This window comes from Candidatus Pantoea bituminis, assembly GCF_018842675.1.
Lineage (GTDB): Bacteria > Pseudomonadota > Gammaproteobacteria > Enterobacterales > Enterobacteriaceae > Pantoea > Pantoea phytostimulans.
This window is the reverse complement of record NZ_JAGTWO010000004.1, coordinates 343,316-400,319: the sequence shown is the minus strand read 5'-3', so window position 1 is coordinate 400,319 and position 57,004 is coordinate 343,316. Positions and strand designations below refer to the sequence as shown.

Here is a 57,004-nt window from a genome sequence, read left to right as displayed (position 1 = left end):
GCGAAGCCGACCGGAATGGCAATTAACAAAGTGGTCCAGTTTAGTGCGTGTTTACTTCCTTTCACCTGCGCCTCTTCTTTCTGCCATAAACCGTTGCTTGATCATAATATTGGAATGCGGATCGCAGGATCAAATTCACATTGGTCGTCTGCGTTGCGTGACACGTGGGACATGCTACTCTGCCGCTTTACCTCTGCAGGAGAACCATCGTGATTCGTTTTGCCATTGTGGGAACCAACTGGATTACTCGCCAGTTCATTGATGCCGCTCATGAGAGCGGAAGCATGAAACTCAGCGCGGTCTATTCGCGCAGCCAGCAGCAGGCAGACGCATTTATTGAAGATTATCCCTGCAACCAGACGTTTACCTCACTGGAGGCGCTGGCAGCCTGCGCGGATATTGACGCCGTTTATATCGCCAGCCCTAATGCGCTGCATTGCGAACAAGCATTGCTGTTTCTCTCGCACGGCAAACATGTGATTTGCGAAAAACCGTTGGCTTCTAATCTCAAAGAAGTTGAAGCGATGATCGCCTGCGCGCGTGAGAATCAGGTAATCCTGTTTGAAGCCTTCAAAACCGCCAGCTTACCTAACTTTTTGCAGCTGCAACAGGCGCTGCCGCAGTTGGGGAAATTGCGTAAAGCGCTGCTCAATTATTGTCAGTATTCCTCGCGCTACCCACGCTATCTCAACGGCGAAAATCCTAATACCTTTGATCCGCGTTGGTCCAACGGTTCAATTATGGATATTGGCTATTACTGCTTAGCCAGCGCCATCACGTTGTGGGGTGAACCGAAAAAGTTCAGGCACAGGCCACCTTACTGGATACCGGCGTCGACGCACATGGCGTCGTGGTTTTGGATTATGGTGATTTTGACGTAACTATTTTGCACTCCAAAGTCAGCGATTCCGCCCTTCCCAGCGAAATTCAAGGTGAAGCGGGTGCGTTAGTCATTCAGAAAGTCTCCGAATGTCAGCAAATTAGCTTTATTCCGCGCGGTGGCGATAAACAAGACCTGACTCAGCCGCAGCACATTAATACGATGCTTTATGAGGCTGAAGCCTTTGTGCGTCTGGTTGAACAACGTCAGGTTGATCATCCTGCGCTGGAAATTTCACGCATTACTGCCGCACTACTGACTCAAATTCGTCAGCAAACCGGGGTGATATTTCCAGCCGATCAGGGTGGAGTGTAAATATTTCTAAATATGACTGGCCGCGATTGCTTCCTGTCCGTGAAATCCGTACTTTACGGTTTGCAAAGGGGAGTAACTTGTAAGCTGATTGATCGTCATTACGGTGCGCAAGCATCCGGTCATCAGGCAACCTGGAATAACATTCTGTGTTGTAAGTGAGACCTTGCCGGAAGGCGAGGTTTGCTTACATCAAAATAAGCGGCTGATGTCTTCTGACTTCAGCCTTTTTTATTTCTAAACAGGATACGATTATGCAAACTGTAGGAACGCCATTGCTTTGGGGCAGTTTTGCAGTGGTTGTGCTCATCATGCTGGCGATCGATCTCTTATTGCAGGGACGTCGTGGCGCACAAACCATGTCATTTAAACAAGCTGCCATTTGGTCGTTGATCTGGATTTCCGTCTCGCTGCTGTTTAGCGCCGCCTTTTGGTGGTATCTCGAAGGAAGCGCAGGTCGCGAAGTCGCGAATACACAAACCCTCGCCTTCCTGACCGGTTATGTGCTTGAAAAAGCGCTGGCGGTCGATAACGTGTTCGTCTGGCTGATGCTGTTTAGCTACTTCTCTATTCCCGCCAACCTGCAACGCCGAGTGCTGATTTACGGTGTGTTAGGTGCCATCGTTCTGCGTACTATCATGATTTTTGCGGGCAGCTGGCTGGTTACGCAGTTCAGCTGGATCCTTTACGTCTTCGGTGCGTTCTTGCTGTTTACAGGCTTGAAAATGGCGTTTGCAAAAGAAGATGAAGGTGGCGTCGGAGAGAAGCCGGTGGTGCGTTGGTTACGCAGTCATCTGCGTATGACAGATTCGCTGGAAGGTGAAAAATTCTTCACCCGTAAAAATGGGGTACTGTTCGCAACGCCATTGCTGCTGGTGTTGATTATGGTTGAGCTGAGCGACGTCATCTTCGCGGTCGACAGTATCCCGGCCATCTTTGCTGTTACTACCGATCCGTTTATTGTTTTAACGTCTAACCTGTTTGCGATTTTGGGCCTGCGCGCCATGTACTTCCTGTTAGCGAACGTGGCGGAACGCTTCTCGATGCTGAAATATGGCCTGGCGATCGTGCTGGTCTTCATCGGTATTAAAATGTTGATTATTGATCTTTACCATATCCCAGTGGGCATCTCGTTAGGTGTGATTGGCGCTATTCTCGCCTCAACGCTGCTGGTTAACGTCTGGGTTAACCACAGAAACGACCAAAAGAAAATCTCGAAATAATTATCTACAGGGGCAGCTTCTGCCCCTGTTTTATTTTGCATCAGCAAAATCAGTCATTCCTTATCTCTGTCACACTTCCTTTATCCAGCATAATAAAAATTCGACATGGCCCACATTGGCGGAATTATCTCTTTTCTCAACAGATCTTTTCCTTATACTCCGCCGGGCAAACCGTTTTGGCCGCAGGATAGATCGCGACTAAAGCTACATCCCGCGACAAATACAGAAAAAACTATGCAGAAAACACTCTCCGCACGTCTGGCCGCACTGTTCGCAGGAAGCCTGGTAAAACAAATCATGATCGGGCTGATTGCCGGTATTGCTCTGGCCTGGTTCTCACATGATGCCGCTTTAGCCGTTGGTCTATTGGGCGATCTGTTCGTTAACGCATTGAAGGCCGTAGCGCCTTTACTCGTATTGGTGCTGGTCATTTCATCAATTGCGAACCATAAGCAGGGCCAAAAAAGCAACATCAGGCCCATCGTCATGCTTTATCTGCTCAGCACCTTTTTTGCCGCTGTTGTCGCCGTGATATTCAGTCATTTGATGCCACAAACGCTGACGCTGGCGGTAGGCACCACCGAAATTACGCCGCCATCAGGCATTACTGAAGTGCTGCGCGGTCTGCTGATGAGCATGGTAGCTAACCCGATTACGGCGTTAATGAACGCCAACTATATTGGCATTTTAGTCTGGGCGATCGGTTTAGGACTGGCTTTCCGTCACAGCCAGCCCAGCACGCGTGCGTTTTTAAATGATGCATCGAACGCAGCAACCTGGCTGGTGCGCTGTGTGATTCGCTGCGCGCCGATCGGTATTTTTGGTTTGGTTGCGTCGATTCTGGCATCCACCGGTTTCGGTGCGCTGTGGCAATACGCGCATCTGCTGACGCTGCTGATTGGCTGTATGGTGCTGATGGCATTAGTCGTCAATCCCCTGCTGGTTTACAGCAAAATCCGCCGTAATCCTTATCCGCTGGTGTTTACCTGCCTGCGTGAAAGTGGCGTAACCGCCTTTTTCACCCGCAGCTCTGCGGCCAACATTCCGGTCAACATGGCTATCGCCAAACGCCTGGGTTTGGATGAAGATACCTATTCAATATCCATTCCGCTGGGCGCCACAATCAGCATGGCGGGCGCATCAATCACCATTACCGTGCTAACGCTGGCGGCGGTGCATACATTAGGTATTAGCGTGGATGTACCCACCGCGATTCTGTTGAGTCTGGTGGCATCATTGTGTGCGTGCGGTGCGTCGGGCGTGGCGGGTGGTTCACTGCTGCTGATTCCTGTTGCCTGCAATATGTTTGGTATTCCCAACGATTTGGCCATGCAGGTTGTTGCCGTAGGTTTCATCATCGGCGTGCTGCAGGATTCTGCCGAAACGGCGTTGAACTCCTCAACGGATATTTTATTTACCGCGGCCGTTTGTCAGTCTGAAGCGGAGCGCGCGCCAAGTCGCGCTTAAAACAGATGGCGGCCTACTCAGGCCGCCATTTTTATACGCTTTATAGCGTGACGCCGCTTTTAAAAATCGCCAATTCCCTGAAATCATTCTTCTCATTATTTGTCGCCTGACCATTCGCAATGGTTACGATGGTATCGACAAAATCTGCCAGCATCTCATCCATGCTCATGCCGTGGATCAACCGTCCGGCATCAAAATCTATCCAGTGTGGTTTTTTCTCAGCCAACGGCGTATTGGTTGCGAGTTTGACGGTAGGCACAAATCCTCCGTAAGGCGTGCCGCGTCCGGTGCTGAACAACACCATATGACATCCTGCTCCGGCCAGCGCGCTGGTGGCAACGGCGTCATTACCCGGCGCGCTCAGCAGATTCAGACCCGGCGTTTTCAGTCGCTCGCCATATTTCAAGACATCAACAACCTGGCTTTGCCCCGCCTTTTGCGTACAACCCAGCGACTTCTCCTCCAGCGTGGTGATGCCGCCCGCTTTGTTGCCAGGAGAAGGGTTCTCATAAATCGGCTGTTGGTGATCAATAAAGTACTGCTTGAAATCGTTGATCATCGCCACGGTTTTATCAAAAGTGCTTTCATCGCGGCAGCGGCTCATCAAAATGCGCTCTGCACCAAACATTTCCGGTACTTCCGTTAACACTGTCGTGCCGCCGTTGGCGATCATCTGATCGGAGAAACGTCCCAGCAGCGGGTTGGCTGTAATACCCGAAAAGCCGTCAGAGCCGCCACATTCCAAACCGAACTTAAGCTCGCTGAGTTTGCCTGGCTCACGTTGGTCGTGACGCATTTTTTCATACAATGCATGCAAACGCTCAAGGCCGGCCTCCACTTCATCGTCATGTTGCTGGCAAACCATAAACTCTACGCGATCGCTTTCAAAACTGCCCAACGTGTCACGAAACGCATCAACCTGATTGTTTTCACAACCAAGGCCAATCACTAATACCGCGCCCGCATTGGGGTGCCGCACCATATTTTGCAGCATGGTGCGCGTATTGTCGTGATCCTGTCCCAGCTGTGAACAGCCAAAGGTATGGCTGAACAGGAACGCACCATCAATATCCGCGGCGTCCTGCGTTTCCTTCAGAAAACGTTGCAGGATTTGACGCGCAATGCCGTTGACGCAGCCGACGGTTGGCAATATCCATAACTCATTACGAATGCCAACGTCACCGTTGGCGCGGCGATAAATCTGTACTTCGCGGTCGCCCGGCTGAGGCGGCACATCAACGAATTCAGGTTGATATTCATACTCATCCAAATCGCTGAGGTTGGTACGCGAATTTTGTGAATGGATCACTTCGCCTTCGGCGATTGGCTGGGTAGCATGACCAATCGGCAGTCCATATTTGATCACTAAATCGCGCTGCGCGATGGGTTGCAGCGCAAACTTGTGTCCTCGTCCAACCTCTTGTTGCAGCGTTACCGCCACATCAGACAATTCAACGGTGCTGCCTGCTTCTAAGTCGCGCAACGCCACGGCAACATTGTCGCGCGAATGAATTTTAATTGCGTCTTGCATAGCGTTATCTCAGTTGGCTCAGCGCCTCACGCATCCCGTGAACGATGATGTTTTGCAGGTGTTGGGTAACCGCTGCGGTCAATCCCGGTTGCAGGGTTAAATCTTCTCCCCAGTGCTGCGCATTGCTTAAAACGTTGCGCACCAGTTGTTCCGGAGAAATTTCATCCGCTTTCAATGCGGTCCAGCCTTCAGCGAAGCATTGCAGCCATTGCGTGTCGTCTTGCAACGGCCAGCTTTTCTCTTCTGACTCGCCGCGATAAAAAGCGATTAACGCAGCAAATGCGAAGGTCAACCGTGGCGGCCAGTTGCCGGTTTGCTGATGCGATGTCAGCAGCGGCGTCAGGAGGCGCGTACGGAATTTAGTCATGCTATTCAGGGCAATCGACAGCAAAGCATGGCGGATAAAAGGATTACGGAAGCGACGCTGTACCGCATCGGCAAAGGTGTGCAGCTCGTCACTCGGCAGATCCAGTGTCGGGATCACTTCATCGCGCAGCAGGCGATCAACAAAGCCCGCAATTGCGGCATCGTCCATCGCTTCGCCCACGCTTTCTAACCCGGCCAGATACGCCACCGGCACCATAGCGGTGTGAGCGCCATTCAGGATCGCCACTTTTTGTGCTTTGTAGGGCGCGATGTCTTCAACTCTGCGCACCTGCGGGCGAGCACATCCAGTTTAAGCTCATCAACCAGCGCGGCGGGGCCTTGAATCACAAACTGGTAATAGACTTCACCCGCAACCAGATAGCGATCTTCATAACCTAGCTCAGCTTCAATTTGCGCACTTTCCTGCGGAAAACCGGTCACGATGCGATCCACTAGCGTGTTGTAGAATGCACAATGGTCGCTGACCCACGCTTTAAATTCTGACGAAAGCTGCCAGTGATCGGCATAGCGCAACACCGTTTCACGCAGCATGTCGCCGTTGTGGTCGATCAATTCGCACGGCACGATTAACCAGCCTTTATCGCTCGCACCGCTGAAATGGTTGAAGCGCGCCCACAGCAGCTGAGTGAGCTTGCCAGGAAAGCTGGAGGCGGGTTGATCGGTTAACGTATCCGACTCGACAAACGCGATACCCGCTTCGGTGGTATTGGAGAACACGAAACGCATCTGCGCATTTTCAGCTAATGCCAAAAAATCGTCGTACTGCTTGTAAGGCTGGATTTCGCGATTCAGGCTACGAATCAGGCGTGTTTCACTGACCTGTTCGCCCTGCTCGTTGAGGCCACGAATCAGCGTGGTGTAAAGACCCTCCTGCTGATTCAGGCTGTCGCTGACTTCACGGTTGCGCGGCCGCACCACAACAATCCCCGCATCGGTGCCGTGATGCTCATTCAGCCAGTCGATTTGCCAGTCGATAAAAGCACGCAGAAAGTTACCTTCACCGAATTGAATCACGCGATCGCTATAGCGGGCGCCGGGAAAATCGTTACGATTCAGCCGCTGCATAATCATGCTCCTAACTCAATGCCGAAATAGTCGCGGGCATTGTTGAAGCAGATGTTCTGCACCATTTGGCCTAACAACGCTTCATCTTCCGGCGCTTCGCCCCGCTCAACCCAATTTCCTATCATCTGGCACAGCAGGCGGCGGAAATATTCATGACGCGTATATGAGAGGAAGCTGCGACTGTCGGTCAACATGCCGACAAAGCGGCTTAACAAACCAATTTGCGCGAGTTGTGTCATTTGACGCTGCATACCATCGAGCTGATCGTTAAACCACCAAGCCGATCCAAACTGCATTTTTCCTGCTTCGCCTTCACCCTGGAAATTGCCCGCCATGGTGGCCAGCACTTCGTTGTCGCGTGGATTCAGGCAATAAAGAATGGTTTTTGGCAACGCGTTATGGAGATTTTGCGCACCTAACAAACGCGCCAGCGGTTCAGCCACTGGATGGTCGTTAATAGAGTCAAAACCCACATCCGGGCCAAGCAATTCAAATTGACGTTGATTGGTGTTACGCAGCGCACCAATATGATATTGCTGCACCCAATTGCGACGTGCATATTCGCCGCCCAGCCAGACCAGCACCGCTGTTTTGAACTGTGCAATCTCCTGTGGATTTGGAGCTGTACCCTGCAGGCGACGCGATAAAATGGCATCCAGCGTGGCTTCATCTGCCTCGGCGTAACAAACTACATCTAAAGCATGATCGGAGACTTTGCAGCCATGTGCGGCAAAGTAATCAAGGCGCTTGCTCAACGCACGCAGTAAGTCATCAAAACGCTGCACGTTAACGTCAGCAATGCGCTCCAGCTTCTGAACCCACGGTAAAAATGTCTCGGCTTCAATATTGAACGCTTTATCGGGTCGCCAGCTCGGCAGCACTTTGACATCAAAACTGGCGTCATCGGCGAGTGCGCGATGATGGGACAGATCGTCGAGTGGATCGTCGGTAGTGCCAACCATTTTTACATTCATCTGCTTCATGATGCCGCGTGTTGTGAATTCATCCTGCGCCAGCAAATCATTACAGCGATGCCAAATAGTGTCGGCGGTTTTCTCAGAAAGCAGCGTGCCGGTGATACCGAAGGGGCGACGTAATTCGAGGTGAGTCCAGTGATAGAGTGGATTACCAATGGTGTGCGGCACGGTACGCGCCCAGGCATTGAATTTTTCATGATCGCTGGCTTCACCAGTACAAAATGACTCTGGCACACCGTTGGCTCGCATCGCTCGCCATTTGTAGTGGTCCCCTTTCAGCCAGATATCGTACAGATTAGCGAAGCGATAGTTTTCAGCAATCTGCTGCGGTGGCAAGTGGCAGTGATAATCGAAAATTGGCTGATCCTTCGCGTAATCGTGATAAAGCCGACGAGCGAATTCGGTATCCAGCAAAAAATCCTCGGTCATAAAACGCGACATGCTTACTTCCTCTTAGGCTGAACCTTTCATGGCTCAAAGTTATCATACCAATTTTAGCCAACAGCAGAATTCTTTGCGATCACGCTCACATAAACGGCAGTAAATAGCCGGGCTTATGGACGCTTCTGTCGCCGGCAGCAGGCTAAATGGCTGTCTTGACGTAGGTTTAAAGTATCCCACAGGCCTGAAAGGGTTTTTGTGATGGCTCTCAACTTTTAAAGTTGTATAACAAGTTAGGCTCTCGCTCCGTCATTCGTTGTTCAGCGAATGCACTTAAAAGGCAAGGTAAACAAAGGTCGCTAATACGACCTGCGGGCGTGAGCAGAGCTGTATCACGGGTTGTCCCGCTCCAGATAACAACAGCGGCAAGACCGCATACATAACTGGAAGAGGTAGAGAATGCGTAAGATCAAAGGGCTACGCTGGTACATGATCGGCCTCGTTACATTGGGCACGGTACTGGGCTATCTGACAAGAAACACCATCGCAGTGGCAGCACCGACGCTGCAAACTGAATTACATATCACCACTCAACAATACTCCTACATCATCGCCGCTTATTCGGCTTGTTATACCCTGATGCAACCTGTCGCTGGCTATGTATTGGATTTACTCGGCACAAAAATTGGCTACGCGGTATTTGCCGTCATGTGGGCAATTTTCTGCGCCGCCACCGCCATGGCGGGCAGCTGGGGCGGATTAGCTCTGGCACGTGGCGCGGTAGGCGCGGCGGAGGCCGCCATGATTCCTGCGGGACTTAAAGCCAGCAGCGAATGGTTTCCTGCTAAGGAGCGCTCGGTCGCGGTAGGCTATTTCAACGTGGGTTCTTCGATTGGCGCCATGCTGGCACCGCCGTTGGTCGTGTGGGCGATCATGGCGCACAGCTGGCAAATGGCGTTTATTATCACCGGCGTTTTAAGCATGGTCTGGGCGCTCTGCTGGCTGGTATTTTATAAACATCCCAAACAACAAACCAAACTCAGCGCAGAAGAGCGTGATTACATTCTTTCAGGCCAAGAGGCGCAGCATCAAACCGGCAATGACCGCAAAATGTCTGCGATGCAGATTGTGCGTAACCGCCAGTTCTGGGGCATCGCGCTGCCGCGTTTTCTTGCTGAGCCGGCATGGGGAACCTTTAATGCCTGGATCCCGCTGTTTATGTTCAAAGCCTACGGTTTCAATTTGAAAGAGATCGCACTCTTTGCCTGGATGCCGATGTTGTTCGCTGATTTTGGCTGCATTCTTGGTGGCTATTTGCCACCGCTGTTTCAGCGCTGGTTTGGTGTAAATCTGATCGTGTCACGTAAATTAGTGGTTACGATGGGCGCGGTACTGATGATTGGCCCAGGAACCATTGGTTTATTCACCAGTCCTTATGCAGCCATTGCGCTGCTGTGTGTCGGCGGTTTTGCACACCAGGCTCTTTCAGGCGCGTTAATCACGCTTTCTTCAGACGTATTTGGCCGTAATGAAGTCGCCACGGCTAACGGATTAACCGGTATGGCAGCCTGGACTGCCAGCACGATGTTTGCCCTGGTGGTGGGTGCGCTGGCAGATACGCTGGGCTTTAGCCCGCTGTTTGCCGCGCTGGCAGTCTTTGATTTGTTGGGTGCAATTGTGATCTGGACGGTGTTGAAAAATAAACCGGTCTCAGAACTTGAGCAGAAGGTGCGCGCACCCGCCATTGCAACCGCTCGCAGTTAATCCCTCGGGTGGGCTGAGCGGGTTAACGCCAGCCCAACCCACCCATTTCCTCGCCCGACGCTAAGTGGTATAACAACTTACCCGTTTGTCATTCTGGACTTTGCCATGGACATCATCGAATCCCGCCGTCTTTATCAACAACTGGCCAGCGAATTAAAAAGCCGGATTGAAAACGGGAGTTACTCCATCGGTGATAAATTGCCTGCCGAACGCCTGATAGCAGAAGAGATGGAAGTCAGCCGCACCGTGGTGCGTGAAGCCATTATCATGCTAGAAGTTGAAGGCTATGTTGAGGTGCGCAAAGGTTCAGGCATTCACGTTATCGCCAGTCAACAGCAGAATCGGGTAGCAACATCCAGCCAGCTGGAATTTGCCTCTTTTGGCCCTTTTGAACTGTTGCAGGCCCGCCAGCTCATCGAAAGTAATGTTGCAGAATTTGCGGCCACACAGGTGACGCGCCAGGACATTATCGAATTGATGGCGATTCAGGAAAAAGCCCGTCAGGAAGACCATTTCCGCGACTCGGAATGGGACATGCAGTTCCATGTCCGCATTGCGCAATCCACGCAAAACAGCGCGCTCGCCGCGATTGTCGAAAAAATGTGGCTGCATCGCCTGCATAATCCTTATTGGCTCAAACTCCATGAACACATCGATCAGCGCAGCATCATCAGCTGGTGCGACGATCACGATCATATTCTGAAAGCACTAATGCGCAAAGATCCCGCCGCCAGCAAACTGGCGATGTGGCAACATTTGGAAAATACTAAACAAATGTTGTTTAACGCCACCGCTGATGATTTCGAATTTAACGTCGACCGCTACATGTTTGGTGAAAATCCGGTGATCCTGCCAGATGGCTCCAATAACCCGCGTTAAAGCCGCTGAAATCCTGCTCAAATCGGTCAGTTAATCTGCAATAATGTCAGGTCGTGTAAAGCTACTTTTTACATACTGTCTCACAGGGTAAAACTCCGGGTCGTCGGGCAGTTTCTCCTGTCTCGTGTGCATGATTTTTGTTACAGTTATCGCCCTTTTCTTACCCTTTGCGACAGGGCTTTATAAAGTCGCTGATTTAACAATCAATTTCGGAAGGATCCGGAAAATCCTGCTCAGGCTGCGCTCCTAAAATCGATAACTCAACGCCGGTCTGCGCTTAAGTCCCTTGGGGACATGTTTAACAATGACGTTCAGGAATGATTGATGGATATCTTGCAAGCGTTGCTGCATGCCTTGTGGCAACAGGATTACGAAACCCTTTCCGATCCCACACTGGTCTGGGCAATTTACGGCGTTTTGTTCATGATTTTGTTTTTGGAAAACGGTTTATTGCCTGCCGCTTTTCTGCCCGGTGACAGTCTGCTGATTTTAGTCGGTGTCTTGATCGCCAAAGGAACAATGAGTTTTCCGCTGACCATTCTGGTTTTGACCACCGGCGCGAGCCTTGGCTGTTGGGTAAGTTACATTCAGGGTCGCTGGCTCGGTAATACGCCCACCGTACAAAAATGGTTGTCGCACCTTCCCGCGCAATATCATCAACGTGCGTACAGTTTGTTTCATCGTCACGGCTTATCGGCGCTGCTTATCGGTCGCTTTATCGCTTTCGTTCGGACTTTGTTACCCACCATCGCGGGTCTTTCTGGCCTGAGCAATACGCGCTTTCAATTTTTCAATTGGGTGAGCGCATTTTTGTGGGTGGTAATTCTTACTGTGCTGGGCTTCGCTTTAGGTAAAACGCCAATCTTCCGCCGTTATGAAGATGAACTGATGTTCTTCCTGATGATGCTGCCGCTGGTGCTGCTGGTGATTGGTTTAGTCGGATCTTTAGTCGTTTTATGGCGTAAACGTCAGGCCAATCAAAACGGGAAAGCCGAGTAATGAACATGCTGAAAGGTTTTCCTAAACGCTGGCTGCCTTGGCTAGTCGGCGGTGCTTTTGCGCTGATCGCGTTAAGTTTGGTTCCCACGCTAATGCGCCATGAAACGGTAGTACAGATTCGCGTATCCCACGCTGGCGCACCTTTGCCTGATGGTTTTTATCTGTACCAGCAGCTGACTGCGCAAGGTATTCGCATCAAAAGCATTACGCCTTCGGGTGATGCGCTGGTGATTCATTTCGACAGTGAAGAGCAAAGTCTGGCAGCGCAAAAAGTATTACGTCGCCTGCTGCCGCAAGGCTTCATCGTCGCGCAACACGATCAGGCCGAGCGCCTGTCGCTGGCCTGATCACGCCCTCTTTCTTCCCTTCAAGAATCCAGACTGCACTGCAAGATCGCATTGTGGTCTGGAATTTTCTGTATCTCCCGGTGTTCTTTGAACTTTTTCCCGCTGATGTCTATGCTTAACCGATGGCTAGTGTAAAGACAGTCTGGGTCTCCTCTTGTCTGGTAGGTCGCAGGTTAAGTCACAATGGAAGGTAATCAGCCTGATGAAACATAAATTACTGCTGGGATTCGCACTCTTTTCGCTTTCAGGATCGTTGATGGCTGCGGAGTCGCTGTGTCAGCAAAAAGAGCAGGATATCAAGCTTGAAATCGATGTGGCGCAGAAGCACAACAATCAGCGCCGCGTTAATGGTCTGGAGCGCGCGTTAACGGAAGTTCGCGCAAACTGTACCGACAAAAAACTTGAAGCTGCGCATCTTGAAAGAATCAATACGCAGAAACAGAAAGTCGCCGAACGTGAACGTGAACTCAAGGAAGAGCGCCAGGACGGCGACGACAAGGATAAGATTGTTAAACGTGAAGAAAAATTGGAAGAAGCACGCCACGAACTGAAAAAGTTGCAGGCGGAGCCTTATTAACCGTATTCAATCTACTGATGTTAAAGGAGTATTTCATGTCAAAAGATACAACGTCTGAACATTTGCGTGCCGAACTGAAAAATTTAGCTGACACCCTGGAAGAAGTGCTGAGCAGCAGCACAGAAAAATCGAAAGGTGAACTGGATAAGCTACGCAGTAAAGCGCGCGTCGCTTTAGACAGTTCACGTGAGCGTCTTGGTGAATCAGGCGAGCGTCTGGCAGCCACTACGCGCGAAGCAGCACAGAAAGCCGAAGGCTATGTGCGTGAAAATCCCTGGCATGGTGTGGGTATCGGTGCAGCCATTGGCGTCGCGCTGGGCATCCTCATCTCTCGACGTTAATTATGGCTGAATCACAGCAGAACCACGGCCCGGGCAAAGGGGTCATCAACATTGGCCAGCGCATCGTTACTACGCTGGTTAGCATGGTTGAGACGCGCGTTCGTCTTGCAGTGGTGGAACTTGAAGCAGAGAAAGCAAACCTGATTCAGTTATTAATCATGGTTGGCTTAACGATGCTGTTCACCGCTTTTGGTTTGATGAGCCTGATGGTTCTGATTATCTGGGCGGTTGATGCACAATATCGCTTGATGGCGATTGGTATCACTACTGCGGTGCTGTTTGCACTGGCGCTAATCATCGGAATCTGGACCTTGCGCAAATCACGTCAATCTACGCTGTTGCACCATACGCGCAAAGAGCTGGAAACTGACCGGGTATTGCTTGAGGAGGATCGCTGATGAGTCGTCGCGAGCGTGAGAAACGCATCCATGAACTGCTTAATCAGGTGCAGCAACAGCGTTTGGACCTGAGCGCAGGGCGCCGTGACTGGCTTTACGGTACGGCGCATTATGATCGTGGTTGGCAAACTTTCCTCGGCCTGCGACGTTATTTGGCAGTGGGCAGCAGCGCTTTGGCAATCTGGTCTGTGCGCAGTCCGAATAAAATTTTGCGTTGGGCCAAACGGGGCTTCGGTTTATGGAGCACCTGGCGCATGCTTAAAACGGCTCTTCCACAGCGTTAACCTCTGTTAAAGCTGGCCCTTTTTAGGGCTGGCTTCACTTCATCAGAATTTCTGAAAAACATCGACAGTATATCTCGCTTACAACCTTTTCTCTGCGCGACTATCATCTCCCTCCATCAGCCCAATGAACTGCAAACGTGCTTTCAGCGGGAAAAATCGATGCAGGCACGTATGCCCTGCCACTTTTTAGCGTTGGAGTAGATGATGAAAAAATTCGAAGATACAGGTTTATTGCTGGCTCGCATCCTGATGACCATTCTGTTCATTACCGCAGGTTGGGGCAAAATCGTGGGTTACAGCGGTACACAACAATATATGGAAGCGATGGGCGTCCCGGGCTTTATGCTGCCGCTGGTGATTTTGCTTGAATTTGGTGGTGGCCTGGCGATTCTGTTTGGTTTCCTGACTCGCTTTACTGCGCTGTTCACTGCTGGCTTCACCATTCTGACGGCATTTATGTTCCACAGTAATTTTGCAGAAGGTGTTAACCAGTTGATGTTCATGAAAAACCTGTCAATTGCCGGTGGTTTCCTGGTATTAGGTTTAGTCGGTCCAGGCGCTTACAGCATTGACCGTCTCCTTAACAAAAAGCCGCAGCCTGCATTAGCGCGCTAATATTACCAACGGCGAAATGCCACATATACTTAGCAGGGCGGGGACTTTTCCTCGCCCTGTTTGCATGGGAGGCGATATGGGCCAATTAATTGAAGGTGTCTGGCATGACACCTGGTACGACACCAAGTCAACCGGCGGACGATTCAAACGTTCAGAATCCGCGTGGCGTAACTGGGTTACAGCAGACGGCAGCGCCGGCCCCAGCGGTAAAGCGGGCTTTGCAGCCGAGCGCAACCGTTATCACTTATATGTTTCACTGGCCTGCCCATGGGCGCATCGCACTTTGTTAATGCGTAGCTTAAAAGGGCTGGAAAATATGATTGATGTGTCGGTGGTTCATCCGCTGATGCTAGAAAATGGCTGGACCTTTGATGATGGGTTCCCGGACACAACCGGTGACAGCCTTTATCAGAACGAATTTCTTTATCAGCTCTATCTGCATGCCGATCCACACTATACCGGGCGTGTTACTGTGCCAGTGCTGTGGGATAAACAGCAGAATACCATTGTCAGTAACGAGTCTGCCGATATCATCCGCATGTTTAACAGCGCGTTCGACGGCGTTGGTGCGCGCGCTGGCGATTATTATCCGCCTGCATTACGTGAAAAGATTGATGAACTGAATGGCTGGATTTACGACACGGTTAACAACGGTGTTTACAAAGCGGGCTTCTCAACTTCACAGCAAGCTTACGATGAAGCGGTCACGGCTTTGTTCCACTCATTATCGCGTCTTGAACAGATTCTGGGTCAGCATCGTTATTTAACGGGCGATCAGTTAACAGAAGCGGATCTACGCTTGTGGACGACATTGGTGCGTTTCGATCCTGTCTATGTCACCCATTTCAAATGCGATCGCCACCGGATCAGTGATTTTCTTAATCTGAACGGGTTTCTACGCGACATTTATCAAATGCCTGGCATAGCCGAAACGGTCAACCTGCCGCATATTCGCCATCATTATTACTGCAGCCATAAGACCATTAATCCGCATGGTGTGATTTCTGTCGGCCCTGCCTTTGATTGGGATGAGCCGCATGGCCGCGGATAACAGTGCAGTTAAGTAACAAAGCAAAAACCCCGCCGAGGCGGGGTTTTCAGTAAAAAGCCGACGCTGACCGTTAAGCCGCCTTCTTTCATAAAAAGCGTCGTGGACAGGCATTCATCTGCCGGCTGCACAAAGCAAAAACCCCGCCGAAGCGGGGTTTTTAGTAAAAAGTCGAAGCTGACCGTTAAGCCGCCTTCTTTCATAAAAAGCGTCGTGGACAGGCATTCATCTGCCCGCCTGCAGCACAAAGCAAAAACCCCGCCGAAGCGGGGTTTTGAGTAAAAAGCCGACGCTGACCGTTAAGCCGCCTTCTTTCATAAAAAGCGTCGTGGACAGGCATTCATCTGCCCGCCTGCAGCACAAAGCAACAACCCCGCCGAGGCGGGGTTTTGAGTAAAAAGCCGACGCTGACCGTTAAGCCGCCCTCTTTCATAAAAAGCGTCGTGGGCAGGCATTCATCTGCCGGCTGCACAAAGCAAAAACCCCGCCGAAGCGGGGTTTTCAGTAAAAAGCCGACGCTGACCGTTAAGCCGCCTTCTTTCATAAAAAGCGTCGTGGACAGGCATTCATCTGCCGGCTGCACAAAGCAAAAACCCCGCCGAGGCGGGGTTTTCAGTAAAAAGCCGACGCTGACCGTTAAGCCGCCTTCTTTCATAAAAAGCGTCGTGGACAGGCATTCATCTGCCGGCTGCACAAAGCAAAAACCCCGCCGAAGCGGGGTTTTTAGTAAAAAGTCGAAGCTGACCGTTAAGCCGGGTTCTGTCGTGGACAGTCATTCATCTAGGCCAGCAATCACTCACTGGCTCAAGCAGCCTACCCGGGTTCAGTACGGGCCGTACCTTGTGAACCCCTATTTGGCCTTGCTCCGGGTGGAGTTTACCGTGCCACGAACTGTTGCCAGTCGCGCGGTGCGCTCTTACCGCACCCTTTCACCCTTACCTGATCCCATTACTGGGCCATCGGCGGTTTGCTCTCTGTTGCACTGGTCGTAGGCTTGCGCCTCCCAGGCGTTACCTGGCACCCTGCCCTATGGAGCCCGGACTTTCCTCCCCTTTGCCCGTCTCCCCACAAGTGAGGACGACGACAAAGCGGCGACTGTCTAGTCAGCTTCGGCGGCGGATGATAGGACATTCGCCCGCGTTTGTCACGCCTCTTGCTGATCTAGCGCGAAGCGATAGAGTGCGTTTTTCTTCACACCGTGGATCTCAGCGGTTAACGCCGCCGCTTTTTTGAGCGGCAACTCTTTTTGCAATAACGCTAAAGTGCGCAGTGCATCTGCCGGCAAGGCTTCCTCATCCGCTTTATGGCCTTCGACGATCAGCACCATTTCGCCTTTACGGCGATTTTCATCCTCTTTCACCCACGCAAGCAGTTCGCCGACTGGTGCACCATAAATCGACTCCCACGTTTTTGTCAGTTCACGCGCCAGCACCACGTAACGATCTGCACCCAGTTCCGTGACCATATCCTGCAAGCTGTCTAACAGGCGATGGGTCGATTCGTAGAAAATCAGCGTGCGCGGCTCCTCTACCACGGCGCGCAACGCATCGCAGCGGCCCTTGGTTTTAGCCGGCAGAAATCCTTCGTAACAGAAACGATCGGACGGTAATCCCGCAGCGCTTAATGCTGCTATCGCCGCGCAGGCGCCAGGCAGCGGCACAATACGAATGCCCGCTTCACGACAACGGCGCACCAGATGGTAACCGGGATCGTTGATCAGTGGCGTACCGGCATCGGAGACCAATGCTATGCTTTGACCTTCCTGCAGCTTCGCCAGCAGCAGTTCGGCTTTCTGCTGCTCGTTGTGGTCGTGAAGTGCGAAGAGCCGCGCATTGATGGCGAAATGTTGTAGCAACAGCCCGGTATGACGTGTATCTTCCGCAGCGACCAGATCGACGCTCGAAAGCACCGTCAGCGCCCGCTGGGTGATGTCACCCAAATTACCAATCGGGGTTGGAACGATGTAGAGCGTGCTGGCAGAAATGTCTGCCCGATCGTGTTGTTTCATTGTTTCATCCGAATTGCCGATTTAATATTGAGCATCTTGAAAAAAACATCACTGGATACAGTATGCTTCCTTCAAAAATCGTTCGTCATAAAGCAGGACGCTTTGTGCCTGTCCTTCTTGCAGCGCTAATTTTAGCCGCGTGTAGTGGTCAAGGTCCGCAAGCCCCAACCGTTAATATTCAAGGCCCCGCTACGGGCGCATCCGCTTACTATCTGCAGCAAGCGCAGCAAAGCAGCGATGATAGCAAGACCGACTGGCAATTACTTGCAATCCGCGCCTTGTTGAAGGAAGGAAAGTATCCGCAAGCTAACCAACAGTTGAATCAACTCCCCTCGCAGCTCTCGGATATCCAACAACAAGAGTTGCTGCTGTTGAAAGCGCAATATCAGATCGCGCAACAAAATAGGAATGATGCGTTACAGCTGCTGGGCCAGGTAAAAACCGGTGCCCTGTCGAAGGATGAGCTGGCGCGCTATTACGGTTTGCAAATTGCCGCCTCACAAGGCCAACCTTCTCTGGCGCTGCTGCGTAACTACATTGCACAAGAGCCCTTGCTCTCCGGAACCGATCATCAAAACAACATTGATGCGATGTGGCAAACGCTGACGCAAATGCCTCAGCAACAGGCAAATAACCTGGTTATCAACGCTGATGAAAACGTCCTGCAAGGCTGGCTCGATTTACTGGCGGTTTGGCGTGCCAATACGCAAGATGCTGAAATGCTGAAAGCCGGTATCAAAGATTGGCAGACGCGCTACCCGCAAAACCCAGCGGCGAAAAATCTTCCGACGCAACTTACTCAGGCGCAGAACTTCACTAAAGCCTCAACCAGCACCATTGCCCTGATGCTGCCGCTGAATGGTCAGGCACAGGTATTTGCCAATGCGATTCAAAAAGGCTTTAACGACGCGAAAAATGGCGTCCTGACTGCTGCACCGCAGCCGGCTCCAGCCCAACCTACATCCACCGATCCTAACGCCGCTTCCCAGCCCAACGCTGATCCGAATGCGGTTGTCAGCCCTTCAGCGCCAGAAGCCACGCCGGCAGACCAGCAGAATAGCGCTGAGACGCAGCCACAAGCGCAGCCCGCTGTTGCCAGCGATCCCGCCAGCAACGCTCAGGTCAAGGTCTATGACACCAGCAGCCAGCCGATTCAGCAGCTGTTACAGCAAGCCCAGCAGGATGGTGCCACCCTTGTGGTCGGCCCCTTGCTGAAAAGTAACGTTGAAGCGGTCGCCAATAGTCAAACACCTTTAAACGTGCTGGCGCTTAACGAACCCGAGCAGATCCAGAACCATCCGAATATTTGTTACTTTGCGCTTTCTCCTGAAGACGAAGCGCGTGATGCCGCGCACCATATCTGGGATCAGGGCAAACGCCAGCCTTTGCTGCTGGTGCCGCGTAACAGCTTTGGCGATCGCGTGACTAAAGCCTTTGCACAAGAGTGGCAAACGCTGGGCGGTAGCACTGCAATGCAGCAGCGCTTTGGTTCCGTTTCTGAGTTGAAACAGGGCATTAACAGCGGCGCAGGCATTGCCTTAAGCGGCACGCCGATTAACGTGACGCCAGACCAGCCGCAAGGGATTGCCATTGCGGGATTAACCATTCCGGCACCGCAATCGAGCACGCCGGATGTGGCCTCTACCAGCGGTGGCGGCAATGTTGATTCGGTGTATATCGTCTCAACGCAAGAAGAAATGCAACTGATCAAACCGATGATCTCCATGCGCACCGGCAGCCGCAGCAGCGTTTCGCTGTACGCCAGCTCACGCAGCTTCCAGGCGGGCGCAGGCCCAGATTTCCGTCTGGAGATGGATGGTTTGCAGTTTAGTGATATTCCGCTGCTTTCGGGTACTAATCCGGGCTTAATGCAGCAGGCGACAAAATCGTTTAATAATGATTATTCTCTGGTGCGCCTGTATGCCATGGGCATTGATGCCTGGAAGCTGGCGAATCACTTTAACCAGATGCGTCAGGTGCCTGGATTTGCGCTGGATGGCAATACAGGCAAACTCAGCGCCGACACGGATTGTGTGATCAACAGGAAGTTGACATGGAACCAGTACCGCCAGGGCGAAATCAGGTCGGTGAACTAAACCGCCGACAGATTGGTGCCGAGCAAGAACAACGCGCCCGCCAGTACCTTGAGCGGGCCGGGTTAAAATGGGTAGCCAGCAATGTTTACAGTCGCGGTGGTGAACTTGATCTTATAATGCGCGACGGACATTGCTGGGTATTTGTTGAGGTGCGCTATCGGCGCGATGCGCGTTTTGGTGGTGCCCTTGCCAGCGTTACCCGCCAGAAACAACATAAGCTGCTACGTGCTGCTGCTTTTTGGCTGGCGCAACGTGGCGGCAGTTTTGAAACAGTGAATTGCCGTTTCGACATCATTGCTATTACCGGCACGGCGCTTGAATGGTTGCCGAATGCCTTTAATGCAGACGTTTAGAGCCAGGTGGTCGTGTGCAGGAAAGAATTAAAGCGTGTTTTACTGAAAGTATTCAAACCCAAATTGCCGCAGCCGAAGCGCTGCCCGATGCGATTTCTCGTGCGGCAATGACTCTGGTGCAATCGTTGTTAAACGGCAACAAAATCCTGAGTTGTGGTAATGGTGCCTCTGCGGCTAATGCTCAACATTTCGCGGCCAGCATGATCAATCGCTTCGAAACCGAGCGCCCAAGCCTGCCCGCGTTGGCGTTGAGCGCAGATAACGTCATGTTAACGGCCATTGCTAACGATCGTCTTCACGATGAGATCTACGCCAAGCAGGTACGCGCGCTGGGTCAGGCGGGTGATGTGCTTTTGGCCATCTCTACGCGTGGCAATACACGCGACATTGTTAAAGCGGTGGAAGCGGCCGTCACGCGTGATATGACTATCGTTGCGCTTACCGGTTATGATGGCGGTGAGCTTGCTGGATTGTTGGGGCCGCATGATGTGGAAATTCGCATTCCGTCACATCGAAGCGCACGTATTCAGGAGATGCATATGTTGACCCTTAACTGTTTGTGCGATCTTATCGACAACACACTGTTTCCACACCAGGAATGACTGAAGGAGCAATAATAATGAAAGCATTGAACGCTGTAGCCATTCTTTTAACCGCCATGATGTTGCAGGGCTGTGTCGCTGTCGTCGCGGGTAGCGCCGCTGTTGCAACCAAAACCGCTACTGATCCGCGCTCAGTAGGAACCCAGGTTGATGATGGCACGCTGGAATTACGCGTTACTAACGCATTGGCGAAAGATCAACAGATCAAATCTGATGCACGCATTATTGCAACGGCTTACCAAGGCAAAGTCTTGCTGACCGGCCAATCGCCTACGCAGGAAATTGCTAACCGCGCCAAACAGATCACCATGGGCGTAGATGGCGCGACTGAGGTTTATAACGAAATTCGCATTGGCCAGAAAGTCACGCTCGGCACTTCATCTTCTGATACCTGGATTACGACTAAAATCCGTTCGCAGTTGTTAGGCAGCGATCAGGTGAAATCCTCAAACGTGAAAGTCACGACTGAAAACGGTGAAGTGTTCTTATTAGGTCTGGTTACACCACAAGAAGCGCAGGCCGCAGCCGATGTTGCCAGCCGCGTCAGTGGTGTGAAGCACGTTACGACCGCCTTCACGATGCTGAAGTAAATTAAAAAAACAGCAAGGGCGGCCACTGGCCGCCCTTTTTTATGCCTGAATTTTATAGCAGAGATCTTACACCAACGCTTTAAGCAGGCTTTTTATACCTACTCTTTATACAGGGATATCAATCACCAGCGCCCGCGTCGGCGTGGTCGCTTCTAGCCTGATTTGATGTTCTTCCTGCAAAAACGCCCCATCACCACAGCTCAGTTTTTCCTGATGATCTGCACCCGTTGAAGCAGACAGCGAGCCATGAATTGATTGCAGATAAGCGCGAGGACCATGCAGCGGCAATTGATGCTGCTCACCCGGAGCCAGTTCAATCTGATGAATCCACACCTGCTGGCGCAGCTGCAAGCTGCCTTCAACACCGTCTGGCGAGGCCAGCAGATGCGTGCTTTGCCCTGCCGGCAGCACTATTTTCTGCATACGTGGACTTTCACGCTCCGGGCAGGCTGCCAGCCACAGCTGCATACGCGTTAACGGACGGTCTTTGCTGGCATTGATTTCACTGTAGCTGACGCCTTGCTGCGTAGAGAGCAGTAAGGCTTCCCCTCGCGCACCGTGATGTGATTGCCTTCACTGTCGCGGTATTCCGCTTCGCCCTGCAACACAATGTTAAGCACATCGACTTGCGGATAGGTACGCGGTTGAAAAGCAGCGCCGGGTGCCAGCACTTCCTGATTCAAAACGCGTAACGAGGCATAACCCATCAACTTGGGATCAAAATAGTGACCAAAAGAGAAACTGTAGCGCGCCTGCAACCAACCGAAATCGGCCAGACCACAAGCGGATGCACTGCGTGTCGTAATCATGTTTACCTCCAGCGTCCTGCGACAAAAGGCGGCCGCAGACTTTATACACTTATGGTAAAAGGCTGGACGCCGGATTGTTAGCCAGTTAATCTGCCCAGCATGTTCAAATTTCCTGAAAGAGAACCGGGATGTCCAAAGAACGTGCGTTAACCCTTGAAGCTTTGCGTGTGATGGATGCGATTGATCGACGTGGAAGTTTCGCTGCAGCGGCTGATGAGCTAGGACGTGTCCCTTCTGCTCTCAGTTACACCATGCAGAAGCTGGAAGAAGAGTTGGATGTGGTGTTGTTTGACCGTTCAGGTCATCGTACCAAATTCACTAATGTCGGACGCATGCTGCTTGAGCGCGGCCGCGTGCTGCTAGAAGCGGCAGACAAACTCACCACCGATGCTGAAGCGTTAGCGCGCGGTTGGGAAACGCACTTAACCATCGTGACAGAAGCGTTGGTGCGGACAGAAGCGCTGTTTCCGCTGGTGACAAAGCTGGCAGATAAAGCCAATACGCAGATCTCATTAGTGACTGAAGTGTTAGCAGGCGCGTGGGAAAGACTGGAGCAAGGCCGGGCAGACATCGTGATTGCACCGGATCTCCATTTCCGGGCATCGACTGAAATCAACACCCGCAAGCTCTACACCATGATGAGTGTCTATGTCGCCAGCGCAGATCACCCGATTCACAACGAGCCAGAACCGCAATCAGAAGTCACGCGAGTGAAATATCGCGGTATTGCGGTGGCGGATACCGCACGTGAGCGCCCGGTTTTAACCGTGCAATTGCTGGATAAACAGCAGCGCCTCACGGTAAGCAGCATGGATGATAAACGGCGCGCCTTGCTGGCAGGGCTGGGCGTTGCGACTATGCCTTATCCGCTGGTAGAGCAAGATATTGCCGAAGGACGCCTGCGCGTAGTGAGCCCAGAATATACCCGTGAAGTGGATATCATCATGGCGTGGCGACGCGACAGCATGGGCGAAGCAAAAGCCTGGTGTTTACGTGAAATCCCACGCTTGCTGGCAAAAAGAACGGATAGTTTTAGGGATGCGCTCAGCATCCCGCTCTCGCATACCTACAAACGACTTAAACAATCCATCGCTACCGCTTTAAAACTGCCAAAATCAGCGCTGTCACGTAATCGGGTCATCGCACGCTCACGCAAGAAGGTCACGAACAGATCATAAATTGCCATCGCCTCTTCATATTCGCTTTTACTGATCGCCAGCAGGAAAATCACATATGCCGTATCATCGCCCCACGCAATGCCTTGCGGAGCCAATACGGTATAGACAACGGTTTTCTTCGCCAGTAAACCCAGCGAGTGTGGCAGCGCAATGCCTTCACCCAACATGGTACTGACAATCGCTTCACGCTCCTCTACCGACGGGTAAAATTCAGCATCAACAAACCCTTCCGCTTCTAACTGTTTGCAGAGCTGACCGAAGAGCTGCGACTGTGTCATCGGACGATCAACGATCAAGAAGTGCTGGGCATCAAAAAATTTCTCTAACATATAGGGACGCGTGCGATCCACCAGCACCAGTTTGCCTATCTGCTCAAGTTGAAAACCGGTGGGAAAAGGCGACATCACCACCACCGGCTTCTCTTTCTCACTGAGACGAATGGTCGAAATGACAAAATCTTCGTCAATGCGCGTGCGCGCCTCATATTCCCGCTGTGATAAACGTGCCGTCACCTGCAACTGCGGGTATTTACGCATCAGCATCGCTTCGATCATTCGTAGCGTTGAATTGCCGCTATCGCAGACCAGCAGCACTTGCGGATGACGCTGATATCCCACGTCATAATGTCGCTCCAGCCCTACGCCGATATGCAGCACCAGGAAGCCAATTTCATTTTCGCTGATGACGTAAGGCGTATATTTCCCCAGCTGGTTACGGCCGCCAGCGTCACGTCATAAGCCATTGGATAATGCTGCTTGATGTTATCTAACAGCGGGTTAGGAATATGAATTTGGTAGCGCACCCGCGTAATCATGGTTTTGATATGCGTAAGCAGGTCGGCGCGCAGTTGTTCATCGCTTTGCAGGTTGAAGTTGTAATGGTTATTGATGTAGCTGAGCAGATAATCCACCAGCGCGTCGGCATCATCGGCATTGATAGCGCTGGGCGCAACATCCTGAATTCGCCGCGCCGCAATATTCACCCGTAGCCAGTTCTCTTCCGCCGGAGAAATAGGTTTGCTCACCAGCGGGCGCAGTTGATTAATCAGATCATGTGCTGCTTCACGCACCTCATCGCCAATATCTTCCGCGCCAGGATCGTTGAGCGGATAACCTTCACTGATCCGCCGTACCGCTACCGCGCAGTAAAGCCGCAAATAGCGCTCACCTTCATCGCTGAGGCGAATGTTGTGACAGGCAAAACAGCGTTGCAGCATCGGCTGTAGGCTCGCCAAAATGCCATGGTTCAACGCTTCAATTGTCACTAGCGGGCTGTCGGGTTGTTCCTGATCGATTTGCCACAGCAGGTCAGTTAAGCAGGTACGAATCGCGACCTCGCTACCAAACAGCTTCATACCGTAATGTGGCTTGCTTTCAATGGTGAGGTGATAACGCCCCAGCCATTCACGGACTTCAGCCATATCGTTCTGAAGCGTGGCGCGGCTGACAAACCACTCTTCTGCCAGATCCTCTAGCTTGAGTGAATAGGCGGCGGTCAGAAAGCGAGTCAGTAGATAGCGAATCCGGTCTGGTGAAGTTCGCGGCACCCGCAACGGCGAACGGGTTTGCTGCTGCAGATGCTGGAAACGCTGCGCATCGTCCACTTTTAGCTGATAACCCGCTCCGCGATTCAGGACAAACTGTGCGCCATGCTGCTCCAGTAACGCATTGAGCGCGGTGATGTCGGTGCGCACAGTACGCGTTGAAACGGCAAAACGCCGCGCCAGTTCATCCTGCGGCAGCGTTTCGTTTTTCAATGCGTCAAACAGTTGCGCAAGGCGTTGATTGGGAAATCTCACAATATTGTCCCTGTTGCAGCAGTTGGAAAAAGGCTTCCAAAACGTTAGCTTACGGTTATAAAAAATCCAACGTCCATGTTGCTGTACGCCCTCATATTGTGTGTGAAGGCGCGAGATTGATCGTCAGGCCAACAGTTTCTTGCATATCGCCAGAAGCTGGCGCACATCTTCTACGCGCGTTTCGCCGCTGGCTTTATCAATGATCGCGCTGTAGACGTGTGGGATCACTTTGCTGACGCCTGCGCCTAACGCAATACGCAGGATCTCTTCTACGTTTTCCAGATCGATGCCGCCGGTGGGTTCCAGCCAGAAATCGTGTTTGGCGCAGGCTTCTGCCACCGCACGATACTCATCCACTGCCTCCAATCCGCCCATCGGGAAATATTTCACCGAGCTGCCGCCCATGTCTTTCAGCAGCGCGATAGCTGTTTCAATCGGCACAATGCCATCACTGCTTTGCGCGCTGAGCGGCCCGGTAGAGATTTTGACTTTACCTGGCGTTCCGGTCGGTGAAATCAAGCCATTTACCACAGTTTGTGATTGCCCCAACAGGGCGCGGCTGGTGCCCACACCGGTGAAAACCTGGTTGACGTGCTGCGGTTGCAGCACTGCGGAAATCTCGCTCACCATCATAGATTGATGAGGATCGCCCGCCCCTAATCCCACTGACAGCGCGTTATCAATCAGCGCCGCGTACTCGCGCATATCGGCTATCGCCGCCTCATTGCTGGCGTAGTTTTTCGACAGCACACCGACCAAAACATGCCCTTCTGCCGCTTGCCAAATGGCGCGCGCATTCTCTTTCGATCCTGCCAGCACGTTGAGGCACAAACGATCCTGATAAAAATTGGGTGTCAGCGTCATGCTTTTTTTGCCTCGTTTAACAGTGCCTGAATAGATGTGAAAATAACCTGTAACTGCTCGGCACTGACGCTGCGAACATCAGCTTCGATGATGCCTTCGTTGGCTTTATAGCCGCGGAAGTAAATGGCAATGTCGCCGGTTTTCAGCGCCTGAACCAGATCGCCGGTGCGCTGGTTGATCACTGACTCATCAAATTTGATTTCAGCGCGCGCAATATCTCGTCCAGCGGCGTCCCACACCACACGCGCTGTGACGCCGCTGAGGGTGTTGAGATTTTCAATGAAGGGCGTCATTTTTTCTACCATCTGCGCACCGCTGGTTTTCTCGTGTGTCAGATAGTTTTCAATCGCCTGCGTCAGGCCAAGAATGCCCTCTTTGCCGACTTTCATTGCGCGGCCAATGCCGTTGCTCTGGCGTTTTACCCATTCCACATAATGTTTTTTGCCAATCACCAGCCCGCTGGTAGGGCCTTCAATGGCTTTTGCACCGCTATAGATCACCAGATCTGCACCGAACTGGTAATAGCACTGCAAATCCTCTTCAGCGGCGGCATCAACGATTAACGGTACACCATGCTTACGCGCTACCACGGCGGCCTGCTCAACGCTGAGATGGCTTTTTTGCACGCAGTGATGGGATTTAACATAGAGGATCGCTGCCGTTTGTGGCGTGATGGCTGCTGCCAGCTGTTCAGGCGAGCACTCATTGCTGTAGCCCGCTTCCACTAGCTTACCGCCACCCAACGCCACCATACTGCCCACCGGCGCGCCATAATTCACGTTATGCCCTTTGGGTACGACGATGTCGTGCGGCACGTTAAGCGGCGCGGCATGCAGATTATCCAGCAGCCAGTCGTTGTCTTTGACAATAACCGCTGCCACGCTCTGCGCAATACCGGCTGAAGCACAAGACACCACCACAGCATCTTCAACCTGCAGCAAACCGGCAATATAGGCTCCGGTCTTGTCCACCAGATCTTTCATTTCGAAGTAGTGATCGAGGCCATACTTAACCGTATCAATGACGTCGGCTGATGGCGTAGAAACGCCGAGGATCGTCATGCGCCCCGAGGCGTTGATGACCTGCTTAAGGCCATATTTTTCATATAGTAGAGACATTGGCTTTCCCTTCTTCAGTCAGGATCCACTCTCCAGCCACGACAGCGGCTAGCGGAATCAGATGTTTCTCGCCCTCAACCCGTTCGCCTTCTGAATCGACGAACGGGTGAGCTTCCTCTTTGACGGTAAAAATGGTCAGGTCGGCGTCAAAACCGACCTCAAGGCGTCCTTTGTGCGTCAGGCGTAAGCCATCCGCAGCTTTCCAGGTTACGCAGTCGATCACTTGCGGCAGCGTCATGCCAACGCTGAAAAATTTCGACATCACGTGCGCCAGGTTATGCACGGGGCCGTTCAGGCGATTGCGACAGTAAATGTCAGAGCTGATGCTGTCGGGTAAAATGCCCTGCGCAATGGCCACCCGCGCCACGTCAAAGCTGAAGCTGGCACTGCCGTGCCCCACATCCAGCCGCACACCACGAGCCAGAGCATTTTTCACGGCTGCCTTGAGTTCACCCTGCGGCGTTAAAATGCGATTGGGCTTGCCGTTGTAACAATGGGTGATGATGTCGCCAGAAGTGAGCAGATCGGCAATCTCGTCGAGATCGGGCGGGTTATTGCCGATGTGTACCATTAGCGGCAGATCGCCAACCGCTTTTTGAATCGCCTTGGCTTTGATCAACGGTTGAATGCCGTTTTCACCCACCACGCTGCTGCTCATCCGGGCTTTCAAACCAACAATAAAATCGGGCAGGCGCGCCACGGCTTGCTCAACCGCGGGGCCATCAATCTGCGTCATGTCCGCGAGTTCGTTCTGGGTGACGATACCGGTACGCGCAATATTAATCAGGGCATAAACCTGAGTTTGTGCCGCACGCGTCAACTGGTAGAAGTCGTCAATGTGTTGTGCGCCGGTGCTGCCCGCATCAATCACCGTGGTCACGCCGTGGTTAACGCCAATGGCATCGGCTTCATCATGGTATATCGGTGATTTGGGATAACAGTGAACGTGGGAATCGATCCACCCTGCGCTGAGGTAATAGCGTCCCGCCAGATTGCGTTCGCTTTTCGCTTTGCCCTGCACATCACCAATGGCGGCGATTTTTCCGTCCAGCACGGCGATATCGACCCGCTGCTCATCGCTTAATCGCGCGTCACGAATAATCAAGTCGAACATGGTTACTCCTTAACGGCGGCCCGCTGACGAGCCGCCTGATGCATCAAAGCGCAATCGGGAAAATGGCACCCAAAATCATCGCGCCGAGAATCGCGCCACCGGTAATCGGTTTGTTCCAGAGATAGAACAGCAACGCGCCGAGCAGCGAACCCAATCCAATAGGAATCGACGCCGCCATGGCAGAAAGAATGATTAAAGGGCCGAGAAAGCGGCCAGAAGCGTTACCGGCACCCATCATCACGTCCGCACCGTAAGTAGAGTCGCTTTGATTGATGGTGAATTTACGCGCCAGAATGATCAGGTAGCCGATCGCCAGGCCAATCACTAAACCGGTTACCAGCGAAGCTGCAAAATTCGCCACTGGAAACACAATGCCCGCGCCCAGCAACAGCGCCGGAACGCCAAGACCAACGCCGGTTTGAATCGCACCACCGATGTCGAGAATGCCCACCAGCGAACCTTCAATAATGCGAGCGAACAAGAAGCTGGCACCAAACGCCGCCACCGCGCCGTAGACGCCGGTTTCCATGCCGGCACGCAGCATCGAGACAAACGCCACTTCGTTGAACGCACCGATCCCGTAAAGGTAATACATGTGCGTACCGGCGAAGACGCCAGAAGAGAGCAGACCGACAAAAATCGGGAAGGACCAATCGGCGTACCAGAAGCTTTTATTTTCGTTCATCTTATTTGCCACTCATGGAGTTGTGAATGGAATCGAGCCAGCCCGGAATGCCTAACTGGAAAGATTGCAGCAGCTTCATGTCGAAGCCACGGAAGAAGCCGCTGAGCACGAACAGCAGAACGATGACAAACATCATGACTTTGGTAACTTTGTTCCAGCCGCTCTCTTCTACCCCTTTACCAATCAGAATACCCAGCACCAACCCCGGTACAGCATTGCCCATGATCAGCTGCGCCAGGCCGCCAAAAATCGTGGCCCAAAAGCCCGATTTCTTGCCCGCATCGATGGCTGCCAGCCAGAAGATCACCGGCATCACGGTGTTCACCAGCAGATTGGCTGCAGGTACTAATACTTTTACCGCCGTGACCTGCAATGCCGCGGGCACCGCCGATGCGGTTGAGTTAAGAAAGGCCACCACGATCATGCCGATAATGCCGCAGGCGATAGCCATTTTTTCGGATCGTGCAGCGTTTCTGCCACGTTGCGATTCTTCACCATCAACGCTGCCGCGCCCCAGTTTGGAATGATGCGATGATCAACATCTTGCGTGAAGGAACCCGCCGCAACGGAAGAAGCCCAGGCGTTAAAGAAAAACCGAGACCAAAGGAGAAGTGGGAAGCGGGATCGCCCTCACACGAGTTCAACTCGCCTAAGGTACGAAAAGCGCCCATGCCCTGCGTAGTGGGCGCATGGAACATACGTGCCGCACCCGCGCCAACGCCTACCCCCACTAATCCACCAATGATCAACGACTTAAACAAAATGATTAAAAACATATTTTTTTACCTTTGTTGTCGTCACTTACCCAAATACTCTGCGTTACTTAAAGGCGGCCAGCCTGAACCTCCACGCGTTGACTCAGTAAAGGAGTGGGACGCGAAGCTAACACCTCTGCAACCTGGAATTTGACGGGTAAATTTAGGGAGCCGCCGTGAACGCAACCTGTTCGGTATCGATCACGGTAACGCTGACGGTAATCTCCAGTTCAACGCTGTAGCTCCGCCGTTGGCGCGCCAAAAAGAAAAACAGGAATTTTTCGTTTTTAACGCTTTCCTGCGCACGTAAAACCCGCACATCTTCGGGCTCAATGCGCAACAGAATCTTTTGCGTCGCGCGCAGAACCTGGTTCTGCACGTGACTCAGCGCATCGGCGAATGCTTTCGCTTTGGTCTCGCCTTTACCCTGCACCGTCACCTGAGTAACGTATTGTTCTTTCATGGTTAGCTGCCGTATTTCTTGTTCCACGCCTGCACTAAGCGCTCGCCTAACTCTTCTTTGTCCATGAAGCCAAAACCTAAAACGGTTGCACCTTCATTAATGGCGGTAACGCCTTCGTCAATCGAACGCATGCCGTGTTTCGCTTTGTAGCCATATTTGTTCTGTGCGGTGATGGCACCTGCGCCGCCGCTGCCACAGAAGGAGATGCCAAAATCAGCGTTTTCCGCTTTCATGACGTCGCCTAACTTCATATCTGCCGCAACACCAGGAACAACCACCGCCCGGCCACCGGCTTTCTCAATGCCTGCCGCCACTTTCTGACCTTTACCTAAACGATCGCCAATCACTACAGTTACCATGTTGTGTTCCTCGGGTTATGTCTGCCTGGGCCGGATGTTTCTGCCCGTAACGTTTTCTTCGAGCCTTCACCGTCTTTGGTGAAGCCAGGTGAATTAATGGGTGCGTGCCACTTCGATATGAACGGACAGTAACCACGCCTCTTCGCGCGGCAAATTGCCAAACAGATCCACCACCTGCTGCGACAGTTGCATGGTTTCTGGAGAGATATCCTCAAACAAGTCAGCTTCAACCTCTGGCAGCGGCTCGCCGGTTAACGAGCGCGATGCCATCGCACGTACGTGAGAAACCAGCATTTGCTGCTGAACCGCATTGGGTTGAATACCGTGTTGCGCATAGATCACAGCGATCTGCTGCAGCACTTTGTCTGCCAGCTGCTGGACTTCCTCCGGGGTGCGTCTTGCACCTGGACGCCGTTTTTACTCACCTTGCTACTCCTGTTGAAACCGGATAATTCGCGTTGAAAATAAATTACGTGGAAGCAGGCAAGCTTTGGAGACGCATCTTTTCCAGATGGAAGTGGAAATCGACGTGAGCACAGTGCGCCAGATCGCAGGGTGCGTGTTTAGTGTGATAAAGGTCGCGTTATGCGTGATGTGCTGAAAGGAAGCGATGATTATGCGTAAGTCATGCAGGTGAATTCGATTGGCAACCTGTTGAAGCGTGAGGAAATAAGCAAAAGTTATGACAAAAAAAGCCGGTCAGATGACCGGCACAGGAATTAGCGAAACTTCTTATGGTTAGCTGTGCGAATATCGTCCAGCTTTTTTGCTTCCGTTTTGGCGCCATCAATATTGTTTGATTTTGCCAGCTCGTTCACCACGTCGATCTGAGCAATTAGCGAATCCAGACCCGCGTGGAAATCTTTGATCTGTGCACTGTCAGCCGGTTGGCCTTCCAGTTTTTCTGGCGTTGATTTCTTCGCATCCTGCGCCGCCGAACGCATTTCACTTAACGCTTTTTGCATCTCCTGCGCATCGTCAGTTTTCTTGACGATTTTAAGATTGGCATTCAGCGTGTCCATATCGTGTTCCAACTCAGCCGCGTAGAGGCTGGCGCTGGAGAAGAGCAGAGAGAGAGACAACATTGCAATCACATGCTTACGCATCGTTTTTTCCTTTTTATTGTGGTCAAAAAAAGCAGCCAATTGGCTGCTTTCAGGAATCGATGTCTTTATTGCCCGGCAATTTTCATCTCAGGCAGTAATACCGAGCCGCACTGGATATTGCTGCGGGTTTCGATATCGTTACCGACAGTGACCATGTTGCGCCACATATCCTTGAGATTACCGGCGATGGTGATTTCGCTTACCGGATACTGAATCTCACCATTTTCCACCCAGAACCCTGCGGCACCGCGTGAGTAATCGCCGGTAATGGCGCTCACGCCTTGCCCCATCAGCTCGGTTACCACTAAGCCAGTACCCATTTGCTTCAGTAAATCGTCAAAGCTATGGCCCTGTCCGGCGATGCGCCAGTTATGAATGCCGCCCGCGTGACCGGTGCTGGTTAAACCTAACTTACGTGCGGAATAGCTGGTCATCAGCCAGGTTTGCAGCACACCTTCTTTGATGATGTCACGCGCCTGAGTGCGCACGCCTTCGCTGTCGAACGGTGTAGAAGCCAGCCCTTTCAGCAGATGCGGCTGCTCATGAATGGTGAGCCATTCAGGCAGGATTTGCTGACCCAGTGAATCCAACAGGAAAGTGGATTTACGGTAAACGCTGCTGCCGCTGATAGCGCCAACCAAATGACCGAACAAGCCGGTCGCGACTTCAGGTGCGAAGATCACCGGCGCTTTCATGGTAGAAAGTTTACGCGGTGCCAGACGGGACAGCGTACGCCGTGCGCACTCTGCACCGACCCATTCAGGGCTTTTCAGATCCTCGAAAGCGCGACCAATGGTGTAAGCGTAATCACGCTCCATGTTGCCATCCTGCTCAGCAATCACACAGCTGGAGAGCGAATGGCGGCTTGAGCAATAGCTTTGCAGCATGCCGTGGCTGTTGCCAAAAACTTTGATCCCGACGTGGCTGTTAAAGCTGCCACCTTCGGTATTGGTGATGCGCTTGTCCGCTTGTAATGAGGCTTGTTCCGCCTGCGCGGCCAGCTCAATAGCGCGATCGGCATCGATCTCCCACGGATGGTAAAGATCGAGATCCGGTGCGTCATAGGCCAGTAGATCGGCATCAGCCGGACCGGCAAAGGGATCGGGGGACGTGTAACGCGCAATATCAATCGCTGCCTGCACAGTACGCTTGATAGCGTCTGGGCTGAGGTCAGTCGATGAAGCGCTACCTTTACGATTTTGATGATAAACGGTGATGCCAAGCGCGCCGTCGCTGTTGAATTCGACATTTTCCACTTCACCGTAGCGCGTGCTGACACCGATGCCGGTCGTTTTACTTACCGCCACTTCTGCGCTGTCAGTACTTGCTTTAGCCAGTTCGAGCGCCTGTGCAATCGCCTGTTCCAACACTTTACGCTGTTCTGCAACTTGAGTAGATACGTTCATCGACCTGCCGTCTAATCTTATGGTTGAATATTTTGAGTCTATCAGAGTCAGAGAACAATTTCGCAGTCACCCGATAAACTGGTAGGATTAGCCTCTTTTTTTGGGAGCCCAGAAATGACCAAACAGCCCGATGAGTGGCTCGACGATGTGCCAGATAATCAGGAAGAAGAAGATGAAGAGATTATTTGGGTCAGTAAGAGCGAAATTAAACGCGATGCTGAAGAGCTAAAACGCCTGGGTGCCGAACTGGTCGATCTGGGCAAAAATGCCCTCGATAAGATTCCGTTGGATGAGCGTTTGCGTGCCGAGATCGAACTGGCGGGGCGAATTAAGAAAGAAGGTCGCCGCCGTCAATTGCAGTTAATCGGTAAGATCATGCGCAGCATGGACGTAGAACCGATCCGCCAGGCGCTGGATAAGCTGAAGAACCGCCACAACCAGCAGGTTGCGCTGTTCCATAAGCTGGAAGCGCTGCGTGACCGTATGATCGAACAAGGCGATGACGCAATGACAGATGTGATTGCGCTCTATCCCCATGCCGATCGTCAGCAGCTGCGCAGCATGATCCGTAATGCGCAGAAAGAGAAAGCCGCTAACAAGCCGCCTAAATCCGCACGACTGATTTTCCAGTACTTGCGTGAGTTAGCTGAAGGTTAAAAAATGGCGGGTTAATAAACCCGCCATTTTTCTTTTTATTGCGCTACGACGCTATTTTTGTAACCTATCCAGCAGTTTCTGATGTATCCCACCAAATCCACCGTTACTCATCACCAGAATCGAATCACCGGGTTGTGCAGCTTTTGCCACCATTTCCACCAGTGTATCAATATCTGCCGTGCAGTGTGCCGGTTGCATGCAGGCTTCTGCGACATCTGAGACTTGCCACGGAATGTGATGCGGCTGGAACAAGAAGACTTCATCGGCGCGTGCCAGCGAAGGGGCTAACTCGTTTTTATTCACGCCCATTTTCATGGTATTGGAACGCGGCTCCAGCACCGCCAGAATGCGTGCCGTACCGCCGACTTTGCTGCGCAGCGCGGCAAGCGTTGCCAGAATAGCCGTCGGGTGGTGAGCAAAATCGTCGTACACTTTGATGCCATTAACATCACCGCGCAGCTCAAGGCGACGGCGGGCATTGATAAAGCTGTCCAGCGCCTGGCCCGCATCTTCTGGCCTTACACCGACATGACGGGCGGCAGCGATCGCCATTAAACCATTATGCATATTGTGTTCGCCAACCAGCGCCCAGTTCACCTCACCTACTTTTGCGCCATCGAGATAGATTTCCCAGTGTGACGCATCAGGTTTCAGCTTTTTCGCCTGCCAATGACCATTATCGCCAACGCTCTCTTGCTCGCTCCAGCAACCCATCGCCATCACCTGCTTCAGGTTATTATCGTGTTCTGGCAGCAGGATCTTGCCCTGGCCCGGCACGATGCGGATCAGATGATGAAACTGCTTCTGGATCGCTTTCAGATCGTCAAAGATATCGGCGTGATCGAATTCGAGGTTATTCAGGATCAAGGTGCGTGGGCAGTAATGAACAAACTTGGAACGCTTGTCGAAAAACGCGCAATCGTACTCATCCGCTTCAATCACGAAGAATGGACTTTTTCCTAATTTTGCCGACACATCGAAGTTGCCCGGTACGCCACCGATAATGAAGCCCGGTTCGAGGCCACAAGACTCAAGAATCCACGCTGCCATGCCGGCTGTGGTGGTTTTCCCATGGGTTCCGGCGACAGCCAGCACCCAACGATCGCGCAAGACAAAATCATGCAACCATTGCGGGCCGGAGAGGTAAGGAATGTTACGTTCCAGTACCGCTTCCACACAAGGATTGCCGCGCGTCATCGCATTGCCGATGATCACCAGGTCCGGTGCCGGATCGAGCTGGGCGACATCGTAACCTTCTGTTAATTCAATGCCTTGCTGCTCAAGCAGCGTGCTCATTGGTGGATAAACGTTGGCGTCTGATCCCGTCACCTGATGACCCAACGAACGCCCCAGCATCGCCAATCCGCCCATAAAAGTGCCACAAATCCCAAGGATGTGAATGCGCATATCAAAGTCCATTACCTAAAAGTTCGGCGCACAGTGTAACGCCGGTCGCAGACGGAAGAAACGGATTAGGACTATGGTTTTTAAAGTTCAATCGGCTAAACTGCGTACGCATACGTTGGTGGTTTGTTACGCATGCTGCCACTCCATCGAAGATTCAGGGAATGTGTTATGAAAACGTTAGGCGAATTTATCGTCGAGAAGCAACACGACTTTCCGCACGCCACAGGCGAACTGACCGCATTGATTTCAGCGATCAAGCTTGGGGCCAAAATCATCCACCGCGACATTAACAAAGCCGGCTTAGTGGATATTCTGGGCGCAAGTGGTGTTGAAAATGTTCAGGGTGAACAGCAGATGAAACTGGATCTGTTCGCCAACGAAAAACTGAAAGCAGCATTGAAAGCACGTGGCATTGTTGCTGGTATCGCGTCTGAAGAAGAAGACGAATTCGTTATTTTTGAAGGTGAAGAGAACGGTAAGTACGTGGTGTTGATGGATCCACTGGATGGCTCTTCCAACATCGACGTTAACGTTTCTGTCGGCACCATCTTCTCGATTTATCGCCGCGTGAGCGAGCCCGGCACGCCTGTTGTCGAAGCTGACTTCATGCAGCCAGGAAACAAGCAGGTTGCTGCGGGTTACGTGGTTTACGGCTCATCCACCATGATGGTTTACACCACCGGTTGTGGCGTGCATGCGTTTACTTACGATCCGTCGCTCGGCGTGTTCTGCCTGAGCCACGAACGCATGACCTACCCAGAAAAGGGTTACACCTATTCTATCAACGAAGGGAATTACATTCGTTTCCCACAGGGTGTGAAAAAGTATCTTAAATTCTGTCAGGAAGAGGATATTGAGACCAAACGCCCTTATACCTCACGCTATATCGGCTCGCTGGTGGCGGATTTCCACCGTAACCTGCTGAAAGGTGGCATCTACCTTTACCCGAGCACGGCCAGTCATACCAAAGGTAAGCTGCGTTTACTGTACGAATGCAACCCAATGGCGTTTCTCGCGGAGCAAGCAGGCGGTAAAGCCAGCGATGGTCAAAACCGTATTCTGGACATTCCTCCTGTCACGCTGCACCAGCGTTGCCCGTTCTACTGTGGCAATGAAGCGATGGTCAATGATGTGGAGCGCTTCCTGCGCGAATTCCCAGATTGCCGTCAAGGTTAATCATGAAGGGCGCGATGACCGCGCCCTTTTTGTATCAGGCTTCCTGCAATCGAAATTGCGCCATCGTTGCCTGTAGATGTTCAGATTGTGCCTCAAGCGATTGCGTTGCCGCCGTTGCCTGCTCCACCAGCGCCGCATTCTGTTGCGCCACTTCATCCATTTGCGTCACCGCCTGATTAACCTGCTCGATACCGCGACTCTGCTCTTCAGATGCCAGCGAAATCTCTTTCATCAATGCTGTCACGCGCATCACTTCGCCCGAAATCTCATCCATGGTTTCGCCCGCTTTGGTCGCCATATCGCTGCCTTCTTTAACGCGCGTCTGCGAATCACTGATCAAGGTACGAATTTCTTTCGCCGCATTAGCACTGCGTTGTGCTAGCGTGCGCACCTCATTGGCAACGACGGCAAAGCCTCGTCCTTGTTCGCCCGCACGTGCGGCTTCTACCGCCGCATTCAGCGCCAGGATATTGGTCTGGAAGGCGATGCCATCAATCACGCTAAGAATGTCACCAATGCGATGGGCACTTTCAGTGATTTCACTCATCTTCTCCATCACATAACTCACCACTTCCGCGCCGCGATCGGCGGTATCAGAAACGCTCTTGGCCAATTGGTTCGCTTGCTGCGCATTGGTGGCGTTGAGACGCACAGTGGCGGTTAACTGTTCCATACTGGCGGCGGTTTGCTCCAGCGAGGCTGCAGATTCCTCAGTACGCTGCGAGAGATGAACATTGCCTGCCGCCAGCTCCCGGCTGCCAACGTCAATTTGCATGCTGGCTTCACGCACCTGATTTACAGAGGTACGTAACGCTTGCTGCATCTCGGCCAGTGCATTATTCAGACGCCCTAATTCGTTGTTACCCGCCAGCGGCAAGGTGTGCGACAAATCACCAACCGCCACTTGCTCCAGATGCAAGATGGCGCTGTTCAGCGGCTGCAACAACATGCGGCGCAACAGCTGCCAGGCCAACACCAACAGCAGCAGCGAGAGCGCCACCGCGACGGCGATCAGCACTTTCATCTTGGTTTCGTTATAGGCCGCTTGCTCCAGCTGCGCAGCGGTGACGCCATTGGCGTATTGCCCAAAATCTGCCACCGCTTTGCTGTATTTGTCCGCCAGCGTAGGGAGATCGCCTTCCAGCAGCTGGTAATATTCGTCGTTGTACTGTTTATCCAGCGCGCTCATCATCGGTGTGATGCCCTGATCCAGATAGGCTTTGTAGCTTGAGACCACCGCATCAGCCAGTTTTTTGCCGTGCTCAGTAACAGTGCCCGCATCAATAAACTGTTTTAGACTTTTTTGCGAATCGATGACATCGGCTTGCGCCTGTTTCGTCACGACTGCGCCCTCGTCCAGCAAACCAATTTCAATTTTTCGCACGGCCAGCGCCGCTAAAGTGCGGGCGCGCATCAGCTCAGCATTGCTCTGGTAGAGATTGTTCAATTCGATGCCCTGAATGCGATTGATTACATCCAGCGATCGGTTCCCTTTGTTGATTGCCACAATTCCCATAAAACTCACCGCCAACAGCAGCAGTGTCATAAACGCCAGCATAGCCAGCAACCCGGTGCGTAGTGATAACTGTTTCATCTCGATAGATTCCATGTGTGTAGTAAAGGCAAAAAAATCCAAAAGCCCTAAAACGGGAAAGGTATCGGCTATTACGTGGCGAAACTTTAACCTTGATAGATGGTCAGCTGCTTGACCATCACGGATACATCAATCAAGCTGAACTCTGCCTCATCATTTAGAAAGAGAATAACAATGAAAAAATGGCTTCCTTTGGCGCTGACTCTCGTTAGCAGCAGCGCGATGGCGCAGAAATCCGCGATTGACGATACGCTTGATCACTGCATGGAAGGCGCATCCACAACCTCAGCAATGACGCAATGCTACGGCGATGCAAATCAAGCCTGGGACAAAGAGTTGAATAATCAGTATGGGAAACTGATGAAAAAATTAAGTGGTGAGCCAAAAGCCAAATTACGTGCTGCACAGCGTAATTGGCTAACTTATCGCGACAGTTGGCTGGACGCCGGTCGCAGCCGTTATCGCGATCAGGGCACCTTGGGCACGGTGTCGCTCAGCGCGCAAAGCGTCAGTGTGGTGCGTAATCAGGCAATGCTGCTGCAATCAATGAATAAAGGGAGTTGCGCCAATCCTGATGATTGTTGATAAATGGACGCGGTAATATCGCGTATGTGCTGACATGGGTTGGCGCACTCATCCATTTTCAGGGAGAAAACATGGCTGCTTATGCCTCGACTTTTATTTTAATCTGCCTTGCCGTCCTCAGTTATTTTGTCCACAACAGCGCCGTGACGATTTCCATTCTGATTTTACTGGTAATCAAAATTACGCCCCTGGCACAATTTTTCCCCTATGTGGAAAAACAGGGCATCACGTTGGGCATTATTATTCTTACCGTTGCTGTGATGGCCCCGCTGGCCAGCGGTTCACTGCCCGCCTCAAGCCTGATTAAATCTTTTGCTAACTGGCAATCACTTGTGGCGATTGTGGTGGGCATTTTTGTTGCCTGGCTCGGTGGACGTGGCGTGAGTTTAATGAGTCTGAACCCTACCATTATTGGCGGATTGCTCATTGGCACAGTGATTGGCGTAGCCTTCTTTCGCGGCGTACCGGTCGGACCACTGATAGCTGCGGGCATTGTCTCGCTGTTTGTCACACAGAAGTAGCGTTGAGGCGCATTCCGAAACGCCAAAAAGGGGGCATACTTTCAGAGTCAGTTGGCTATAATAGCCGACACTCAACATACGACTACTGAAGGAATGCCCGATGAGTTTGAACCAGGTGCCAGCAGGTAAAGACCTGCCAGAAGATATCTACGTAATCATTGAGATCCCGGCCAATGCCGATCCGATCAAATATGAAGTTGATAAAGAGTCTGGTGCCCTGTTTGTAGACCGCTTTATGTCTACCGCCATGTTCTATCCGTGCAACTACGGCTACATCAACCACACCTTATCTTTGGATGGTGATCCGGTTGACGTGCTGGTACCGACCCAATATCCACTGGTACCAGGCTCCGTAATCCGCTGCCGTCCAGTTGGCGTGCTGAAAATGACCGACGAGTCTGGCGAAGATGCCAAACTGGTTGCGGTTCCGCACACCAAACTCTCTAAAGAGTACGATCACATCAAAGATGTGAACGACCTGCCAGAACTGCTGCGCGCACAGATCACCCACTTCTTTGAGCACTACAAAGATTTGGAAAAAGGCAAATGGGTGAAAGTTGACGGCTGGGATAACGCCGAAGCTGCGAAAGCAGAAATCATTGCCTCTTATGAGCGCGCTCAGAAGAAATAATTCTGTTGCCGAGCCATAAAAAAACACCGTCCAACTGGACGGTGTTTTTGTTTAGGCTTCTGGTTCCTCATCGCGCTTTAGCCAGTCGCCGCTGGTGATACGCTGGCGTCCAGCCACCGAGCGTTGATAAACATAAAGCCATGCACTGCCAAACGGCGTCTGCATGAGATGACGTTTGTACTCTCCACCCTTGGTACGTAGCGCATCCAGCTCGCCAAGAGTGGAAGCATCGATGCGGTACACTTCGCAGTGTACCGTTCCATTGCCCTGGATGACGCCGGGATAATGACCAAGACTGTAGAGCTCGAAGCCTTCAATCGGGTAATCACCCAGCCATTGCGCGTTCGTCATCCAATGACTGTTTCCCTGTTTGCGCCTTAAACTGCCGTAAACAATTATTCGCATTGCTAAAACTCAAACTGATAGAGCAAATCGAGAGCCTGGTCCACGCCGGACACGGCTTCCAGATAGAGTTTGGGCATCAGGCGGTAACGCAAGGTTAACGTCGCCAGTGAATCAAAAATGCCAACACCGTATTTTACTTGTAGACCCGGCAGCACATAACCGCTGACCTGCACCTGCTGGCTGTCGCCAACACCTGCGGTATCAAGGGCAAGGTTGCTGACACCGAATGTCTCGCCGATTTTACCCACAACCTGCCCACTTTGTGCAACCCCTAAGCCAACCAATGCTGAAGTCAGTGCATTACTGTCACCATCACTGTTGAGTCCCTGACCGCGTAAAAGGTAAGAAAGCGCTTCCTGTTGGGACATCGCCGGATCAGCAAAGACCTCGACTTTCGGCTCATCCGCCAGACCAGTAACACGCAGGCCCGCCGTGACATCATCCTCTGTGGCTTCCGGGTTACGAATGGCTTCAAGGTTGACGTAAGGTTGATCGGGTGGTCCGGCAAACTGCAACTCACCTTTACGCACAATCAGATCCTGACCATACGCATGGAAACGACCAGAAGGAATATTGATTTGTCCGTTTAATCCCAATCCTGACTTATCCTGCACCAGTTTCAGATCGCCATTCAGTTTCGCTTTCAAGCCAAAGCAGAAAGCCGCACATCGTTGCCGACATTAATAACCAGATTACTGTTGATCGGAATCGAGGCGGTTTTCGGCTGAATAGGTTTGAGGTTTTCATCCAGCATCACTGCATCGGATGAAACGCCGGTCGCACTTTCAGGGACTTCTTGCACCGTGATACGCGCCCAGGGAATATCAACACGTCCATCCAGACTGAAAGCAGCAGGTGTGGCTTCGAATACCAGATCCGGTGAGACATCCATGCGCACCATTGGCGGCACGGTAACGCGTATGCGGCTACCCTGCGCGGCGACTCGGGCGCGCCAGTTATCCAGCTGGCTCCAGTCAGCATTACCATTCAGGTTGATGTTACCCTGCGCGGTTTGGATCAACCCATTGAGCGTTGAACTCATGCCATTGAACACCAGGTTTAGGTTCGCCGCAGTGAGATCAACGGGCATGAAGCTGCCATCAACATCGACATCCTGCAGGCCAAGCTGACCAAACACCTGCGGCTGCTGCACGCTGCCGCCAAGGCGCAAACTGCTGTTGAGCTTGCCTTTGATCTGCTCGCCCTGCATCAGGGCCGGATTGATCATCGCCAACGAAATATTGCGAATGTTAACGTTACCGCCCAGCGTACGGCGATTTTCAGGATCGTTGATTTGGACGTTGCCATCGAGCTGACCGTTATTCGCGATGCGAATCAGCCAGTCGAGCTGCGCGCGACCGTTGCGCAGCGCGGCATTTAGATTAAGTGTATCGAAGGCAATCGGCAGCGTGTTGCCCTGCACATCCTGCTCAACTTTGACGCCATTACCCTTCAATGCCACTGTGCCGGTTGGCAAGCTACCGTCAGCACTCCAGTTTACACGCGCATCACCGCTGAACACGCCGTTGAGTTTGGTCGCATCGGGCATAAACGGTTTGATCATGGCCAGATCAAAGCGATTAAGCACCACATGCGCTTTTCCGCTCGGGCCCGCTTCAATCGGCTCCGGCACGCACAACTGCGCATTGGGGTTCTGCCAGCAATGCGCGCCAATGGTGGCGGTTTGTTTGGCGTTGAGATAATCGATCGCCATCGCCCGTGTCAGTCGCCATTCGCCTACTGGCGTGTCGAAGTGCGTGTTGTTCAGTGAGCCTTTCCAACGCTGCTGCTGGCGATCAAAGCTGCCGCTCAACGCCAGCTGACCGGAAACCGGTTTACCCTGAACATCGAGTTTGAGCTGATGCTGCTTTTCGTTACCGTCGGCATTCAGCGTCAACAGGTTAATGCTCAAGGCATCCTGTTTAAGCTGTTCAACGCGTAATTGCAGCTTGCCAGCGATTTGATCGCTGGAACGCACGTCGCCATTCAGCGTAACGCGGTTGATTTGCAACTGTTGCCAACGCAAACCGGTGGCATTGAGGTCAGCCAATACCTGTGGCGCCTGCAATGTTCCGCGTGCTTTAAGGGTGCCTTTCACCACACCGCCTAATCCCGGCAAGGCATTATTGAGCTGTGGCGCATCAATGGTTGCGTCGAGGTTTACCGTATCGCCTAGCGCACCTTTTACGTCTAAATGGTTGCGGCCTAATGCCAGCTTGATACCGGGCACCGTCCATTGATTGTAGCTGTTGCCGCTCAGTGAGCCGTCTGCGGTTACTGCGTTTTGCTTCACGTTTCCTTTCAACTGCAACTGCGGCACGCTGACTTGCCAGGTTCCGCCATACAGGCTGCCGCGCGTAGCGATCTTACCATCCAGCTTCGCCGGCCAATCGGGATACTGTTTTGCAGTATCAATTCCTGACAAGGTCAATTCGCTGCGCCAGCTGATCGCTTTGCTCCAATCCACCAGCGCGGTGAGATCAACATTGCCTTGCAGCGCGGCGACACGCAATTTATCCAGACTAAACTGCTGCACGTTGCCTTTGCCGTCGAGCGAGATCGTTGCTGGTGGCACCGCTTCGCCTTTCACTGCGGTACGCAGCGACATCACGTAATCAGTGGCTTTGCCTTTGAATTGATAATCAAGATTGTCAGCCTGATACTGCACCGGACCGGTTAACGGCCAACGCAACTGTGGGCTGGTAAGTTTCAGCGACAGCGGTAAACCCGCTACCGCTGGCTGCGTGGTCGCATCAAGTTGCGCACGCACCGGACCGGATAAATTCAGCGCTAACGCCAATTCATCACGCATCGCTCCGTTTAGCTTCAATACGATGTTTTCGCCTTTAAGCGGATCCACGTTTGCCGTGCCGTTGAGCGAGAAATCCACCGGCCAGTTATCCGCTAACGTAGCCTGACCGCTGCCGTTGAGCTGCCCCAGATTAGAATCAACCTCCAGCGTGTGCAGCTGCATCTGGCGATCGGTGGTTTTCGCTTTTACCAGCAGGCGTTTAACTGAAATATCGGTGTCGCCAGTAATGCGCAGCTGTTCGCCCAGGATCGCCTGCACATCAATATCCAGCGGCAGCTGAAAATCGGGTAGCTCTGGCAGTAGCGGTTTGGCAAACATCGCCTGCAGCGTTTCACCCAGCGGTTTCTCATCTGGCTGCGGTTGCTGAACTTTGGGCTGAATCACCTGCTCATTAGCCACCTTCGCCGCTTTTGGTAAGGCGATCAGCAGGCTTTGAATATGGGTTGGACTCAACGTTAACGCCCGATCCTGCCACTGCAAGCCGGTGGTGAAATCCATCAGCGAAATCGCTGTATCATCCACTTTGACATTGACGTTGTGCAGGCCAAGATGGCGCAAGGTGATCGGATAAGGCGTGCTGAGATTGGTGCTACCGCCCTCTTCTTCTGGCGGTGGCGCGCTGGATGGCGTCATTTTTTTGCTGTCGACCACCACGCTAATATCTTTGAGCGTGACGTCATTAACGCACACCGACGAGTGCAGCAGGCAATTTAAATCCACCGCTAAATGGATATTGCCAGCATCAACGCTGACGCCGGGCATTTCATAACGCAGACCGTTAATCGACAGATTACGCCAGCCGCCTTCGACCTGTTTGATCGACAAGCCCGGCACCCAGCGTGATGCGCCATTTAGCACCAGATGTAAACCTGGTGTGGTGCCAATCAGAAATGCCACACCACCCACTAACAGCACCAGAAAGATCAGAATACCTATCAGGACCTTTTTCCACAGCTTCATAGTTCAGGCCCCAGTCCTACGTAAAATTGCAAACCATGTTCCTCGCGATCGCCAATCGGTCGGGCGATGTCGAACTTAATCGGCCCTACCGGCGATGACCAGCGCACGCCAACACCTGCGCCAGTTTTGAAATTACTCTGTTTGATGTCGTTAACGGCTTCACCAGAATCGACGAAGACCGCACCCCACCATTTTCCTGTCACGTTGTATTGATACTCCAGCGATCCTGTCGCCATTTTTGATGCGCCCGTTAGCTTGCCGTCATCATCACGCGGAGAGATATCTTTGTATTTGTAACCGCGAATACTGCGATCGCCCCCGCAAAGAAACGCAGATCGGGCGGCACTTTTTCGAAATCGTTGGTTTCAATCCAGCCAACATTACCGCGTGCGACAAAGCGGTGATTATCGCCCAAGGTACGGATCCAGACGTTTTGTGCCTGAAGGATCAGGAAATCTACGTCTGAGCCCCAGGTTGTGTCAGAGACGTCCACGGAATAGCGCTGTGAATCGCCCCAGGTTGGCATCAGGCCGCCACGCGAACGGGTGCGGTTCACGCTAACGCCCGGATAGAGCAACATTGTGGTGTTAGTGACGCTGCCTTGGGTAAAGTGATCGAGGCTCCAGCGCAGGTTAACCGCTCTTTGCCAACCGGAACTGCTGTCCCAGTTACGCGAAACGGCTAACGTTGATGTATCAGATTGCGTGTCGTTGAGATCGGTACGCTTCAACCCGCCCGAGAAGGTGTAATACTGCTCCAGCGGACTTTTCAGCAGGGGAACTTTATAGCTGAGATCGAGCTGCTGCTCCGGTGCAGACACATAGGCGCTGGCTACCAGGCTATGACCCCGATCGTTTATCCAGGGTTTTCTCCAGGTGCCTTTCAGACGGGGACCGACGTCAGTGGAATAGCCAACACCGGTTTCAATGGTATTTTCGGTACGTGGCGACACCACCGCGCTCAGCGGCAGCACTTTGGTTTTTCGGCCTTCATTAAATTCTGGCGCCACCACCACGGAATTAAACCAACCGGTTGCAGAAAGACGACGGTTGAGTTCGGCTAAATCACGTGAGCTGTAGTAATCGCCCTTTTTGAAGGGCACCAGATTGCGCAGGTATTCGTCACGGATTTGCGATTTTTCGAACGTCACGTCGCCAAAACGATAGCGTGGGCCGCTGTCGTAATCGATATCCCAGAAGGCTTCACGCCGTTCTACAGATATGCCGAGCTGGCTCTGTTTGAAATCACCGTCGAAGTAACCGTTACGAAGAGCAAGGTTGGAAAAACCGCTTTTGAATTTATCATACTGCCCGTGATTCAGCTGGGTGCCGACTTTCGGGCGGCCTTGTTCAACCCAGGCTTTGTAATCGGCATCGTTTCTGGCATCGCCTTCAACCACAATGGTGCTGCCGCCGATTCTTACCGGCTCTCCCGGCTTCACGTGGGCAATCAATACTGGGCGGCCGCCCTGTGAAGGTGCCGGACGTGATTCAAAATCGATATCGGGTTCATAATAACCCAGTGCACGCAGCCCTTCTTTTACCGCTTCCGAAACGCGCGCGCGGAAACGGCCATCATTTGAGACCTCATCGCTGCCAATGGTGGACAAGCGCGCTCTGACATTTTTTTGCAAATCCCCGGTTAACCCTTCTACCTGCAATCGTACTGTCGCAGCCCCAAGGGAAGGCGCGGCAAGCAGCAGGCTGGCCATACAATAAATATGAAATCGTGGCACGGGTACTCCTGTTAATCATGCCGGCCCCTTTTCCGCAGGGCACTCATTAATCTTCTTTGCCTGCTCTTACGGCAAGGCAACACCATCATCATAGCCACACTTTTTTGCTAACGGTGGCGTAAAGGCGACATCTAAGTCAAATCGCCGACTATTGTCGGTAAATGCCGGGATCGATACAACAACCGTGCAGCCGATCGGCTTGTTCAGGTGCCTCACTCAGATTAATCTTACGGTTCTGTTCCCGGTTTCGCCTGACACTTCCCGCTTATGCTGCTATTCGCCCTCTGGCGGCAACATTGTGGCTGCTGCTATAATCAGCCACCACAGGCATATCGCCTGTTTTCATTTCTGCCCCGACAGTGATTTTCTTTGTCGAATTGGCGCAGACATTTTTGGCACGGATAGCCCAGATCGATGGGTAAGTACATGAAGTACGATCTTACCTCGCGCTGCCCAGGCCAAAAATGACAAGTGGATAACCCTTTGGATCTCATATGTTAGATAGCTTGCTTGTCATTCTTTTGCTGATCGTAATCAGTGCTTTTTCTCCCTCTCGGAAATCTCGCTGGCCGCCGCCCGTAAGATCAAACTGAAACTGCTCGCCGATGAAGGCAACATTAATGCACAACGTGTGTTAAAGATGCAGGAAACGCCCGGAATGTTCTTCACCGTAGTGCAAATTGGTCTGAATGCGGTGGCTATTCTCGGCGGTATCGTCGGTGACGCGGCTTTTTCTCCCGCTTTCAACAGTTTGTTTAGCCGTTTTGTTGCCCCGGATCTCGCCGAGCAGCTCAGCTTTATCTGCTCCTTCACCATTGTCACCAGCCTGTTTATTTTGTTCGCCGACCTGACGCCAAAACGCGTCGGCATGATTGCGCCGGAAGCCGTTGCCTTGCGTATCATCAACCCCATGCGCTTCTGTTTAATGATCCTGCGCCCGCTGGTGTTTTTATTTAACGGTTTGGCTAACGTCTTCTTTCGCATCTTCAAGCTACCGATGGTGCGCAAAGATGACATCACCTCTGATGATATTTATGCGGTAGTTGAAGCCGGTGCGCTGGCGGGCGTGTTGCGTAAGCAAGAACACGAACTGATTGAAAACGTGTTTGAACTGGAATCACGTACCGTTCCTTCTTCAATGACCTCACGCGAAAATATCGTCTGGTTTGATTTGAATGAAGAAGAGAACAGCCTGAAAACCAAAATCGCGGAACATCCACATTCTAAGTTTTTAGTCTGTAGCGGTGACATTGACCACATCGTTGGCTACGTCGACTCCAAAGAACTGCTGCTACGCGTGTTGGGCAACCAAAGCATGACGCTGAACAGCGGGCTGCAAATTCGTTCGGCGTTGATTGTGCCAGACACGCTGACGCTTTCGGAGGCGCTGGAAAGCTTCAAAACCGCTGGTGACGATTTTGCCGTGATCATGAATGAATACGCGTTAGTCGTCGGTATCATCACGTTAAACGACGTTATGACCACGCTGATGGGTGATTTGGTTGGCCAAGGCATGGAAGAGCAAATTGTGGCGCGTGATGAGAATTCATGGCTGGTTGAGGGTGGTACGCCAATTGATGATGTGATGCGTGTGCTGCATATCGACGATTTTCCGCAGTCCGGTAACTACGAAACCATTGGCGGCTTCATGATGTTCATGCTGCGCAAAATCCCGAAACGTACCGATTTCGTGAAATTTGCTGGCTTCAAGTTTGAAGTGGTGGATATCGATAGCTATCGCATCGACCAGCTCTTAGTGACGCGGATAGAGGAACGTCCGCCGGTCTTAAACCTCACAAAAACCACTGAAGAGTAAAAATATTAAGGGCGCCGTTGGCGCCCTTTCTTTTGCATACTGCTTACTGCTATTTTTTTGATTAGTTGAACTCAAGCTTCAGACGAACAACCTGACGGTTAATTTCTGACATTACGCTCAGATGCTGTTTGTCTTTGACGCGGGGAATTAACACTTTTCCCTTGTCGAACTCGAACGCGCCAACGTCCTTGATATACAACCTTCCTCGGAACAGCGTTTTTACGTATTTCGCTATTTGCAGCGGATTATAGCGCTGGAAGATCTTCATTCTGTCTAACTCCTAAATTTTTATAAACACGCTTCGCCGTTGCCAAAATCGGTACGAGCCCTTGAAGCGCAAATTGCGGATAAACTATAGAACACTGTGCGTTACTCGTGTTCCGAAAATTGAATTTATTTACTGAGTTGACACACCATTACAGAACACTCTGTTACTGCCGTGACACAACCCAGTATAAACCTTCAGTCGTTAAGGAATTGTGGCGTTGATAACAAACCTGACACTTTGCCGCGACAGCAGCATCATCACTGCCTACTATTGCAATAAAATGACTAACTGGTCTGATCACTTAAGGATGTGTTTATGCGGACAACATGGGCGGCGATATTTTTAACCCTGATAATGCCGGTTACCGCACTTGCTCACGATATCAAACAGGGCGAGCGCGTTCCCGCAGTAGGCATTAACGACAAAGGCGAATTGCTTTGGCATCAAAATGAGTTTAGCTATAAAAGTTGGAACAGTGCACAGCTGATCGGCAAAGTACGCGTGATTCAGCATATTGCCGGCCGTTCATCAGCAAAGGAAAAGAATGCTGCGCTGGTAGAAGCGATCAAAGCCGCGAAATTTCCGCACGATCGTTATCAAACCACCACCATCGTCAATACCGATGACGCAATTCCGGGCACCGGCATGTTTGTGCGCAGCAGCATTCACAGCAACAAACAGCAGTATCCGTGGTCGCAGTTTATTATTGATAGTAAAGGTAATATTCAAAAAGCCTGGCAGCTTGAAGAAAGCAGTTCGGCGATTGTGGTCGTAGATAAGACGGGACAGGTTCGATTTGTAAAAGATGGAGCGCTCACGCAGCAAGAGTTGCGGCAGGTAATGATATTGCTGAAAACGTTGTTAAAAGAATAAGCAGTGTTAATAAACGGGAGGAAAACCTCCCGTTTTGCCTATCAGAACAGGGACACACGGAAACCCGGATTGAGGAAAGATTCACGTGGCGCGTAATCCAGTGTTTTACCCTGCCAGTCGTGAACATGCGCACCCGCCGCCATCGCTACCGCGTGACCCGCTGCGGTATCCCAGATATTGGTTGGCCCAAAACGCGGGTAAAGCTGAGCTTTACCTTCTGCGACCAAACAGAATTTCAATGAAGAACCGGTAGCAACTGTTTGGTGCTCGCCCAGCTGTTTCAGGTATTGTTTCATCTCATCATCATCGCCATGTGAGCGACTGACCACCACCAGCGGCGGACGTGCATCCTGCGCCTGAATTTGCACATGCTGACCGCCCTCTTCTTTCCAGGCTTTACCTTCTGCGGCGGAATACATCACGCCCAGCGCGGGCGCATATACCACTCCCATCACCGGCTTGCCTTGTTCAATCAGTGCAATGTTGACGGTGAACTCGCCGTTGCGTTTGATAAACTCTTTGGTGCCATCCAGCGGATCGACCAGCCAGTAATGCTGCCAATGCTGGCGAACATCCCAACCTTGCGGATCTTCTTCTGATAATACCGGCACATCAGGAGAGAGCTGTTTTAAACCCTGAATAATGACGTTGTGTGCGGCGATGTCTGCCGCCGTCACAGGCGAGTCATCGGATTTGTGAGAAACGTCAAGCGGTGCCGCGCCATTATAAACGTGCATGATGGCATCGCCCGCTTCACGCGCCAGTTGGCAGATTTGCTCTAACATTTTTCACCTCGTTTTGTGCGGCTGCTGCGCGTATGACTCAACGCCAGACCGATTACATGTCAACAGTTCCGCTATCTGCGCCGACTTTTCGGCATGCAGCGGAGCATTTCATAGATATATCAATATCATAGTTCATACAGCATCGCTATGCTTGCCACGTGGCGGCAAAATCTGAATTCTGCGAGCCGCCTTCCAAAGCCTGAAAGCGTTACATCCATCACGTTTTAAAATGACCATTGATCAAGCTTTTACATTATTTTGGGAGCTTCGACCTTTTGGGAGCAGGAACCTACATGTTTAAGCCTGGCATAACGTTACTGGCGCTTGGAATTTCCAGCGCATTATCGGCAGCAACCGTGGATTTGCGCGTACTGGAAACCACCGATTTGCACAGTAATATGATGGACTTCGATTACTACAAAGATACGCCCACCGAGAAGTTTGGCTTGGTACGTACCGCATCGCTGATTCATGCTGCACGTCAGGAAGTTAAAAACAGCGTGCTGGTTGATAATGGCGATATTATTCAGGGCAGCCCGCTTGGCGATTACATGGCCGCGAAAGGGCTTAAAGCGGGCGAGATCCATCCCGTTTATCAAGCGCTCAATACGCTGGACTACAGCGTGGGCAACCTGGGTAATCACGAGTTCAACTACGGCTTACCCTATTTGAAAAAGCCCTTGCTGGTGCCCGCTTTCCTTACGTTAACGCCAATGTGATCGATAGTAAGAGCGGCAAGCCACTGTTTACGCCTTATCTGATCAAATCCACTGATGTCGTCGATCGCGATGGAAAACGGCAAACGGTGAAAATAGGTTATATCGGCTTTGTTCCGCCGCAAATCATGGTGTGGGATAAAGCGAATCTTCAAGGCAAAGTGCGGGTAGACGACATTACTGAAACGGCTCGTCGTTACATTCCTGAAATGCGAAAGCAAGGCGCGGAAGTGATTATTGCCATTCCGCATTCTGGCCTGAGCAGCGAGCCTTATCATGCCATGGCGGAAAACTCGGTTTACTATCTCAGCCAGGTCGAAGGCATAGACACCATTCTGTTTGGGCACGCACATGCCGTATTCCCAGACAAAGATTTCGCCAACATTAAAGGCGCCGATATCGCTAACGGAACCCTGAACGGCATTCCTGCGGTAATGCCGGGCATGTGGGGCGATCATCTTGGTGTGGTCGATCTGGTGCTGAACAATGACGATGGGCGTTGGCAGGTGAGCAGCGGTAAAGCGCAGGCGCGTCCCATTTACGACATCGCGCAGAAAAAATCGCTGGTGGCTGAAGATCCGGCGCTGGTTAGCGTGTTGGCGGATGCGCACCGTGCTACACGAGAGTTTGTTGCCAAGCCGATCGGTAAATCAGCAGATGTGATGTACAGCTATTTGTCGTTGGTGCAGGACGATCCCACCGTGCAGATCGTTAACAATGCACAGCGTGCCTATGTAGAACATTTTATTCAGGGCGATCCTGACTTAGGACGTCTGCCGGTGCTTTCTGCTGCTGCACCGTTTAAAGCGGGTGGACGTAAAAACGATCCGGCAAGCTATGTTGAAGTTGAAAAAGGAGCGCTAACCTTCCGCAATGCCGCAGATTTGTATCTTTATCCCAACACGTTAGTGGTGATGAAGGTCAGCGGCGCGCAGGTAAAAGAGTGGCTGGAGTGCTCAGCTGGCCAGTTCAATCAAATTGATCCCGCCAGCAGCAAGCCACAATCACTGATCAACTGGGATTTCCGCACCTACAATTTTGATGTGATCGATGGCGTGGAATATCAGATTGATGTGACGCAACCTGCGCGATATGACGCGGAGTGCCAGATGATTCACCCTGAGGCTTCGCGTATCAAGCAGCTTAGCTGGCATGGCAAACCGGTTGATCCGAAGGCGACTTTCCTTGTAGCGACCAACAATTACCGTGCGTATGGCGGCAAATTTGCCGGAACCGGCGATAAGTACATCGCTTTTGCTTCACCGGATGAGAACCGTTCAGTGGTGGCGGCTTATATCAGCGCAGAGACCAAGAAGCATGGCGAGGTTAAGCCACAGGCCGATAACAATTGGCATTTGGCACCGATTGCTTCCACTGCGTCCGTCGATATCCGTTTTGAGACTGCGCCGGGAGAAAAAGCCAACGGCTTTATCAAACAGCATGCGCAATATCCGATGCAGCAGAAAGGCAGTGATGAGATTGGCTTTGCGATTTGGCAGGTGAATTTGCAGCAGCAGAAGAAGTAAAACAGAGAGGGCGGCATGATTGCCGCCCTTGGGTATTACAGGATTTCGAGCAACTCGACTTCAAACACTAACGTGCTGAAAGGTGGGATGGATGCGCCCGCACCGCGCTCGCCGTAAGCGAGGTTGTGAGGAATAACCAGTTCCCATTTTGAGCCGACCGGCATCAGGGTCAATGCTTCAATCCAGCCTGCAATCACGCCGCTAACCGGGAATTCCGCTGGCTCGCCACGTGCGACTGAGCTGTCAAACACGGTGCCGTCAATCAGTTTACCGGTGTAGTGAACGCGTACGCGATCCTGACGAGATGGGATTGGGCCTTCACCTTGAGTGATTACGCTGAACTGCAGACCTGATTCGGTGCTGCTCACGCCTTCACGCTGTGCGTAGTCAGTCAGGAACGTCTGACCTTGTGCTGCCATTGCTTCAGTACGCTCACGACGTACGCCTTCCGCACGCTCATGCACTTCACGCAGCGCGCGATGTACCACATCTACCGGGACCGCCGGTGAATTCCCTTCCAGCGCGTCGCGCAGGCCCGCGAGCAGTGCTTCTGGTTGCAACCCTTGCAGACCAGATTCCAGCAACTGCTGGCCAACCTGTAAACCAATACCATAACTTGCTTGTGCTTCGACGCTGTCGAAAGAAGGGGTTGTCATCTTCGTTCCTTTCACTCTGGTAAAAAATTCGAGCGGGCAGCATAGCAGCGCAGGCCGCTGGCGTAAAATGCCCTGCATCGCGGATGACTTTTCGCGATGAAAGAGAAACAATACGCAGGTCAAATTTATCAATGCTGGCGGGCACTTCGCGTCCACATTGCCCATACTGTATCTCAGAACGTTCGAATTGCAGGAAAGCAGCAAGCAGAGAATATCCGGGAGCAAGTAGCCTGAGTATTCGATCCACTGCCTATGCAAGTTGAAAAGATGAAAGGTATATAACAACCGACAAGGCTTATCTTGTCTGTGGCACATAATGAAGAGAGAGAACATGGGCCAGATCGCCCCACGACGCCGCAGGACGCACGCACCGCGTATTTTATCCCGGCTGCAAACCTGGCTGCATCAACGCAAGCCACAGCAATCCGCCGGAGAGGAGGAACCACGAATGGCTTCAGACGCGTCATCCCGCTTACCTAACTGGCTGCATCGTATTTGGCACCTGACAGACACGATTCGCTGGATGGACCCACTACCAGCCCCGCATCGCCGTGGCATTGTTATTGCCCTGCTGCTCATGCTGCTGGCGTTTCTCTGGCCGAGCAGCACGCCAAAATATCCGGTGGAACGTCCTGTGACCTCATCCTCTGAGCAAGAGACGCCGATGCAGGCGGATATTTACGAAAACAAGGCAGCACCTTCACAGCAGCAAACTCCACCGAAAAGTGATTCACAAGGTGCGTGGCGCAGCTATACCGTGGCATCAGGCCAGACGCTGGCGCAGCTGTTTCGCGATAATAATTTGCCGGTGAATGATGTCTTTGCCATGGCGCGTGTCGAGGGCAACGATCAGCCGCTGAGCGCTTTACAAAGTGGACAACAAGTGAAGATAAGACAAGATGCGCAAGGCGCAGTGACAGGATTGACGGTTGAGAGTGCAAATGGCCCGGTGCTGTTTACGCGTCAGCCAGATGGCAGCTTTCTTCGCGCGCAATAAACAAAAACGCCGGCACAAGGCCGGCGTTTTGCGTTGCTGGGTAATAAATTACGCAGCCACTACTTTCACGATCAGTTTCGCGAATACATCGCTGTGAACCTGGAAGTCCACTTCGTGCTCACCGGTGGTGCGCAGAACGCCGTTCGGTAAACGAACTTCGCTCTTAGACACTTCAACGCCAGCTGCAGTTACTGCATCTGCAACGTCGCGGGTACCGATGGAACCGAACAGTTTACCTTCGTCGCCTGCTTTAGACGCGATGGTAACGGTGTCCAGTGCGTTGATTTTCTCAGCGCGTGCAGTCGCTGCAGACAGAACGTCAGCTTGTTTCGCTTCCAGTTCTGCGCGGCGTGCTTCGAAGAATTCAACGTTTTTCTTGGTAGCAGGGACAGCTTTGCCCTTAGGAACCAGGAAGTTACGAGCGTAGCCCGCTTTAACGTTAACCTGATCACCCAGGTTACCCAGGTTTGCTACTTTATCAAGCAGAATAACTTGCATTACCTTATCCTCTTAAAGTCGTTAATGGACAGTTGCCGATTACTGATGACGATCAGTGTACGGCAGCAGGGACAGGTAACGCGCGCGCTTGATAGCACGAGCCAGCTGACGCTGGTATTTAGCGCGAGTACCAGTGATACGGCTTGGGACAATCTTGCCGCTTTCAGTGATGTAGTTTTTCAGCGTTGCGATATCTTTATAATCGATCTCTTGAACGCCTTCCGCGGTGAAACGGCAGAACTTGCGACGACGGAAATAACGTGCCATTTGGCTAGTCTCCAGAATCTATCAATTCAATCTGCTCGGCATGTAACACCATTTTACTCTGGCCATTTCGCGCCTGATGGCAGCTAATGAAACCTTCGAGAATGAGTTGCGTGCCGACCGTTATATGTTGAGTAATCACCTGATGGGTGCTGCCGCTGATAATCACCGGCATCCGACACCAGGCTTGCCGGTGAAACCCGGCTTCCTCCTGCACTGAGTTGTGCTCAAGCACAAACTGACAATGCGGGATTCCTGACGGACTTATTTTTCGAACCGGTGTCTTGCACACGGTGCCAGACAAACGCAGTCGATTAGCCGTCACGATGGATTACTCTTCAGAATCCCCAGCATCTGAGTCATCAGCGGATTCGTTAGCAAAATCTTCGCGACGATCACGACGCTCATCTTTCGCTTTAACCATCGGTGATGCTTCAGTTACCGCGTTTTTAACGCGCATAACCATGCTACGGATAACGGCGTCGTTGAAGCGGAAGTTCGTTTCCAGCTCGTCGATCACTTCCTGCGGAGCTTCTACGTTCAGCAGAACGTAATGTGCTTTGTGCAGTTTGTTGATCGGGTAAGCCAGCTGACGGCGGCCCCAGTCTTCCAAACGGTGGATCGTGCCTTCTGCACCAGTGATAGCACCAGTGTAACGCTCGATCATGCCTGGAACCTGTTCGCTCTGGTCAGGATGGACCATAAATACGATTTCGTAATGACGCATCGAAATTGCTCCTTACGGATTATTCAGCCTCCTGTCTGGGTCAACCGCGGCCCGTGGAAGCAAGGAACGTTATAGACCGTGCCCCAATTTTCATGGGTCACAGCCTGAGAATGCGGCTGAAAAATTGACGCGTAATCATACTGATGTCCCCCACTAAACTCAAGAGCACATTTCAACAAATCGTACAGATCGTGCCAAATACCGCTACCTTTTGTGCTATCTCTGTTAATACAACGCGTTGTATAAGAATTGTTCAAATTAGCTGAAGAAGAGCATCAAAAGACCGACTGGCGACATAATGACCAGCCACTAAACTTTATTCAGACGTCGCGGCCTTTTTGTCGGCGTCCTGCCAGAGTGTTTTCCCTGTAGTGAGGAGTCGAGCATGAAAACGTTCGTCATCGCCACCTTACTGGGTCTCTTCCTGTCTCCACCCGCCCTTGCCAGCAGTGCTGACTGTGCGCAGCAGATGAGAAGTAACAGTAGCAAAGCGGCTTCAGGCTATGTTTACGTTAATCGATTGGATACGCCAGGCAATAGCAATGCCAACGTCACCATCAGCGCAGCGGAGCGGTTATCGAATTCGTACTAATGCCCTGTAACGTAACGGGCTGGCAGCGTGCTACCAGCCCAATTTCATTTACAGCCGGTGTTTAAAGAAACTCACTAGCGCGGTCAGGCCTGAGGGCGTGATTTTGTGGCCGATATGTTTTTCGGACAGCGAGGTCAAATTAGCGTCCAGCCCTTGTTCGCGCAGGGCCGTATCAAGCCTTGTGGTTTCAGCAAAAGGCACCACTTCATCAGCTTCACCATGCCACAACAGCAACGGCCGATTAGCCAGCTTATCCAACTGTCCGCAAGGATCGTAACCCGCTAGCGGAGCCATGCGTTCGGCAAACTGCGTCTTTTGTTCTGGTGTGCGCGCCACCAGCGGCGGGAACAGCGTATTGCTGAGCTGCATAAAATAGCCCGACCCCATCATGCAGGCGACGCTGTGAATCTGCGGATAACGCGCCATTGCACCTAATGCTGTCATTCCTCCCATCGATGCCCCTGCGACCGCAAAGCGATCATGACTAATCAGGTCATTCTCGCGCAGCGCGGCTTCCAGTTGAGGGACTTCATCAATGTTCTGTTTCAGGATGTCCCAGAAGTGGCTCATTCGAGACTCGGCATCACCGTTGTAGCGCGCTCCATGCATATCCGCATCGGGCATTACCGCACGAAAACCAGCCTGAGCCAGCGCTACGGCGAAGTAGGCATAGACCTCTTTAGACGACGTAAAGCCGTGGTAAAACAGCACGGTCGGCAGCCTGGCGTGGCGCTGACCTGCGGGCGCTGCGTGTAGGCATTCAATACCGGCCAATGTTTCCGTGGTGAGTTCAATCATGTGCTCTCCTGAGTAAGGGGCAAAACCTGCTTTGACGTATACATTCTGCCAATAACAATATTAATCAGCCCACCTTTGATCTAGATCAATGCGTCCTAAACTTTTCTTCTTAACTGCCGTTGATCTTGTACCCTCCTATCATAATCAAAGGTAATTTATGAAGCGTCTCTCTCTCAGCAGCCTGAGCCTTGGAATAAAGCTGTCTGTACTGACGTCTCTTAGTGTAGCGCTGCTGTTATTTGTCCTGACTCTCACGCAAAGTCATAACGCATCTCGTCAGCTGGAAAGTCTGGCAATGGACGATATGCATAACCAGGTACAAGGCATCAGCGAAATGGCGACGATGTTTAACGCCACACTGACCGAAGAGGTCAGCAGCTACACCCAACTTTTCGCCAGTTTCCTGCCTAAAAATTTTAGCCGCGACGACAGTGCTCGTATTCAGGTGGGTAACTTCTCGACCCCGACGCTGAGAGCCGGACTGAAGACGCTTAACCTTGATCAAACGGCAGTGGATGATTTCACCGAGCGCACCGCTGCGGTTTCTACCATCTTTGTGCGTGATGGCGATGACTTCGTGCGTATTTCGACCTCACTGAAAAAGGAAGATGGCAGTCGCGCAATCGGTACTCAGCTGGATCGCACCAGCGCCGCGTGGAAAAGTGTGAATCAGAGTGAGGTTTATCGCGGTCTCGCCACGCTGTTTGGTCATCGCTATATCACGCAGTATCAGCCGGTGAAAGATAGCAGCGGTACGGTCGTTGCCATTCTGTTTGTCGGCGTACAGATTGATAAAGAATACGCTTTAATGCGTGAAAAAATACTGGCGCGTCGACTCGGCGAAAGCGGCCACTTTTACGTGCTAAATGGCACGTCAGGCAAATTGCAGGGCCAATACCTGTTTGATAAGCAGCGTGAAGGCCAGCAGCCCGCTTGGGATAAAGCGCTTCTGCAGCAGCTGGTCACTCAACCACAAGGTATCCGTGAAGCAGAAATTGCGGGCGAGAATAAGATGCTTGCCTGGCAGCAGTTGCCTGGTTGGAATTGGGTGATTGTGGGTGAAGTCAACCGCGCCAGCCTGCTGGCGCCTATCACCCATAGCCGCAATCTGTTTATGATCACCGGTCTGGTTCTGGTGGTGATCTTCGCGCTTGGTTTTGCCTGGTACAGCCGACGCGCCATTACTCGCCCATTACAGCAGGTTATCCATCTTGCAGAGCAATACG

The 57,004-nt window shown here is 52.0% G+C and carries 50 protein-coding genes, 1 other RNA gene and 11 pseudogenes (2 of these 62 cut by a window edge); 29 read left to right on the top strand and 33 right to left on the bottom strand.

The window, feature by feature from the left end; translation table 11 throughout:
- Positions 1 to 65, bottom strand: a pseudogene (locus tag KQP84_RS05650) (chloride channel protein) (it extends 1,622 nt beyond the left edge of the window).
- A 144-nt stretch (positions 66 to 209) separates the two neighbouring features.
- On the opposite strand from KQP84_RS05650, the pseudogene KQP84_RS05645 reads away from it, so the two are divergent.
- The 3 genes and pseudogenes from KQP84_RS05645 to sstT all read left to right on the top strand — a co-directional run bounded on the left by KQP84_RS05645 (position 210) and on the right by sstT (position 3,882).
- Positions 210 to 1,195, top strand: a pseudogene (locus tag KQP84_RS05645) (Gfo/Idh/MocA family protein).
- Positions 1,196 to 1,446: 251 nt separating this feature from the next.
- Entirely contained in the window at positions 1,447 to 2,415 is a 969-nt protein-coding gene (locus KQP84_RS05640; RefSeq protein ID WP_215845528.1) for a TerC family protein, read from the top strand.
- A gap of 234 nt (positions 2,416 to 2,649) precedes the next feature.
- The gene (gene sstT, locus KQP84_RS05635) at positions 2,650 to 3,882 is read left to right on the top strand and encodes a serine/threonine transporter SstT (protein ID WP_215845527.1); all 1,233 of its coding nucleotides are present in this window, start codon (positions 2,650 to 2,652) and stop codon (positions 3,880 to 3,882) included.
- A gap of 40 nt (positions 3,883 to 3,922) precedes the next feature.
- Here sstT and KQP84_RS05630 read toward each other — a convergent pair whose 3' ends face one another.
- From KQP84_RS05630 to uxaC, 3 genes and pseudogenes are all read right to left on the bottom strand, one after another.
- The gene (locus KQP84_RS05630) at positions 3,923 to 5,413 is read right to left on the bottom strand and encodes a UxaA family hydrolase (RefSeq protein ID WP_215845526.1); all 1,491 of its coding nucleotides are present in this window, start codon (positions 5,411 to 5,413) and stop codon (positions 3,923 to 3,925) included.
- 4 nt (positions 5,414 to 5,417) lie between these two features.
- Positions 5,418 to 6,865 (bottom strand): annotated as a pseudogene (locus tag KQP84_RS05625) (tagaturonate reductase).
- 2 nt (positions 6,866 to 6,867) lie between these two features.
- Positions 6,868 to 8,283 (bottom strand): glucuronate isomerase, encoded by a 1,416-nt coding sequence (gene uxaC, locus KQP84_RS05620; RefSeq protein ID WP_215845525.1) that lies wholly within the window; start codon positions 8,281 to 8,283, stop codon positions 6,868 to 6,870.
- 399 nt (positions 8,284 to 8,682) lie between these two features.
- On the opposite strand from uxaC, the gene KQP84_RS05615 reads away from it, so the two are divergent.
- The 10 genes from KQP84_RS05615 to KQP84_RS05570 all read left to right on the top strand — a co-directional run bounded on the left by KQP84_RS05615 (position 8,683) and on the right by KQP84_RS05570 (position 15,478).
- Positions 8,683 to 9,987, top strand: coding sequence for an MFS transporter (locus tag KQP84_RS05615; RefSeq protein WP_215845524.1), 1,305 nt, complete (start codon positions 8,683 to 8,685; stop codon positions 9,985 to 9,987).
- 105 nt (positions 9,988 to 10,092) lie between these two features.
- On the top strand, positions 10,093 to 10,866 hold the full coding sequence (gene exuR / locus KQP84_RS05610) for a transcriptional regulator ExuR (protein ID WP_215845523.1): 774 nt from the start codon (positions 10,093 to 10,095) through the stop codon (positions 10,864 to 10,866).
- A gap of 324 nt (positions 10,867 to 11,190) precedes the next feature.
- Positions 11,191 to 11,865 carry a DedA family protein gene (locus KQP84_RS05605; protein ID WP_215845522.1) on the top strand — a complete coding sequence of 225 codons (675 nt, stop codon included), beginning with the start codon at positions 11,191 to 11,193 and terminating at the stop codon, positions 11,863 to 11,865.
- Positions 11,865 to 12,212: an EnvZ/OmpR regulon moderator MzrA gene (gene mzrA / locus KQP84_RS05600; RefSeq protein ID WP_215845521.1), complete on the top strand. Its 348-nt coding sequence runs from the start codon at positions 11,865 to 11,867 to the stop codon at positions 12,210 to 12,212. The genes KQP84_RS05605 and mzrA overlap by 1 nt, the downstream gene beginning before the upstream one ends.
- 202 nt (positions 12,213 to 12,414) lie before the next feature.
- Entirely contained in the window at positions 12,415 to 12,789 is a 375-nt protein-coding gene (locus KQP84_RS05595) for a DUF1090 domain-containing protein (protein ID WP_215845520.1), read from the top strand.
- A gap of 35 nt (positions 12,790 to 12,824) precedes the next feature.
- Complete coding sequence (locus KQP84_RS05590; protein ID WP_215845519.1) at positions 12,825 to 13,130, top strand: ElaB/YgaM/YqjD family protein; 306 nt, start codon at positions 12,825 to 12,827, stop codon at positions 13,128 to 13,130.
- 2 nt (positions 13,131 to 13,132) lie between these two features.
- Positions 13,133 to 13,528: a phage holin family protein gene (locus KQP84_RS05585; RefSeq protein WP_215845518.1), complete on the top strand. Its 396-nt coding sequence runs from the start codon at positions 13,133 to 13,135 to the stop codon at positions 13,526 to 13,528.
- Entirely contained in the window at positions 13,528 to 13,812 is a 285-nt protein-coding gene (locus KQP84_RS05580; RefSeq protein ID WP_215845517.1) for a YqjK-like family protein, read from the top strand. The genes KQP84_RS05585 and KQP84_RS05580 overlap by 1 nt, the downstream gene beginning before the upstream one ends.
- 204 nt (positions 13,813 to 14,016) lie before the next feature.
- Positions 14,017 to 14,427: a DoxX family protein gene (locus KQP84_RS05575; RefSeq protein ID WP_215848215.1), complete on the top strand. Its 411-nt coding sequence runs from the start codon at positions 14,017 to 14,019 to the stop codon at positions 14,425 to 14,427.
- 76 nt (positions 14,428 to 14,503) lie between these two features.
- Positions 14,504 to 15,478, top strand: coding sequence for a glutathione S-transferase family protein (locus tag KQP84_RS05570; RefSeq protein WP_215845516.1), 975 nt, complete (start codon positions 14,504 to 14,506; stop codon positions 15,476 to 15,478).
- 8 nt (positions 15,479 to 15,486) lie between these two features.
- Here the strand turns inward: KQP84_RS05570 and KQP84_RS05565 are convergent, their stop codons facing one another.
- From KQP84_RS05565 to rsmI, 4 genes are all read right to left on the bottom strand, one after another.
- Positions 15,487 to 15,678: a hypothetical protein gene (locus KQP84_RS05565; RefSeq protein ID WP_215845515.1), complete on the bottom strand. Its 192-nt coding sequence runs from the start codon at positions 15,676 to 15,678 to the stop codon at positions 15,487 to 15,489.
- Positions 15,679 to 15,815: 137 nt separating this feature from the next.
- Complete coding sequence (locus KQP84_RS05560) at positions 15,816 to 16,130, bottom strand: hypothetical protein (RefSeq protein ID WP_215845514.1); 315 nt, start codon at positions 16,128 to 16,130, stop codon at positions 15,816 to 15,818.
- A 77-nt stretch (positions 16,131 to 16,207) separates the two neighbouring features.
- Positions 16,208 to 16,586: RNase P RNA component class A (gene rnpB, locus KQP84_RS05555), an RNA gene on the bottom strand.
- Positions 16,587 to 16,619: 33 nt separating this feature from the next.
- On the bottom strand, positions 16,620 to 17,483 hold the full coding sequence (gene rsmI, locus KQP84_RS05550) for a 16S rRNA (cytidine(1402)-2'-O)-methyltransferase (RefSeq protein ID WP_215845513.1): 864 nt from the start codon (positions 17,481 to 17,483) through the stop codon (positions 16,620 to 16,622).
- Between the two features lie 62 nt (positions 17,484 to 17,545).
- Between rsmI and KQP84_RS05545 the strand changes: the two genes are divergently transcribed.
- The 4 genes from KQP84_RS05545 to dolP are packed head-to-tail and all read left to right on the top strand — an operon-like array spanning position 17,546 to position 21,124.
- Complete coding sequence (locus KQP84_RS05545; protein ID WP_215845512.1) at positions 17,546 to 19,579, top strand: penicillin-binding protein activator; 2,034 nt, start codon at positions 17,546 to 17,548, stop codon at positions 19,577 to 19,579.
- Positions 19,537 to 19,932 carry a YraN family protein gene (locus KQP84_RS05540; RefSeq protein ID WP_215845511.1) on the top strand — a complete coding sequence of 132 codons (396 nt, stop codon included), beginning with the start codon at positions 19,537 to 19,539 and terminating at the stop codon, positions 19,930 to 19,932. Before KQP84_RS05545 ends, KQP84_RS05540 begins: the two co-directional genes overlap by 43 nt.
- A gap of 14 nt (positions 19,933 to 19,946) precedes the next feature.
- Positions 19,947 to 20,534: a DnaA initiator-associating protein DiaA gene (gene diaA / locus KQP84_RS05535; RefSeq protein ID WP_215845510.1), complete on the top strand. Its 588-nt coding sequence runs from the start codon at positions 19,947 to 19,949 to the stop codon at positions 20,532 to 20,534.
- A 17-nt stretch (positions 20,535 to 20,551) separates the two neighbouring features.
- Entirely contained in the window at positions 20,552 to 21,124 is a 573-nt protein-coding gene (gene dolP, locus KQP84_RS05530; RefSeq protein ID WP_215845509.1) for a division/outer membrane stress-associated lipid-binding lipoprotein, read from the top strand.
- Between the two features lie 105 nt (positions 21,125 to 21,229).
- On the opposite strand, the pseudogene KQP84_RS05525 reads toward dolP, so the two are convergent.
- Positions 21,230 to 21,933 (bottom strand): annotated as a pseudogene (locus KQP84_RS05525) (pirin family protein).
- 128 nt (positions 21,934 to 22,061) lie between these two features.
- On the opposite strand from KQP84_RS05525, the pseudogene KQP84_RS05520 reads away from it, so the two are divergent.
- Positions 22,062 to 22,943: pseudogene (locus tag KQP84_RS05520) on the top strand (LysR family transcriptional regulator); the annotation flags it as partial.
- 56 nt (positions 22,944 to 22,999) lie between these two features.
- Here the strand turns inward: KQP84_RS05520 and KQP84_RS05515 are convergent.
- From KQP84_RS05515 to pmbA, 11 genes and pseudogenes are all read right to left on the bottom strand, one after another.
- Positions 23,000 to 24,909 (bottom strand): annotated as a pseudogene (locus KQP84_RS05515) (BglG family transcription antiterminator).
- 123 nt (positions 24,910 to 25,032) lie between these two features.
- Entirely contained in the window at positions 25,033 to 25,773 is a 741-nt protein-coding gene (gene dagF / locus KQP84_RS05510) for a 2-dehydro-3-deoxy-phosphogluconate aldolase (protein ID WP_215845508.1), read from the bottom strand.
- Positions 25,770 to 26,891 carry a DgaE family pyridoxal phosphate-dependent ammonia lyase gene (locus KQP84_RS05505; protein ID WP_215845507.1) on the bottom strand — a complete coding sequence of 374 codons (1,122 nt, stop codon included), beginning with the start codon at positions 26,889 to 26,891 and terminating at the stop codon, positions 25,770 to 25,772. Before KQP84_RS05505 ends, dagF begins: the two co-directional genes overlap by 4 nt.
- A complete protein-coding gene (locus KQP84_RS05500) occupies positions 26,875 to 28,005 on the bottom strand; it encodes an amidohydrolase/deacetylase family metallohydrolase (protein WP_215845506.1) in 1,131 nt (376 codons plus the stop codon). Before KQP84_RS05500 ends, KQP84_RS05505 begins: the two co-directional genes overlap by 17 nt.
- Before the next feature lie 43 nt (positions 28,006 to 28,048).
- On the bottom strand, positions 28,049 to 28,690 hold the full coding sequence (locus KQP84_RS05495; protein ID WP_215845505.1) for a DUF4310 family protein: 642 nt from the start codon (positions 28,688 to 28,690) through the stop codon (positions 28,049 to 28,051).
- Position 28,691: 1 nt separating this feature from the next.
- Positions 28,692 to 29,466 (bottom strand): annotated as a pseudogene (locus KQP84_RS05490) (DUF4311 domain-containing protein).
- Between the two features lie 142 nt (positions 29,467 to 29,608).
- Positions 29,609 to 29,908, bottom strand: coding sequence for a DUF4312 family protein (locus KQP84_RS05485; protein WP_215845504.1), 300 nt, complete (start codon positions 29,906 to 29,908; stop codon positions 29,609 to 29,611).
- A gap of 2 nt (positions 29,909 to 29,910) precedes the next feature.
- Positions 29,911 to 30,267, bottom strand: coding sequence for an SFCGS family glycine-rich protein (locus KQP84_RS05480; RefSeq protein WP_031376389.1), 357 nt, complete (start codon positions 30,265 to 30,267; stop codon positions 29,911 to 29,913).
- Positions 30,268 to 30,360: 93 nt separating this feature from the next.
- Positions 30,361 to 30,639: a glycine dehydrogenase gene (locus KQP84_RS05475; RefSeq protein WP_215848214.1), complete on the bottom strand. Its 279-nt coding sequence runs from the start codon at positions 30,637 to 30,639 to the stop codon at positions 30,361 to 30,363.
- A 347-nt stretch (positions 30,640 to 30,986) separates the two neighbouring features.
- Complete coding sequence (gene cybC, locus KQP84_RS05470) at positions 30,987 to 31,373, bottom strand: cytochrome b562 (protein ID WP_215845503.1); 387 nt, start codon at positions 31,371 to 31,373, stop codon at positions 30,987 to 30,989.
- A 65-nt stretch (positions 31,374 to 31,438) separates the two neighbouring features.
- Entirely contained in the window at positions 31,439 to 32,779 is a 1,341-nt protein-coding gene (pmbA, locus tag KQP84_RS05465) for a metalloprotease PmbA (RefSeq protein ID WP_215845502.1), read from the bottom strand.
- Between the two features lie 114 nt (positions 32,780 to 32,893).
- Between pmbA and yjgA the strand changes: the two genes are divergently transcribed.
- Positions 32,894 to 33,436, top strand: coding sequence for a ribosome biogenesis factor YjgA (yjgA, locus tag KQP84_RS05460; RefSeq protein ID WP_215845501.1), 543 nt, complete (start codon positions 32,894 to 32,896; stop codon positions 33,434 to 33,436).
- Between the two features lie 51 nt (positions 33,437 to 33,487).
- Here yjgA and mpl read toward each other — a convergent pair whose 3' ends face one another.
- On the bottom strand, positions 33,488 to 34,843 hold the full coding sequence (gene mpl, locus KQP84_RS05455; RefSeq protein WP_215845500.1) for a UDP-N-acetylmuramate:L-alanyl-gamma-D-glutamyl-meso-diaminopimelate ligase: 1,356 nt from the start codon (positions 34,841 to 34,843) through the stop codon (positions 33,488 to 33,490).
- Positions 34,844 to 35,011: 168 nt separating this feature from the next.
- Between mpl and fbp the strand changes: the two genes are divergently transcribed.
- The gene (gene fbp / locus KQP84_RS05450) at positions 35,012 to 36,019 is read left to right on the top strand and encodes a class 1 fructose-bisphosphatase (protein ID WP_215845499.1); all 1,008 of its coding nucleotides are present in this window, start codon (positions 35,012 to 35,014) and stop codon (positions 36,017 to 36,019) included.
- Between the two features lie 34 nt (positions 36,020 to 36,053).
- On the opposite strand, the gene KQP84_RS05445 is transcribed toward fbp, so the two are convergent.
- On the bottom strand, positions 36,054 to 37,613 hold the full coding sequence (locus KQP84_RS05445; protein WP_215845498.1) for a methyl-accepting chemotaxis protein: 1,560 nt from the start codon (positions 37,611 to 37,613) through the stop codon (positions 36,054 to 36,056).
- Positions 37,614 to 37,787: 174 nt separating this feature from the next.
- Between KQP84_RS05445 and KQP84_RS05440 the strand changes: the two genes are divergently transcribed.
- From KQP84_RS05440 to ppa, 3 genes are all read left to right on the top strand, one after another.
- Entirely contained in the window at positions 37,788 to 38,198 is a 411-nt protein-coding gene (locus tag KQP84_RS05440; protein WP_215845497.1) for a lysozyme inhibitor LprI family protein, read from the top strand.
- A gap of 71 nt (positions 38,199 to 38,269) precedes the next feature.
- Complete coding sequence (locus KQP84_RS05435; protein WP_215845496.1) at positions 38,270 to 38,719, top strand: DUF441 domain-containing protein; 450 nt, start codon at positions 38,270 to 38,272, stop codon at positions 38,717 to 38,719.
- Positions 38,720 to 38,819: 100 nt separating this feature from the next.
- Complete coding sequence (ppa, locus tag KQP84_RS05430) at positions 38,820 to 39,350, top strand: inorganic diphosphatase (RefSeq protein WP_215845495.1); 531 nt, start codon at positions 38,820 to 38,822, stop codon at positions 39,348 to 39,350.
- 51 nt (positions 39,351 to 39,401) lie between these two features.
- On the opposite strand, the gene KQP84_RS05425 is transcribed toward ppa, so the two are convergent.
- The 3 genes and pseudogenes from KQP84_RS05425 to tamA form a co-directional block, all read right to left on the bottom strand.
- Complete coding sequence (locus KQP84_RS05425) at positions 39,402 to 39,755, bottom strand: gamma-glutamylcyclotransferase family protein (protein WP_215845494.1); 354 nt, start codon at positions 39,753 to 39,755, stop codon at positions 39,402 to 39,404.
- A 2-nt stretch (positions 39,756 to 39,757) separates the two neighbouring features.
- A pseudogene (gene tamB / locus KQP84_RS05420) lies at positions 39,758 to 43,527 on the bottom strand (autotransporter assembly complex protein TamB).
- Positions 43,524 to 45,238, bottom strand: a pseudogene (gene tamA / locus KQP84_RS05415) (autotransporter assembly complex protein TamA). The pseudogenes tamB and tamA overlap by 4 nt, the downstream one beginning before the upstream one ends.
- Positions 45,239 to 45,756: 518 nt before the next feature.
- On the opposite strand from tamA, the pseudogene paeA reads away from it, so the two are divergent.
- A pseudogene (gene paeA / locus KQP84_RS05410) lies at positions 45,757 to 47,078 on the top strand (polyamine export protein PaeA).
- 61 nt (positions 47,079 to 47,139) lie between these two features.
- Here paeA and KQP84_RS05405 read toward each other — a convergent pair.
- On the bottom strand, positions 47,140 to 47,346 hold the full coding sequence (locus tag KQP84_RS05405) for a DUF1107 domain-containing protein (protein WP_215845493.1): 207 nt from the start codon (positions 47,344 to 47,346) through the stop codon (positions 47,140 to 47,142).
- Positions 47,347 to 47,661: 315 nt separating this feature from the next.
- Between KQP84_RS05405 and KQP84_RS05400 the strand changes: the two genes are divergently transcribed.
- Complete coding sequence (locus KQP84_RS05400; protein WP_215845492.1) at positions 47,662 to 48,219, top strand: YtfJ family protein; 558 nt, start codon at positions 47,662 to 47,664, stop codon at positions 48,217 to 48,219.
- 41 nt (positions 48,220 to 48,260) lie between these two features.
- On the opposite strand, the gene cysQ is transcribed toward KQP84_RS05400, so the two are convergent.
- Positions 48,261 to 49,004 (bottom strand): 3'(2'),5'-bisphosphate nucleotidase CysQ, encoded by a 744-nt coding sequence (gene cysQ, locus KQP84_RS05395; RefSeq protein WP_215845491.1) that lies wholly within the window; start codon positions 49,002 to 49,004, stop codon positions 48,261 to 48,263.
- 293 nt (positions 49,005 to 49,297) lie between these two features.
- On the opposite strand from cysQ, the pseudogene KQP84_RS05390 reads away from it, so the two are divergent.
- Positions 49,298 to 51,246 (top strand): annotated as a pseudogene (locus KQP84_RS05390) (bifunctional 2',3'-cyclic-nucleotide 2'-phosphodiesterase/3'-nucleotidase).
- Positions 51,247 to 51,281: 35 nt separating this feature from the next.
- On the opposite strand, the gene bamJ reads toward KQP84_RS05390, so the two are convergent.
- Positions 51,282 to 51,902 (bottom strand): BamJ family beta-barrel-assembly machinery protein, encoded by a 621-nt coding sequence (gene bamJ / locus KQP84_RS05385; RefSeq protein WP_215845490.1) that lies wholly within the window; start codon positions 51,900 to 51,902, stop codon positions 51,282 to 51,284.
- Positions 51,903 to 52,233: 331 nt separating this feature from the next.
- Between bamJ and KQP84_RS05380 the strand changes: the two genes are divergently transcribed.
- A complete protein-coding gene (locus KQP84_RS05380) occupies positions 52,234 to 52,899 on the top strand; it encodes a LysM-like peptidoglycan-binding domain-containing protein (RefSeq protein WP_215845489.1) in 666 nt (221 codons plus the stop codon).
- Between the two features lie 48 nt (positions 52,900 to 52,947).
- On the opposite strand, the gene rplI is transcribed toward KQP84_RS05380, so the two are convergent.
- The 4 genes from rplI to rpsF are packed head-to-tail and all read right to left on the bottom strand — an operon-like array spanning position 52,948 to position 54,388.
- Positions 52,948 to 53,397 (bottom strand): 50S ribosomal protein L9, encoded by a 450-nt coding sequence (rplI, locus tag KQP84_RS05375; RefSeq protein WP_215845488.1) that lies wholly within the window; start codon positions 53,395 to 53,397, stop codon positions 52,948 to 52,950.
- A 39-nt stretch (positions 53,398 to 53,436) separates the two neighbouring features.
- Positions 53,437 to 53,664: a 30S ribosomal protein S18 gene (rpsR, locus tag KQP84_RS05370; RefSeq protein ID WP_000135199.1), complete on the bottom strand. Its 228-nt coding sequence runs from the start codon at positions 53,662 to 53,664 to the stop codon at positions 53,437 to 53,439.
- Between the two features lie 4 nt (positions 53,665 to 53,668).
- Positions 53,669 to 53,986 (bottom strand): primosomal replication protein N, encoded by a 318-nt coding sequence (gene priB, locus KQP84_RS05365; protein ID WP_215845487.1) that lies wholly within the window; start codon positions 53,984 to 53,986, stop codon positions 53,669 to 53,671.
- Positions 53,987 to 53,992: 6 nt separating this feature from the next.
- A complete protein-coding gene (rpsF, locus tag KQP84_RS05360) occupies positions 53,993 to 54,388 on the bottom strand; it encodes a 30S ribosomal protein S6 (RefSeq protein ID WP_215845486.1) in 396 nt (131 codons plus the stop codon).
- 385 nt (positions 54,389 to 54,773) lie between these two features.
- Between rpsF and KQP84_RS05355 the strand changes: the two genes are divergently transcribed.
- Positions 54,774 to 54,980 (top strand): hypothetical protein, encoded by a 207-nt coding sequence (locus tag KQP84_RS05355; protein ID WP_215845485.1) that lies wholly within the window; start codon positions 54,774 to 54,776, stop codon positions 54,978 to 54,980.
- A 48-nt stretch (positions 54,981 to 55,028) separates the two neighbouring features.
- On the opposite strand, the gene yjfP is transcribed toward KQP84_RS05355, so the two are convergent.
- A complete protein-coding gene (gene yjfP, locus KQP84_RS05350) occupies positions 55,029 to 55,778 on the bottom strand; it encodes an esterase (RefSeq protein WP_215845484.1) in 750 nt (249 codons plus the stop codon).
- 157 nt (positions 55,779 to 55,935) lie between these two features.
- Between yjfP and KQP84_RS05345 the strand changes: the two genes are divergently transcribed.
- Positions 55,936 to 57,004, top strand: the 5' portion of a protein-coding gene (locus KQP84_RS05345; RefSeq protein ID WP_215845483.1) for a methyl-accepting chemotaxis protein. It continues 863 nt past the right edge of the window; 1,069 of the gene's 1,932 nt are visible here — the first part of the coding sequence; its start codon is at positions 55,936 to 55,938; the stop codon falls past the right edge of the window.

Bases quoted from the DNA above. Each gene is read 5' to 3' on its own strand.
- KQP84_RS05640 (WP_215845528.1), top strand. From the start codon at position 1,447: ATGCAAACTGTAGGAACGCCATTGCTTTGGGGCAGTTTTGCAGTGGTT.
- sstT (WP_215845527.1), top strand. From the start codon at position 2,650: ATGCAGAAAACACTCTCCGCACGTCTGGCCGCACTGTTCGCAGGAAGC.
- KQP84_RS05630 (WP_215845526.1), bottom strand. From the start codon at position 5,413: ATGCAAGACGCAATTAAAATTCATTCGCGCGACAATGTTGCCGTGGCG.
- uxaC (WP_215845525.1), bottom strand. From the start codon at position 8,283: ATGTCGCGTTTTATGACCGAGGATTTTTTGCTGGATACCGAATTCGCT.
- KQP84_RS05615 (WP_215845524.1), top strand. From the start codon at position 8,683: ATGCGTAAGATCAAAGGGCTACGCTGGTACATGATCGGCCTCGTTACA.
- exuR (WP_215845523.1), top strand. From the start codon at position 10,093: ATGGACATCATCGAATCCCGCCGTCTTTATCAACAACTGGCCAGCGAA.
- KQP84_RS05605 (WP_215845522.1), top strand. From the start codon at position 11,191: ATGGATATCTTGCAAGCGTTGCTGCATGCCTTGTGGCAACAGGATTAC.
- mzrA (WP_215845521.1), top strand. From the start codon at position 11,865: ATGAACATGCTGAAAGGTTTTCCTAAACGCTGGCTGCCTTGGCTAGTC.
- KQP84_RS05595 (WP_215845520.1), top strand. From the start codon at position 12,415: ATGAAACATAAATTACTGCTGGGATTCGCACTCTTTTCGCTTTCAGGA.
- KQP84_RS05590 (WP_215845519.1), top strand. From the start codon at position 12,825: ATGTCAAAAGATACAACGTCTGAACATTTGCGTGCCGAACTGAAAAAT.
- KQP84_RS05585 (WP_215845518.1), top strand. From the start codon at position 13,133: ATGGCTGAATCACAGCAGAACCACGGCCCGGGCAAAGGGGTCATCAAC.
- KQP84_RS05580 (WP_215845517.1), top strand. From the start codon at position 13,528: ATGAGTCGTCGCGAGCGTGAGAAACGCATCCATGAACTGCTTAATCAG.
- KQP84_RS05575 (WP_215848215.1), top strand. From the start codon at position 14,017: ATGAAAAAATTCGAAGATACAGGTTTATTGCTGGCTCGCATCCTGATG.
- KQP84_RS05570 (WP_215845516.1), top strand. From the start codon at position 14,504: ATGGGCCAATTAATTGAAGGTGTCTGGCATGACACCTGGTACGACACC.
- KQP84_RS05565 (WP_215845515.1), bottom strand. From the start codon at position 15,678: ATGAAAGAAGGCGGCTTAACGGTCAGCTTCGACTTTTTACTAAAAACC.
- KQP84_RS05560 (WP_215845514.1), bottom strand. From the start codon at position 16,130: ATGAAAGAAGGCGGCTTAACGGTCAGCGTCGGCTTTTTACTGAAAACC.
- rsmI (WP_215845513.1), bottom strand. From the start codon at position 17,483: ATGAAACAACACGATCGGGCAGACATTTCTGCCAGCACGCTCTACATC.
- KQP84_RS05545 (WP_215845512.1), top strand. From the start codon at position 17,546: ATGCTTCCTTCAAAAATCGTTCGTCATAAAGCAGGACGCTTTGTGCCT.
- KQP84_RS05540 (WP_215845511.1), top strand. From the start codon at position 19,537: ATGGAACCAGTACCGCCAGGGCGAAATCAGGTCGGTGAACTAAACCGC.
- dolP (WP_215845509.1), top strand. From the start codon at position 20,552: ATGAAAGCATTGAACGCTGTAGCCATTCTTTTAACCGCCATGATGTTG.
- dagF (WP_215845508.1), bottom strand. From the start codon at position 25,773: ATGACGCTGACACCCAATTTTTATCAGGATCGTTTGTGCCTCAACGTG.
- KQP84_RS05505 (WP_215845507.1), bottom strand. From the start codon at position 26,891: ATGTCTCTACTATATGAAAAATATGGCCTTAAGCAGGTCATCAACGCC.
- KQP84_RS05500 (WP_215845506.1), bottom strand. From the start codon at position 28,005: ATGTTCGACTTGATTATTCGTGACGCGCGATTAAGCGATGAGCAGCGG.
- KQP84_RS05495 (WP_215845505.1), bottom strand. From the start codon at position 28,690: ATGAACGAAAATAAAAGCTTCTGGTACGCCGATTGGTCCTTCCCGATT.
- KQP84_RS05485 (WP_215845504.1), bottom strand. From the start codon at position 29,908: ATGAAAGAACAATACGTTACTCAGGTGACGGTGCAGGGTAAAGGCGAG.
- KQP84_RS05480 (WP_031376389.1), bottom strand. From the start codon at position 30,267: ATGGTAACTGTAGTGATTGGCGATCGTTTAGGTAAAGGTCAGAAAGTG.
- cybC (WP_215845503.1), bottom strand. From the start codon at position 31,373: ATGCGTAAGCATGTGATTGCAATGTTGTCTCTCTCTCTGCTCTTCTCC.
- pmbA (WP_215845502.1), bottom strand. From the start codon at position 32,779: ATGAACGTATCTACTCAAGTTGCAGAACAGCGTAAAGTGTTGGAACAG.
- yjgA (WP_215845501.1), top strand. From the start codon at position 32,894: ATGACCAAACAGCCCGATGAGTGGCTCGACGATGTGCCAGATAATCAG.
- mpl (WP_215845500.1), bottom strand. From the start codon at position 34,843: ATGCGCATTCACATCCTTGGGATTTGTGGCACTTTTATGGGCGGATTG.
- fbp (WP_215845499.1), top strand. From the start codon at position 35,012: ATGAAAACGTTAGGCGAATTTATCGTCGAGAAGCAACACGACTTTCCG.
- KQP84_RS05445 (WP_215845498.1), bottom strand. From the start codon at position 37,613: ATGAAACAGTTATCACTACGCACCGGGTTGCTGGCTATGCTGGCGTTT.
- KQP84_RS05440 (WP_215845497.1), top strand. From the start codon at position 37,788: ATGAAAAAATGGCTTCCTTTGGCGCTGACTCTCGTTAGCAGCAGCGCG.
- KQP84_RS05435 (WP_215845496.1), top strand. From the start codon at position 38,270: ATGGCTGCTTATGCCTCGACTTTTATTTTAATCTGCCTTGCCGTCCTC.
- ppa (WP_215845495.1), top strand. From the start codon at position 38,820: ATGAGTTTGAACCAGGTGCCAGCAGGTAAAGACCTGCCAGAAGATATC.
- KQP84_RS05425 (WP_215845494.1), bottom strand. From the start codon at position 39,755: ATGCGAATAATTGTTTACGGCAGTTTAAGGCGCAAACAGGGAAACAGT.
- KQP84_RS05405 (WP_215845493.1), bottom strand. From the start codon at position 47,346: ATGAAGATCTTCCAGCGCTATAATCCGCTGCAAATAGCGAAATACGTA.
- KQP84_RS05400 (WP_215845492.1), top strand. From the start codon at position 47,662: ATGCGGACAACATGGGCGGCGATATTTTTAACCCTGATAATGCCGGTT.
- cysQ (WP_215845491.1), bottom strand. From the start codon at position 49,004: ATGTTAGAGCAAATCTGCCAACTGGCGCGTGAAGCGGGCGATGCCATC.
- bamJ (WP_215845490.1), bottom strand. From the start codon at position 51,902: ATGACAACCCCTTCTTTCGACAGCGTCGAAGCACAAGCAAGTTATGGT.
- KQP84_RS05380 (WP_215845489.1), top strand. From the start codon at position 52,234: ATGGGCCAGATCGCCCCACGACGCCGCAGGACGCACGCACCGCGTATT.
- rplI (WP_215845488.1), bottom strand. From the start codon at position 53,397: ATGCAAGTTATTCTGCTTGATAAAGTAGCAAACCTGGGTAACCTGGGT.
- rpsR (WP_000135199.1), bottom strand. From the start codon at position 53,664: ATGGCACGTTATTTCCGTCGTCGCAAGTTCTGCCGTTTCACCGCGGAA.
- rpsF (WP_215845486.1), bottom strand. From the start codon at position 54,388: ATGCGTCATTACGAAATCGTATTTATGGTCCATCCTGACCAGAGCGAA.
- KQP84_RS05355 (WP_215845485.1), top strand. From the start codon at position 54,774: ATGAAAACGTTCGTCATCGCCACCTTACTGGGTCTCTTCCTGTCTCCA.
- yjfP (WP_215845484.1), bottom strand. From the start codon at position 55,778: ATGATTGAACTCACCACGGAAACATTGGCCGGTATTGAATGCCTACAC.